Source organism: Embleya sp. NPDC005971 (genome assembly GCF_040629175.1).
GTDB lineage: Bacteria > Actinomycetota > Actinomycetes > Streptomycetales > Streptomycetaceae > Embleya.
Window position 1 is genome coordinate 1 of record NZ_JBEXUX010000060.1, and the last position, 56,839, is coordinate 56,839.

At 71.8% G+C, this 56,839-nt stretch carries 58 protein-coding genes (1 of these 58 cut by a window edge); 31 read left to right on the top strand and 27 right to left on the bottom strand.

Annotated elements, in window-relative coordinates; translation table 11 throughout:
* Positions 1–330 precede the first annotated feature (330 nt).
* Complete coding sequence (gene mobF / locus ABZ374_RS37000; RefSeq protein ID WP_360319846.1) at positions 331–4,770, top strand: MobF family relaxase; 4,440 nt, start codon at positions 331–333, stop codon at positions 4,768–4,770.
* A gap of 90 nt (positions 4,771–4,860) precedes the next feature.
* Entirely contained in the window at positions 4,861–5,223 is a 363-nt protein-coding gene (locus tag ABZ374_RS37005) for a hypothetical protein (RefSeq protein WP_360319848.1), read from the top strand.
* Positions 5,224–5,315: 92 nt separating this feature from the next.
* Here ABZ374_RS37005 and ABZ374_RS37010 read toward each other — a convergent pair whose 3' ends face one another.
* The 5 genes from ABZ374_RS37010 to ABZ374_RS37030 all read right to left on the bottom strand — a co-directional run bounded on the left by ABZ374_RS37010 (position 5,316) and on the right by ABZ374_RS37030 (position 11,876).
* On the bottom strand, positions 5,316–5,894 hold the full coding sequence (locus tag ABZ374_RS37010) for a hypothetical protein (RefSeq protein WP_360319850.1): 579 nt from the start codon (positions 5,892–5,894) through the stop codon (positions 5,316–5,318).
* Positions 5,891–7,813: a TraM recognition domain-containing protein gene (locus tag ABZ374_RS37015; RefSeq protein WP_360319852.1), complete on the bottom strand. Its 1,923-nt coding sequence runs from the start codon at positions 7,811–7,813 to the stop codon at positions 5,891–5,893. Before ABZ374_RS37015 ends, ABZ374_RS37010 begins: the two co-directional genes overlap by 4 nt.
* Before the next feature lie 338 nt (positions 7,814–8,151).
* Entirely contained in the window at positions 8,152–10,512 is a 2,361-nt protein-coding gene (locus ABZ374_RS37020; RefSeq protein ID WP_360319854.1) for a hypothetical protein, read from the bottom strand.
* A gap of 237 nt (positions 10,513–10,749) precedes the next feature.
* Positions 10,750–11,217 carry a hypothetical protein gene (locus ABZ374_RS37025; RefSeq protein WP_360319856.1) on the bottom strand — a complete coding sequence of 156 codons (468 nt, stop codon included), beginning with the start codon at positions 11,215–11,217 and terminating at the stop codon, positions 10,750–10,752.
* Complete coding sequence (locus ABZ374_RS37030; RefSeq protein WP_360319858.1) at positions 11,214–11,876, bottom strand: ParA family protein; 663 nt, start codon at positions 11,874–11,876, stop codon at positions 11,214–11,216. Before ABZ374_RS37030 ends, ABZ374_RS37025 begins: the two co-directional genes overlap by 4 nt.
* A gap of 788 nt (positions 11,877–12,664) precedes the next feature.
* On the opposite strand from ABZ374_RS37030, the gene ABZ374_RS37035 reads away from it, so the two are divergent.
* The 4 genes from ABZ374_RS37035 (at position 12,665) to ABZ374_RS37050 (ending at position 15,558) form a co-directional block, all read left to right on the top strand.
* On the top strand, positions 12,665–12,826 hold the full coding sequence (locus ABZ374_RS37035) for a hypothetical protein (RefSeq protein ID WP_360319860.1): 162 nt from the start codon (positions 12,665–12,667) through the stop codon (positions 12,824–12,826).
* Positions 12,826–13,971: a DnaB-like helicase N-terminal domain-containing protein gene (locus ABZ374_RS37040; RefSeq protein ID WP_360319862.1), complete on the top strand. Its 1,146-nt coding sequence runs from the start codon at positions 12,826–12,828 to the stop codon at positions 13,969–13,971. Before ABZ374_RS37035 ends, ABZ374_RS37040 begins: the two co-directional genes overlap by 1 nt.
* Positions 13,972–13,978: 7 nt before the next feature.
* Positions 13,979–14,650, top strand: a complete 672-nt coding sequence (locus ABZ374_RS37045) for a hypothetical protein (protein WP_360319864.1) — start codon at positions 13,979–13,981, stop codon at positions 14,648–14,650.
* Positions 14,651–14,823: 173 nt separating this feature from the next.
* On the top strand, positions 14,824–15,558 hold the full coding sequence (locus ABZ374_RS37050; protein WP_360319867.1) for a nuclease-related domain-containing protein: 735 nt from the start codon (positions 14,824–14,826) through the stop codon (positions 15,556–15,558).
* 146 nt (positions 15,559–15,704) lie between these two features.
* Here the strand turns inward: ABZ374_RS37050 and ABZ374_RS37055 are convergent, their stop codons facing one another.
* The 9 genes from ABZ374_RS37055 to ABZ374_RS37095 form a co-directional block, all read right to left on the bottom strand.
* Positions 15,705–16,196 carry a hypothetical protein gene (locus ABZ374_RS37055; RefSeq protein ID WP_360319870.1) on the bottom strand — a complete coding sequence of 164 codons (492 nt, stop codon included), beginning with the start codon at positions 16,194–16,196 and terminating at the stop codon, positions 15,705–15,707.
* A gap of 61 nt (positions 16,197–16,257) precedes the next feature.
* Positions 16,258–16,542, bottom strand: coding sequence for a hypothetical protein (locus ABZ374_RS37060; RefSeq protein ID WP_360319873.1), 285 nt, complete (start codon positions 16,540–16,542; stop codon positions 16,258–16,260).
* A complete protein-coding gene (locus tag ABZ374_RS37065; RefSeq protein WP_360319876.1) occupies positions 16,539–17,276 on the bottom strand; it encodes a hypothetical protein in 738 nt (245 codons plus the stop codon). The genes ABZ374_RS37060 and ABZ374_RS37065 overlap by 4 nt, the downstream gene beginning before the upstream one ends.
* A gap of 169 nt (positions 17,277–17,445) precedes the next feature.
* Positions 17,446–18,540 (bottom strand): hypothetical protein, encoded by a 1,095-nt coding sequence (locus tag ABZ374_RS37070; protein WP_360319879.1) that lies wholly within the window; start codon positions 18,538–18,540, stop codon positions 17,446–17,448.
* Positions 18,537–19,109, bottom strand: coding sequence for a hypothetical protein (locus ABZ374_RS37075; RefSeq protein ID WP_360319882.1), 573 nt, complete (start codon positions 19,107–19,109; stop codon positions 18,537–18,539). The genes ABZ374_RS37070 and ABZ374_RS37075 overlap by 4 nt, the downstream gene beginning before the upstream one ends.
* Before the next feature lie 173 nt (positions 19,110–19,282).
* Positions 19,283–19,801 carry a hypothetical protein gene (locus ABZ374_RS37080; RefSeq protein ID WP_360319885.1) on the bottom strand — a complete coding sequence of 173 codons (519 nt, stop codon included), beginning with the start codon at positions 19,799–19,801 and terminating at the stop codon, positions 19,283–19,285.
* On the bottom strand, positions 19,798–20,316 hold the full coding sequence (locus ABZ374_RS37085) for a hypothetical protein (RefSeq protein WP_360319888.1): 519 nt from the start codon (positions 20,314–20,316) through the stop codon (positions 19,798–19,800). The genes ABZ374_RS37080 and ABZ374_RS37085 overlap by 4 nt, the downstream gene beginning before the upstream one ends.
* Complete coding sequence (locus ABZ374_RS37090; RefSeq protein ID WP_360319891.1) at positions 20,313–21,116, bottom strand: hypothetical protein; 804 nt, start codon at positions 21,114–21,116, stop codon at positions 20,313–20,315. The genes ABZ374_RS37085 and ABZ374_RS37090 overlap by 4 nt, the downstream gene beginning before the upstream one ends.
* A gap of 631 nt (positions 21,117–21,747) precedes the next feature.
* On the bottom strand, positions 21,748–21,963 hold the full coding sequence (locus ABZ374_RS37095; RefSeq protein ID WP_360319894.1) for a hypothetical protein: 216 nt from the start codon (positions 21,961–21,963) through the stop codon (positions 21,748–21,750).
* A 545-nt stretch (positions 21,964–22,508) separates the two neighbouring features.
* On the opposite strand from ABZ374_RS37095, the gene ABZ374_RS37100 reads away from it, so the two are divergent.
* The 5 genes from ABZ374_RS37100 to ABZ374_RS37120 all read left to right on the top strand — a co-directional run bounded on the left by ABZ374_RS37100 (position 22,509) and on the right by ABZ374_RS37120 (position 25,542).
* The gene (locus ABZ374_RS37100) at positions 22,509–23,399 is read left to right on the top strand and encodes a hypothetical protein (RefSeq protein WP_360319897.1); all 891 of its coding nucleotides are present in this window, start codon (positions 22,509–22,511) and stop codon (positions 23,397–23,399) included.
* 3 nt (positions 23,400–23,402) lie between these two features.
* A complete protein-coding gene (locus tag ABZ374_RS37105) occupies positions 23,403–23,933 on the top strand; it encodes a GNAT family N-acetyltransferase (protein ID WP_360319900.1) in 531 nt (176 codons plus the stop codon).
* Positions 23,934–24,026: 93 nt separating this feature from the next.
* Positions 24,027–24,596 (top strand): hypothetical protein, encoded by a 570-nt coding sequence (locus tag ABZ374_RS37110; protein WP_360319903.1) that lies wholly within the window; start codon positions 24,027–24,029, stop codon positions 24,594–24,596.
* The gene (locus ABZ374_RS37115) at positions 24,593–24,988 is read left to right on the top strand and encodes a hypothetical protein (protein WP_360319906.1); all 396 of its coding nucleotides are present in this window, start codon (positions 24,593–24,595) and stop codon (positions 24,986–24,988) included. The genes ABZ374_RS37110 and ABZ374_RS37115 overlap by 4 nt, the downstream gene beginning before the upstream one ends.
* 158 nt (positions 24,989–25,146) lie before the next feature.
* On the top strand, positions 25,147–25,542 hold the full coding sequence (locus ABZ374_RS37120; RefSeq protein ID WP_360319909.1) for a hypothetical protein: 396 nt from the start codon (positions 25,147–25,149) through the stop codon (positions 25,540–25,542).
* A 7-nt stretch (positions 25,543–25,549) separates the two neighbouring features.
* On the opposite strand, the gene ABZ374_RS37125 is transcribed toward ABZ374_RS37120, so the two are convergent.
* From ABZ374_RS37125 to ABZ374_RS37145, 5 genes are read right to left on the bottom strand one after another with little or no spacing between them, the layout of a single operon-like run.
* Entirely contained in the window at positions 25,550–25,867 is a 318-nt protein-coding gene (locus ABZ374_RS37125; protein WP_360319912.1) for a hypothetical protein, read from the bottom strand.
* Positions 25,868–25,920: 53 nt separating this feature from the next.
* The gene (locus ABZ374_RS37130) at positions 25,921–27,252 is read right to left on the bottom strand and encodes a hypothetical protein (protein ID WP_360319915.1); all 1,332 of its coding nucleotides are present in this window, start codon (positions 27,250–27,252) and stop codon (positions 25,921–25,923) included.
* On the bottom strand, positions 27,249–28,832 hold the full coding sequence (locus ABZ374_RS37135) for a hypothetical protein (RefSeq protein WP_360319918.1): 1,584 nt from the start codon (positions 28,830–28,832) through the stop codon (positions 27,249–27,251). The genes ABZ374_RS37130 and ABZ374_RS37135 overlap by 4 nt, the downstream gene beginning before the upstream one ends.
* Positions 28,833–28,858: 26 nt before the next feature.
* Positions 28,859–29,494, bottom strand: a complete 636-nt coding sequence (locus ABZ374_RS37140) for a hypothetical protein (protein ID WP_360319921.1) — start codon at positions 29,492–29,494, stop codon at positions 28,859–28,861.
* Positions 29,491–30,576, bottom strand: coding sequence for an NlpC/P60 family protein (locus ABZ374_RS37145; RefSeq protein ID WP_360319924.1), 1,086 nt, complete (start codon positions 30,574–30,576; stop codon positions 29,491–29,493). Before ABZ374_RS37145 ends, ABZ374_RS37140 begins: the two co-directional genes overlap by 4 nt.
* Positions 30,577–30,929: 353 nt before the next feature.
* Here ABZ374_RS37145 and ABZ374_RS37150 point away from each other — a divergent pair, with 353 nt between their 5' ends.
* The gene (locus ABZ374_RS37150) at positions 30,930–31,070 is read left to right on the top strand and encodes a hypothetical protein (protein ID WP_360319927.1); all 141 of its coding nucleotides are present in this window, start codon (positions 30,930–30,932) and stop codon (positions 31,068–31,070) included.
* A 1,159-nt stretch (positions 31,071–32,229) separates the two neighbouring features.
* Entirely contained in the window at positions 32,230–32,751 is a 522-nt protein-coding gene (locus ABZ374_RS37155) for a hypothetical protein (RefSeq protein WP_360319930.1), read from the top strand.
* A 1,159-nt stretch (positions 32,752–33,910) separates the two neighbouring features.
* Here ABZ374_RS37155 and ABZ374_RS37160 read toward each other — a convergent pair.
* Positions 33,911–34,090: a DUF397 domain-containing protein gene (locus tag ABZ374_RS37160; RefSeq protein WP_360319933.1), complete on the bottom strand. Its 180-nt coding sequence runs from the start codon at positions 34,088–34,090 to the stop codon at positions 33,911–33,913.
* A gap of 163 nt (positions 34,091–34,253) precedes the next feature.
* On the opposite strand from ABZ374_RS37160, the gene ABZ374_RS37165 reads away from it, so the two are divergent.
* Complete coding sequence (locus ABZ374_RS37165) at positions 34,254–34,535, top strand: hypothetical protein (RefSeq protein ID WP_360319936.1); 282 nt, start codon at positions 34,254–34,256, stop codon at positions 34,533–34,535.
* Positions 34,532–35,572 carry a zeta toxin family protein gene (locus tag ABZ374_RS37170; RefSeq protein WP_360319939.1) on the top strand — a complete coding sequence of 347 codons (1,041 nt, stop codon included), beginning with the start codon at positions 34,532–34,534 and terminating at the stop codon, positions 35,570–35,572. Before ABZ374_RS37165 ends, ABZ374_RS37170 begins: the two co-directional genes overlap by 4 nt.
* Here ABZ374_RS37170 and ABZ374_RS37175 read toward each other — a convergent pair.
* The 3 genes from ABZ374_RS37175 to ABZ374_RS37185 all read right to left on the bottom strand — a co-directional run bounded on the left by ABZ374_RS37175 (position 35,520) and on the right by ABZ374_RS37185 (position 37,700).
* Positions 35,520–35,963, bottom strand: coding sequence for a hypothetical protein (locus ABZ374_RS37175; RefSeq protein ID WP_360319942.1), 444 nt, complete (start codon positions 35,961–35,963; stop codon positions 35,520–35,522). The genes ABZ374_RS37170 and ABZ374_RS37175 overlap by 53 nt on opposite strands.
* A gap of 76 nt (positions 35,964–36,039) precedes the next feature.
* A complete protein-coding gene (locus tag ABZ374_RS37180; RefSeq protein ID WP_360319945.1) occupies positions 36,040–37,005 on the bottom strand; it encodes a tyrosine-type recombinase/integrase in 966 nt (321 codons plus the stop codon).
* A complete protein-coding gene (locus ABZ374_RS37185; protein WP_360319948.1) occupies positions 37,002–37,700 on the bottom strand; it encodes a hypothetical protein in 699 nt (232 codons plus the stop codon). The genes ABZ374_RS37180 and ABZ374_RS37185 overlap by 4 nt, the downstream gene beginning before the upstream one ends.
* Positions 37,701–37,818: 118 nt before the next feature.
* On the opposite strand from ABZ374_RS37185, the gene ABZ374_RS37190 reads away from it, so the two are divergent.
* Positions 37,819–38,253, top strand: a complete 435-nt coding sequence (locus ABZ374_RS37190; protein WP_360319951.1) for a hypothetical protein — start codon at positions 37,819–37,821, stop codon at positions 38,251–38,253.
* Positions 38,254–38,339: 86 nt separating this feature from the next.
* On the opposite strand, the gene ABZ374_RS37195 is transcribed toward ABZ374_RS37190, so the two are convergent.
* The gene (locus ABZ374_RS37195; protein WP_360319954.1) at positions 38,340–38,726 is read right to left on the bottom strand and encodes a hypothetical protein; all 387 of its coding nucleotides are present in this window, start codon (positions 38,724–38,726) and stop codon (positions 38,340–38,342) included.
* A gap of 427 nt (positions 38,727–39,153) precedes the next feature.
* Between ABZ374_RS37195 and ABZ374_RS37200 the strand changes: the two genes are divergently transcribed.
* The 3 genes from ABZ374_RS37200 (at position 39,154) to ABZ374_RS37210 (ending at position 41,496) form a co-directional block, all read left to right on the top strand.
* A complete protein-coding gene (locus ABZ374_RS37200) occupies positions 39,154–39,867 on the top strand; it encodes a hypothetical protein (protein WP_360319957.1) in 714 nt (237 codons plus the stop codon).
* The gene (locus ABZ374_RS37205; RefSeq protein WP_360319960.1) at positions 39,864–40,172 is read left to right on the top strand and encodes a hypothetical protein; all 309 of its coding nucleotides are present in this window, start codon (positions 39,864–39,866) and stop codon (positions 40,170–40,172) included. The genes ABZ374_RS37200 and ABZ374_RS37205 overlap by 4 nt, the downstream gene beginning before the upstream one ends.
* A gap of 391 nt (positions 40,173–40,563) precedes the next feature.
* Positions 40,564–41,496: a hypothetical protein gene (locus tag ABZ374_RS37210; RefSeq protein WP_360319963.1), complete on the top strand. Its 933-nt coding sequence runs from the start codon at positions 40,564–40,566 to the stop codon at positions 41,494–41,496.
* A 485-nt stretch (positions 41,497–41,981) separates the two neighbouring features.
* Here the strand turns inward: ABZ374_RS37210 and ABZ374_RS37215 are convergent, their stop codons facing one another.
* The gene (locus tag ABZ374_RS37215) at positions 41,982–42,269 is read right to left on the bottom strand and encodes a helix-turn-helix domain-containing protein (RefSeq protein WP_360319966.1); all 288 of its coding nucleotides are present in this window, start codon (positions 42,267–42,269) and stop codon (positions 41,982–41,984) included.
* 338 nt (positions 42,270–42,607) lie between these two features.
* Between ABZ374_RS37215 and ABZ374_RS37220 the strand changes: the two genes are divergently transcribed.
* Positions 42,608–43,114, top strand: a complete 507-nt coding sequence (locus tag ABZ374_RS37220; RefSeq protein ID WP_360319969.1) for a hypothetical protein — start codon at positions 42,608–42,610, stop codon at positions 43,112–43,114.
* 160 nt (positions 43,115–43,274) lie between these two features.
* Here the strand turns inward: ABZ374_RS37220 and ABZ374_RS37225 are convergent, their stop codons facing one another.
* Entirely contained in the window at positions 43,275–44,177 is a 903-nt protein-coding gene (locus ABZ374_RS37225) for a hypothetical protein (protein ID WP_360319972.1), read from the bottom strand.
* 352 nt (positions 44,178–44,529) lie between these two features.
* On the opposite strand from ABZ374_RS37225, the gene ABZ374_RS37230 reads away from it, so the two are divergent.
* From ABZ374_RS37230 to ABZ374_RS37240, 3 genes are all read left to right on the top strand, one after another.
* Positions 44,530–46,329 carry a hypothetical protein gene (locus tag ABZ374_RS37230; RefSeq protein WP_360319975.1) on the top strand — a complete coding sequence of 600 codons (1,800 nt, stop codon included), beginning with the start codon at positions 44,530–44,532 and terminating at the stop codon, positions 46,327–46,329.
* Positions 46,330–46,392: 63 nt separating this feature from the next.
* The gene (locus tag ABZ374_RS37235; RefSeq protein WP_360319978.1) at positions 46,393–46,680 is read left to right on the top strand and encodes a hypothetical protein; all 288 of its coding nucleotides are present in this window, start codon (positions 46,393–46,395) and stop codon (positions 46,678–46,680) included.
* A 607-nt stretch (positions 46,681–47,287) separates the two neighbouring features.
* On the top strand, positions 47,288–47,983 hold the full coding sequence (locus ABZ374_RS37240; RefSeq protein WP_360319981.1) for a hypothetical protein: 696 nt from the start codon (positions 47,288–47,290) through the stop codon (positions 47,981–47,983).
* An 82-nt stretch (positions 47,984–48,065) separates the two neighbouring features.
* Here the strand turns inward: ABZ374_RS37240 and ABZ374_RS37245 are convergent, their stop codons facing one another.
* Positions 48,066–49,088 (bottom strand): hypothetical protein, encoded by a 1,023-nt coding sequence (locus ABZ374_RS37245; protein WP_360319984.1) that lies wholly within the window; start codon positions 49,086–49,088, stop codon positions 48,066–48,068.
* Between the two features lie 453 nt (positions 49,089–49,541).
* Between ABZ374_RS37245 and ABZ374_RS37250 the strand changes: the two genes are divergently transcribed.
* The 8 genes from ABZ374_RS37250 to ABZ374_RS37285 form a co-directional block, all read left to right on the top strand.
* Entirely contained in the window at positions 49,542–49,730 is a 189-nt protein-coding gene (locus ABZ374_RS37250) for a hypothetical protein (protein ID WP_360319987.1), read from the top strand.
* Positions 49,731–50,319: 589 nt separating this feature from the next.
* On the top strand, positions 50,320–50,703 hold the full coding sequence (locus ABZ374_RS37255) for a hypothetical protein (protein ID WP_360319990.1): 384 nt from the start codon (positions 50,320–50,322) through the stop codon (positions 50,701–50,703).
* Positions 50,704–51,034: 331 nt separating this feature from the next.
* Positions 51,035–52,246, top strand: a complete 1,212-nt coding sequence (locus ABZ374_RS37260) for a hypothetical protein (protein WP_360319993.1) — start codon at positions 51,035–51,037, stop codon at positions 52,244–52,246.
* Positions 52,247–52,725: 479 nt separating this feature from the next.
* Complete coding sequence (locus tag ABZ374_RS37265) at positions 52,726–54,162, top strand: ParB N-terminal domain-containing protein (protein ID WP_360319996.1); 1,437 nt, start codon at positions 52,726–52,728, stop codon at positions 54,160–54,162.
* Between the two features lie 31 nt (positions 54,163–54,193).
* Entirely contained in the window at positions 54,194–54,463 is a 270-nt protein-coding gene (locus tag ABZ374_RS37270) for a hypothetical protein (protein ID WP_360319999.1), read from the top strand.
* A 74-nt stretch (positions 54,464–54,537) separates the two neighbouring features.
* Entirely contained in the window at positions 54,538–54,975 is a 438-nt protein-coding gene (locus ABZ374_RS37275) for a hypothetical protein (protein WP_360320002.1), read from the top strand.
* Positions 54,976–55,074: 99 nt separating this feature from the next.
* On the top strand, positions 55,075–55,935 hold the full coding sequence (locus tag ABZ374_RS37280) for a hypothetical protein (RefSeq protein ID WP_360320005.1): 861 nt from the start codon (positions 55,075–55,077) through the stop codon (positions 55,933–55,935).
* A 182-nt stretch (positions 55,936–56,117) separates the two neighbouring features.
* Positions 56,118–56,839, top strand: the 5' portion of a protein-coding gene (locus ABZ374_RS37285; RefSeq protein WP_360320008.1) for a hypothetical protein. The gene runs 457 nt beyond the window's last position; only the first 722 of its 1,179 coding nucleotides appear in the window; it begins with the start codon at positions 56,118–56,120; the stop codon falls past the right edge of the window.

The window sequence follows — 56,839 nt, forward strand, 5'->3', positions numbered from 1 at the left end:
CTCGCCGAGGTGTGCCCGCTGGCGGACATCGACCTGCTGATCACCAGCGGCCCGGCCGACGGGGCACATCCCCCCGGACCCCCCTATCCGTGTGCCCACCTCGCCCGCCCGGCCCCGGTCGACCACCCCGGGGGGCACATCCCCCCGGACCCCCCTACCAAGATCATCATCCCGTCGCCACCATCACCAACCCGACGTTTTCCAGGAGCCACGAGCCCGACCCGCCTGCATCCCCGATACCGCATCCCCCGAAAGTCACGAAAAGCCACCACCAAACCAAATCAGCACACCATTGCATCACGATCCAATGGGGCCGTATCATCACGCGTTGTGACGTTGACGATCCGGGCAGGCAGCGATCCCCGCTACCTGACCAAGGCTGTCGCCACCGGGTCGGAGCACTACTACCTCAAGGCCATCGAAGTCGGCGGGGAGCCGCCGGGGGTATGGGCCGGCGCGGGCGCCGGGGCGCTGGGGTTGACCGGCGAGGTCGACGCCCAGGTGATGACGACCCTTTACTCAGCGTTCGTGGACCCGTCGACCGGGGAGCGGTTGGGCACGGCGCCACCGCAGTACCGGCCGATCGAGGAGCGCATCGCGGCAGCCCTCGACGGGTTGCCCGAGGATGCGACCGAGGAGGAGCGCGAGCGTGTGGTCGCCGATACGCGCGCGACCCAGCGATCCGCCGTTATGTACTTCGATCTCACTGATTCCATGCAAAAGTCGTTTTCCGTCGCACATGCGGCATTTCAGGTGCTGGCCAACCAGGCACGCCGGGACGGCGACACCGAGGCCGCCGAGCTGTGGTCCGGTCGCGCGGATGCCGTGTGGGATGCCGTGATGGACGGCAACAACGCGATGCTCGACTACATGCAGGAGCACGCCGGTTTCTCGCGCGCCGGCCGCAACGGCGTGCGGCGCGTCGACGCGCACGAGTGGGTCGTCGCCACGTTCCGGCAGCACACGAGCAGGGCCGACGACCCGCAACTCCACGTCCACAACGCGGTTCTTGCCCGAGTCGCGACGACCGAGCGCGACCCGGTCACCGGCGAGGATCGCACGGTGTGGCGGGCGCTGGACGGGAGGGCCCTTTTCGCCGTTCGGCCGGCCGCGGCCGCCGTCGCCGAGCGGGTCGCGGAGGAATCCCTCGCCCGCCGGCTGGGATTGGCCGTCGGGATGCGTCCCGACGGGAAGGCCCGGGAAATCCTGGGCATTACCGAAATGATGCGCGACGCATTCAGCACCCGCCGGCACGAAGTGGTCGGCGAGGTGGCGAATTTGGTGGAGGCGTACGAGGCGAAACACGGTCGGGCGCCCGATGCGTACAGCCTGTCGCGGTTGGCGGACCAAGCCGCGATTTCGACCCGAGATCCGAAAAAGCATCACGCGCCGACACGCGAGGAACTGCTCGACCGGTGGGAGGCCCAGGCCGTCGAGCGTCTGCGCGACTCGCTCGCCGACGTGCCCGAGGCGGTGTACGCGGCCGCCGCCGAGCACGGGCTCCAGCCGCGCGCGTTCGATCCGTACGAGGTCGTCACCAGCGCCGTCGAAGAGGTACAGCGCCGGCGCGCCACGTGGAGCCGGGCCGATCTGATCGCGGAGATCAACAGGCAACTCCCGGATTGTCTCGGCGGCCTGGGAGCGCGGCGGATCACGGGACTGCTGTCGGAGCTCGCCGACAGCGCGCTCGATCCCGCCCTGCCGATGGGGCCGACCGTGCTGGAATTGTCGACACCGGAGGTCGTGCCGGTACCCGTCGAGCTCACCCTCGCGGACAGCGGGGCGTCGCGGTACGCGCGTGCCGAGTGCGTTTTGTACTCGACCCGGGAACACCTGGGGATCGAGGCCGCCATCACGGCGGCCGCCCGCGACCGCACCGCCCACGCCCTCCCCGTGGAGGACGTCGAGCGCGCCGTCGCCGGCATCGCGTTGTCTCCCGCCCAGGCCGAGGCCATCCGCGGCATCGCGACGGGTGGTCGTTTCGTCTCCGTGCTGGTGGGTCCAGCAGGGACAGGCAAAAGCTACACGATCGGACATTTGGCCCGGATGTGGGAGGCCGACGGGGGCACCGTGTTGGGCCTCGCGCCGGGGCAGCGGCAGGCCGACGTCCTGCGCGAGGAGGGTCTCGGCACTGTTGCCAACGTCCGCAAGATTCTGGACACCTATGAACGCATCGCCGCAGGTCAACGGGTCAGCGCGGAGGACCGGGAAACTCATCAGTTCCGCCGCGGTCAGCTCGTTGTCGTCGACGAGTCGGGTGCGGCGGGCACCGTCGACCAGCACGCCATTTTGGCGCACGCGTGGGAGGCCGGGGCCAAGGTGCTCCTCGCTGGCGACTGGGGGCAGACGACGTCCGTCGAGGCCGGAGGCATGTTCGGCCAACTCGCCCGCGACGAGCACGTCGACGTGTACGAGCTCGACGAGGTCAGGCGTTTCGAGAGCGCATGGGAGGGGCCGGCGAGTCTGCGTCTGCGTGCTGGTGACGCGAGCGTGCTCCGCGAGTACGACGCCCGAGGCCGGTTGCTGTGCGGCAGTGTCGAGGAGATGCGCGAGCGCGCCTATCGGGGGTGGCTCACCGACCATCTCGACGGGCACGAGTCCCTGCTCATCGTGTCGAGCAACGGCCTCGCGGCCGAACTCTCGGCCCGCGCGCGCGCCGATCTGGTCAGGTACGGGCTTGTGGAACCCGATGGGGTGCCGCTCGCGGACCAAATGACCGTGGCCGGCGTCGGCGACATCGTCCAGCTACGCGACATCAACCGCGCGATCCGGAGCGGCGACGGCCGCCACGTCGCCACGAACAGGGACGTCGTCACGGTCGCCGAGCGCCACGAGGACGGGGGGTTGCGGGTCAGCTACGACGACGGGTCGCAGATGGACTTGCCCGCGAGCTATGTGGCGGAGTACGTGACCCTCGCCTACGCGACCACCGTCAACGCGGCGCAGGGTCGCACCGTGTGGAGCGGACACAACCTCGCCGGGGAGGGGGACACCCGCGAGCACTACTACACCGCGATGTCGCGCGGGAAGCGGCGCAACAGCTCGTACCTTGCGTTGCAGGACGACCCGCAGGCGTGGATGCGCGACGTGCCCGGAGGGCTGGACCCGGGGGATCCCCGCATGCCCGAGCAGTACGCCGTGCTGACCGGGATCCTCTCGCGGAGCGAGGCCGAGCAGACCGCGACCGAGACCATGCGCGCACGCCAGGACCTCGCCGAGTCGCTCGCCACGCTCGCCCCCCAGTGGGGGGACGTGGTCGAGGAGCACGACGCCGCCCGGTTCGGCCGGATTTTGCTGGCCGAGCTCGGCCCCGAGCAGTACGCCCGCCTCCGTGACGAGGCCGCGTACGGGTCGCTGGTGCGTCTGGCGCGCCAGGTGGGGGAATCGGGCCGTTGGGATCCCGCCGAGATGCTCGCGAGCGTCATCCGCGGCCGGGGCATGGACGGAGTGGAGAGCATTGGCAGGGTGGTGCACTGGCGCATGTCCGAGGAGATCACGCAGCGGTCCGCCCGCGCCGCGCAGATCGACGCGCACGAGGCTGCGGGCGCGGAGGAGACGCAGATCGAACGCGTCGACCAGGCCCTCGCCCCCGTCCAGGGGATCGACCTCGCCCTCGGATGGGACGACCAGGGCCGACCCACCGAGGAGGCCGAGCGCCGGGCCCTCGCCCAGGTCGAGGCCATGCAGCAGGTCGAGGTACTGCATCTCGGACAGGGCGACGAGGTTCGCTCCCGGCAGGCCGAGGCCGAGCGGCAGCGTGTCGAGGCCCGCGCGGACTACCTCTCGCGCACCCCCGAGACGCTGACTGGCCCGGTCGGATGGTGGGCCCGACAGGTGGCCCGCGTGATGGACCACCGCGTCGAGCGTCTGGGCGAGCGGATGACGGACGCACCGCCCGCGTGGGCGATCGAGCGTCTCGGCCAGGTCCCCGAGGACCCACTCGCGCGCCGCGACTGGACGAAGGCCGCCGGCCTCGCCCAGGCGTACCGCGAGGCCCACGGCTACGAAGACCCCGGGGCCGCGATCGGGCCGATCCCGCCGCCCGGATCCGTCGACGCCCGCCACGCGTGGGAACGCGCCGCCCGCGCCCTGGGCATCGACCTCCACGCGGACGCCGCCGCCGCGCCCGACGCGGACCTCCGTCGCCGGGTCGCCGACTACGAGCGCGAGGAGCAGTGGGCCCCGCAGCACGTCGGCGAGCGACTCAAGGACGCGCACCTGACCCGCGAGCACTGGCGCGGCGAGATGGTGGTCGCGCGCGCCGAGGCCGCCCAGGCCGACCCCGCCCGCCGGGCCGAACTCGCCCTACTCGCCGACGGGTACGAGCTGCTGGCACTGGCCTCCGGTGAGGCCGCCGAAACGCTGGAGAGCGCCCACGCGGTGCGCGCGGCGTGGTACGACCACACCGAGGACGCGCGCCAGGCCGCCCGCGCGGCGCGGGACGAGCTCGCCCGCCGTGCCCCGGAGGCCGGGTCCGAACCGGCCGAGCCCATCGGACCGGCCGATGCCGCGCGGACGGGGCACAGCATCGAGGACGAACCCGAGTGGACCCTCGAACCGGCCGAACCCACGCGGGCCGGGCACCGCATCGAGGACGAACCCGAGTGGACCCTCGCCGAGGTGACCGACGCCGCCGAGCGCGCCGAGGAGATCCTCGCCGAGCGCGCACGGGCACAGCGCGCCCAGGAGGAGGCCGACCGCGACCGCCGCGACGCGGACCACATCGAGGCCCAGGCCATCGAGTACGAGGACGCCGAGCACCATCTCTGACCAGGAGGCCACGCGTTGACCAGCCCATGGACGCCGGACCCGCGCCCGCCCCGGCCGACGACACCGCCCCCGCGGCCGCCCGGCCCGCCCTTGCCCGACGACCCCGCGCGAACCGCCCGCAGCCGGGCCGACGTCGAGCACCTGCTCGACGACGCCCTCGCCGCCGCCGACGAGGACGACCCCGCCCTCCCCCACTTCGTGAGCGACCCCAGAGCCGGCCTCGCCGGCGTGATCGCCACCGTCGAGTGGGTGCTCGGACACACCCACGCGACCCCGATCACGGGCGACCACACCCCGGTGACCGTGCGGGTATGGAGCCGCGAGCGCGGCCGCGCGCTGGACGTGATCGAGGGAGCGAGCGGGCGCATCCGCGGTATCACCGACGACTACGCCGCATTCGTGAAGCGCACCTTGGATTGGATCGGCATCCCGTCCGCGAACCGGCCCCTGTAGCCCGGCAATTCACCCCGGCCGCAGGTCGGGGCGCACGCGCGCAGGGCCCCACCGCCGAGGCGATGGGGCCCTGCAACGCGTGTGGATCAGCCTCAGGGAGCGTCGGGACGTTCCGCGAGATCGGCCATGACCCAGTCTCCGAATCCCGTCGCATCGAGCTCGACGAGCGCGGGCAGCCGCTCCGTGTGCCGGAAATTGTCGGTGCGGCACCGCTGGAGGAGGGTCTCCACCCGCCGCAGGCAGCCCGGGAGCCACCGGTCGAGCCACTCGATCGCCCCCGGGGGCGCCGAGTCCGCCAGCCCGAACGCCCGCGTCCAGGCCGCCATCAGGGCCGACAGTTCCTCGACGACGTCCGTGTGCTTGTACCAGCACGGCGCCAGCGCCGCCCGACTCGTCGGATAACGCTCCTGGAGTACGTCCCGCACCCACGCTGACAGGGCCGCCCACGCCTCCGCCGCCTTGTCGGCGTCCATCGTGGCCCACGACCACACCGGCACCGGAGGCTCTTTCGGTTCCTCCGTCACGCGCTTGAGGCGTTTCCCGACGTCGAGGACCGTCGCCTCGACCTCGCCCAGTCGTTCGGACTGGGCTTTCATCGCCTCGCCCTGCTTGCCGACCTCCGCACTGAGCGCGGAGAGCATCGACAGCATCGGATCCCGAGGAGTGGTCACGAGGCGTCCTCCGTGTCATCGGCGGCCGGGACCACGTAGAGCCGAGGAGGCCAGCCCTCCGCGGCCTCCACAGGCCCCGCCGGGGGGAAGAGCGGCACCGGCGGCACCGGAGCCGGCGGTGTGGATCCGACGCCGGCCGGTGCCGTGGGCACCTCCCACCCCGTCCCGGCCGCACGCGGCGCAACCGTGGGCATCGGCGGGACGGCGGGCGCCGAGGGAGCCGCAGCGGGAGGAGCGACCGGTGATGCGGGCGACGCCGTTGCGTCGGTCGGCACGTCGTCCTCCGGCCATTCGTCCCACGTGTAATCCCCCGGGGCCGGTTCCGGCACCGGAACCGGCCCCGGCAGGGCCTTTTTGCCCCTGACGTCCGGCCGATCCCATACCGGGGTATAGCGCATGAGCACGGGTCGCAGGCCCCGGACCGCGAGGTACAGGGCCTCGCCCGGCCGCTGCTCGCGGATATCGGCCTGAGACATCACCGGCACCATCCGCGTCGAGCGCGTCACGGTGACCCCGCTCGGCCCGGTCGCCCGAGTCTCGACGACGTCCTCGCGCTCACCGCACAGGTTCGAGATCTCTTTCAGGTGCTCGCCGACGGAGAGGCCCCCCAGGATGTACTTCGCCAGGTTGCCCCAGATCGTTTGTCCGGCCAGGTTGCCCCACCGGTTGTAGAGCTGGGACATCGACTGCATGGCCACGATCATGCCGATGTTTTTCCCGCGCGAGTCCGAACTCCAGGTCTCCAGTGGCACGGGGCAGATGAGCGCCGCCTCATCCAGGACCATGCGCAACGGCGGATCGAGTCGGCCCGTCGGTGCGTACGAGGCCAGCTCCGAGGCCCGATCGTGAATCTCCCCCACCAGGCAACTGAACAGCGGCCCGATTCCGCCGTGTTTCGTCGTCTTTCCGAGCATGTACAGAGTGCTCGGTCCGGAGAGGAACGCGTCGACGTCGAACGGCCGAGCGCCGGGCGCGTGCGCCCGGTCGATCATCTCGGCGACCCGAGGACGACCCAGGCACATGAACGTCATCGACAGGGTGCTGAACACGTTTTCCCAGGTCGTCGGCTTGCCCTTGACGATCTGCGCCTGTACCAGGTCATCCAGCCAGCCACCTTGTGGCAACCGGTCCTCATGCTCGCGCATGATCTCGATCGCGGTGAGATCAGCCTGATTCTTCGACCACTTGGCGACGTCGTGCAGGGTCCGACCGTCCACGTCCGCCGCCCACAGGAACGCTTTCAGGACCTTGAAACTGTTCCCCTCCCAAAATTGCCGGTTCTCCGTGCCGGCGGTGCCGTCACTGCCGGCGAGGAGATGCCCCGCGCGCCGGATCGCGACCTCCGGATCGGCACACCCCGGCACCGGATCCCAATCGATCGTGCTCTCACGCCCGGCCAGGCCGTCGGGGTTGAACAGCCAGACGGGCCCGCGTTCGGCCCGAAGCGCCTCCGTGTGCTGCAACACGTCGACCTTTGTCGACGTCACGACCGCCGGGCCGGGCGCGTCGATGATGACGTGGCCGAGGTACGCCGTCTTGCCGCCCCCGGGTGGCGCCACCATCAGGAGACTGTCCTCGCAGGCCAGATACGCTTGCCACTTTTGCCCCATTGGTGTGCCCAGCCAGGAGCCGAGGTCCAACGGATCCACCCGTCGCGGACGCACGCCCGCCAGCGACGGCCGCAGATCGTGACGCCGGCCGATCAACGCCCCCGCCGACAACGCCCGTTCCATGGACCGCCGCGACGCGAACCCGTCACCGGTGTCGCCACCCGCGCGGCGAATCCGCCCGTGCGTGTAGATCGCCGCGAGCCCCAGGCCCGCCCCGATCGCCAACGCCCCGGTGACGGAGCCATACCCGATCGACCCGAACGGGTCGCCGCCGTCCGCCGGGGACGCGGTCCACGCCGCGGCGGGCACCGCCGCCGCGTAGTGGACGCTGTGCCACCGCGGCCCGCGCCCCGACCCCTCCGTGCGCCGGCTCCATCTACTCTGCTCACTACGTGATGCCATCGAGACTCAACCTCTCGTGTGGTGCACGAGCCCCCCGCGCGGTGCTTCAGACCACCGCGCCGGGGGCGCTTGCGTGCTCGGTACGGCGATCAGGCGATCACCGTAGCCCGGACCGCCCGCAGACGGCCGGGGGATTGCGGCCCGCTCCCGGCAGGTCGCCGAGGGCCGGCCGGCAGACACCGGCAGACGTTCGGGGCTGGGGCCGGGGGGCGCGGGGGGCGCCGGCAGATGTCGCCCCCGCATCGTTACGACCCGGCGCGCTGCCTCGCGATGACCAACTCGCCCGAGGCCGCCGGACCGTGCTCAGCCGGAGAGTTCGGCGACGCGTTGGCAGACTCCGGGGGTTGTGGCAGGTCCACCGGCAGACCCTCCCCGGGGGGCGGGGGGGCGACGGCAGGGGCACCGGAGGACTCGCGCCGCGCCGCGAGCTGTCGCGCCCGAGCCTCGCGAAAATGCTTGAGCCAGTCGGAGCCTGACCGGGGGGATCGCCCTGCGAACGCGGCGAGTTCGGCCGCCGTCGGCTCGACCCGGCCGGCGTCCAGTTCCGAGACGTAGTATTCCCAACCGAGCGTCTTCTCCTCCGACTGCCAGGTGATCTCGCGCCGACCGGAGGCGTCGACGACCTCGCCCACGTCCTCGCGCAGGTGACCCAGCAGGGCCGCCAACTCGGCCGCCTCGCGCCGCGCGGCACGCGCCTGCTCGGCCTGCTCCCGGGCCTCCCTCTCGGCCGCCTCGCGCTGGGCCCGCGCCTGCTCGGCCGCCCGTTCGTCCGCCTCGCGCCGCTCGCGCAGCGCCTCCAGCTCGGCCCCCAGTTGCTCGACCGCGTTCTCCGACCGCCGCCGCCGTTCGTCTGCCTCGCGCCGCTCGCGCACCGCCTCCGCGCGCTCGACCTGCGCCTGCTCCGCTGCCGTGCGGATCCGTTCCAGTTCCGCCGCGGCCTCACGCTCGTGCCGCGTGACGACCGCGCCGCGCGCCTCCAGCTCGCGCAACCTCGCCTGTTCCGCGTCGGCCCGTTCGGCTGCCTGCCGCGCGTCTGCCGCCGTCTGCTCCAGATCCCCCAGCTCTGCCGCGAGCCGTGCCCGCTCCTGGCGTGCGTCCTGTGCCACCCGCTCGACCTCGCGAAGTTCCGCCGCTGCGTGGTCGCGTGCCCGCTCGGCGTCCTCGCGTGCCCGCTCGGCGTCGGTCTGCACGGCGGCCGCTTGTTCGGCTGCCTGCCGCGCGTCTGCCGCCGCCTGCTTCAGATCCCCCAGCTCTGCCGCGAGCCGTGCCCGCTCGGCCTCCGTGGTGGCCGCCGTCTCCCCCGCCGTCGACATCTCGGCGACCGCGTGGTCGCGTGCCCGCTCGGCGTCCTCGCGTGCCCGCTCGGCGTCGGTCTGCTCGGCGGCCGCTTGTTCGGCTGCCTGCCGCGCGTCTGCCGCCGCCTGCTTCAGATCCCCCAGCTCTGCCACCGCGGACTCCAGCCGCTCACGTGCGATCACGGCCAGCCGCGCCACCTGCTCGCGTTCCTCGTACGTCTCCGCCCGCAGCCGCTCCGCGTCCGAGAGGGCGACGTCCGTGCGTGCCCGCTCCACGGCGGTGGTGATTTGCAGTTCGTCCGCGATGCGCTCCAGTTCCGCCGGCCGCTCGTACGGCTGGAGAGCCAGCTCCGGCAGCCTCACCCGTGCCGCGACCCGCTGGAAAACGGCGATGGTCTGGTCACGATCGGGCCCCACGTCGGCGAGATCCATTGCCCGTTCGGCCCGCGCGATCGACCGTTCGACATCCTTCGCCAGCGCGGCCCGCTTGCGCGCCGTGCCCCGGGACTGGTCGGCCTCCGCCTTCTCCTGCGCGAGCAGCACCACGCGGAGCCGGTAGATCAACAGGGCCGCCCGACTCGCGAGTTGAGCCCGCTCGATCTCCCCCTCCGCCCCAGCCCGAGCATCCAGGGACAACCGGGTGAACAACCAGGCCCAAAACGTCCGCCAACCGAGTTCCAGCAGCTTGAACGGGCCGGGCCGGCCCGTATCGGTCGCCTTGCTGCCGTCCGCGTACAGGATCGAGGCCAGTTGCAGCGCGATCAGCCGCGCCGACAGGACCGGGATCGCCGCGAGGATGATCGCCGCGCCCATCGAGTCGGCATGCCAGGCGTTCATGCCGGCGCTGAACGCCACCAACGTCCACGTGAGTTGCTGCATGCGTCGCAGTTGGGCAGACCAGCCCAGCCCGGCCCGCGCCACGGCCCCGCGATGCAGCAGCCAAAAGAGAGTGACCTCCGCCGCGTCGAAAACGCCGATGAATCCCACGCACAGCACCAGCGGGAGGCCGACTTGTTCCGAGGCCACACCCCACAGGCCGTAGACGCTCACCGACACACCGCCCAGGGCCGGCACCACCTGAGCGCCGAACCCGGTCGGCGTGGTCGGAGCCTGCTCACCGGTGGCGAGGGCGATCTCCAACGCGAGGGCCTGCTCCTCCCGACGCCGCTCGCGCTGCCGGGTTCGGATCCCCGTGACAATCCTGTACACCAGGACCAGGACCACGGCCGTCAGCAGCGCGCCGCCGACGACGAGGGACCACTCGGGAGCGTCGCGCAGGGTATCCCGCACCCCGTTGGTGACGTCGGTCATCGCCGCGCCCCCGCTTCCGGGTGCGGTCCCGTGACCGGTTCCGGCCGTGTATGCGAGCGCGTGAGCGCTCTACCCTGGGTGGAACACATCGGTTTCTCCTAAGTGCCGTGGTGTCCGCCCCGGCCGCTCTGACCAGCGGTTCGGGGCGTTTTGATGTCCGGATGCGCAAGAGTCACGCAGTCACCGGCTCTTGAAGTCCGAGACTCTTGATGTCCAAGAAGTGCGAACTACGGATCTTCAGGACTCTTGATCCTTGCGGGATTCGGCGTCGAGGGCCGTGTCGAGCGCCCGCCGGTAGTTGTCGAGGAGTTCCGCCTCCGTGTCGCCAACCAAGAGATGTTGGTGTGCGAGAGCCGTATCGATCGCCACACGGATGATGGTGTTCGCGGTGAGACGCTCGGTTTTGGTGGTTCGACCCGCTTGCAACTCGCGTGCGAGGAGATCCAGCTCGATCACTTGGTCCTCGCGCAGTTGCACATACTTCAAGCTCTTTGTCCGCTTGCCTGCTGCGATGGCCTTTCGGGCCGCCGGGCTGCGTTTGGGTCGGGCGGACTCGCGAGCCGGAGGGCTTTTTTCCGGGGCCGGTGTTGCCGGCCCGCCGCCCGACGGTGCTTGCGCGTGTGCGGCGGGGGCGGGGTCGGATTCTCGCGGTGCGGCGGAGGCCACTACGAGCGCCTGATAATCCAACGGCTGATTCTGGGTCATGTCGCGGCCCGTCGCGGAACGCGGTCTTCCTGACCCAGTCGCACGAGGATTTCGTCGACGAGGTTGTACGCGTCTTCGCGAGCCTTGTCCCAGTTTTGGCCCGTTCCCTCCGTGATGGGGGTTCCGATGGCCCCCGCGTACGCGTGTGCCTGATAGCCCCGCACGTGGGTTTTCGCCGTTGGGATCCCGACGACGTCAAGCCCGGCATGGATCTTCGCAGCCCGCCCCTTTTGGGCGTGGGTAACCCGGTTCATGACGACCATGAAGGGTCGCCCGCTGGGCACGACATAGGTACGCAGCGAAGACATGACCGCCTTGGTTTCAAGATCTTCGGCGACCATGGGCACGACGATGAGATCCCCGTCGCACGTGACCTTGAGCTTTTCCAGGTCCCGATCCGGGGCGTTGTCCAAGACGATGAAGCGGTACCCGCGAATGGCCCTGAGTTTGGCCAGCTTCGCAGGATCCTCTTCCATCGTCAGGTCGTACGTCGCCTCGACGGTGAGCTGCTTGTGCAGTTCCGAGCTCGATCCGTCCGTCTGCCGGCCGTCCGCGTCGACGAGAAGGGTTCGACCCACTTTCCCGAGCATCCAGGCCAACAGGGCGGAGAGCGTGGATTTGCCCAGGCCACCCTTTCCGCCCCACACGCTGATCACCAACGGTGGCCCCTCCCACGGTTCATGAGCTCTCATGCCGCGCACCTTCCTTTCGACCCCGGCGTGCCGGCCACTGTTGACCGAGCCTTGAGGTTCCGGACCCCAAACATTCCAGACTCTTGCAGATCCGGAGTACGCGACATACAGGGATCACGTTTGCAAGAGTCGTGATCACCGAGACAACGATACTCCCAAAGTCTTGAAGTTCAAGACTCATGATGTTTCAGAGTCTTGAAGTTCAAGACTCTGAAGGTTAATGTGTGCGGAGACGACGAGAGGGCCGGGCTTGCCGGCCCGACCCTCTCCGGCCCGTGTGCGGTTGGAGCCGCACGCAGACCCAGGACAACCCCTGTGATGGAGGGAATGCCCATGTCTCATCGTGTCATCATCCCCGGCCCGCGCCGCCCCGGCCCCGACCGGCCGCCGTCGATCCCGCCGCAGCGCCCCGGCGCGACCGTCTGCACCTATGCCCCCTGCGACGAGGGGCGCGTGCCCCTCCGCGTCGAGGGTGTCGTCGAGTGGCACCCGTGCCCGCAGTGCCGGCGGTGAGCACGCCCACCGCCACCGCCCGGACGTGCCCGACGTGCGAGGGCCAGCGGCGGATGCCCGTGACGTACCCGCACACCGCGGACGACGGTCACGTGTGGATCGAGCGCCGCACCGAGCCGTGCGGCACGTGCGGCGGCAGCGGCCTCAGCCCGCAATAGCACCACCTCCCCCATGATTCGGCCCGACGGGTCGCGCGGTGATGCCGCGCGGCCCGTGCCGGGCCCTGCCCGGAGGACGACACGATGAACGACCACCCCAACCCCCACCCGGACCCGGACCCGGACCCGCGAGCGGATCGGGCCGGCGACCTCGCGGCCGCCGATCGCCGCGAGGTTCTGATCGCGTGGTGCTGGCGGATCGACGCCCTGCTCGATCTGCCGTTGCCCGCCGTCCGGCGTCCGTGATGGAGCCCCAGACGCCCGAGATTCGGGCGGAACGCGCGGTGCTGGGTGCCGCCCTGCTCGCCCCCCACCAGGTCGAGCGCCTGACCCCGTGGGTCACCCCAGGCTGCTTTCGGCAGCAGCATCACGCCGATGTGTGGCGCGCGATGACGCGTATCGGCGGTACCGGCCACCGCGACCGGTACCCCGACGTGGTGCTGAACGCGTTGCGCGAGGCCGGCTACCCCGAGCACACCCACGGAGGCCCGCGTCTGCACTCCTACATGCAGGCGTGCCCGCGCCCGGGGCACGCCCCGCTGTACGGGGGCATGGTTGTGGAGGCCGCGATGCACCGGGCGATGACCTACCACGGGCGGCACCTACAGCAGGTGGCCGCGAGCGCCCGGCCGGCCACGGTCGAACTCGACATGCGCGAGGTCGAGGCGACGGCCGGGCGAGTGGCCGGCCTCGCCCCCGCGTGGCAGGCCGTCCCCGCACCCGTCCGCGACCGGCTGGACCCGGCCGACGCCACACGCCCGATCGCGTGGCCGGACACTCCCCAACTCACCCGCACGCACGCCGACCCGGAGGCCGAGCGCGCGTTCCTGTCGGGCGTGCTCGCCGATCCGACCGCCGCACGCGAGTACGCGTGGATCCGCCCCGCCGATTTCGGTCGACCCGAGCACGCGGCCGCCTGGACCGCGATCGGGGAACTCACCCGCGCGGACGTACCGATCGATCCGATCACGGTGGCGTGGCAGCTCACCCGACACGGTCCGGTCGCGGCTCCCCTCGCCAGCGAGGACCTGCTCGCGTGGGCCCGCGAGGGCACCCGCCCCGGCGCCCATCTCGGCGCCGTGGCGGTGGCCACCGGCGCCGCGCTCGATCGCGTCGACCTCGCCGGCCGCCGTCTGGAGACGCTCGGCCTCGCCGACGCCGTGCCGCCCTCGCGCCTGCTCGCCGAGGCGACCTGCAGCATCGGCCCGGCCGCGCGCGACGTCGAGCACCTCGCCGAGCACCTGACGATCCGCGAGATCGCCCCGCACCCCGACACGCCCGCGCTCCTCGCCCCGGCCCGCCGCGAGATCCAGGCCCCGCCGTGGAGCGTGCGCGACGGACCCGAACACCCCGCCCCGGAACACGACATCGACGACGACATCGACATCTAGGAGCATCGTGGCCCGCTACATCGTGTACACCGCCGCACTCACGGCCAGCATCACCGCCGCCGACGAGCACGACCTCGCCCAGGGCCCCACCGGCACCGGGTGGCCCGGTCAGATCCGGTGCGTCAGCTACCCCGACGGCCCGATCACCCTCGCCGCCGGACACGCCGCCTGTCTGGCCGCCGTCGACCACGCCCCCGACTCGCGCGGGGTGATCGCCCGCGTGATCACCACCGACCCCCGAATGTCGATCGCGATCTACTCGCGCGATCTGCCCGCGCGGCTGGTCACGCTCGCCCGCGCGCACGTCACCGGGGCCCGCGACGTGCGCGACCTCGCCGGTACCGAGATCCACACCCCCGCGCCCGACCGTCTGCCCGCCCGCGACGCGTCGATCGCGGTGTGGAGCGCGTACCGCACGTACGCGGCCCGCCCCGACGCTGGCACCGCCACGACCCTCGCCCGCGCTGCGCACGCACTCCTGCTCGGTCGGCCGCCCCGCCGGGTGGGGCCCACCCCCGAACCCGTCGCGCTCGATCCGGACTGCTCGGTACGGACCGCCGTGCACGAGGTGATCCTCGCCGCCGACGTCGCCGGCCTCGCCGCCCCCGAGCAGACCGGCCCGGCCCTCGCCGAGCTGCTGCTCGCGCTCGGCATCACCACCGCCACCCGAGCCGCCTGACCCACGAATCGCCGCACGGCGCGGACCGAACGGCCGGCCCGCGCCCGTGCTCACACCCCATCACCACGCCGCCCGGCGCCGCGTGGCGTGCCGGAAACGTGAAACAACTCCCCGTGACGACATCGGCTGGCTAGCGTGGCCGGGGTCCGCACAGGACCACCCCGGGGGGACCGATGAGCCGCACGCACGGAGACGGAGCCGGAGCGTCCGCCGTACGCCAGGCCGACACCATCCGCCGCACGCACCGACAGGAGCGGCACCGCCTCGCCCGCCGAAGAGCCCCGCTCATCGCGGCCGCCGCGGCCGCCGCCGGCGGGGCGATGGCCGCCGCCACCCACGCCCCGACCGCCGGCGCGGCAACCGCACTCGTGGTCACCGCGTGGTGTCTGCGCCGGACGTACACCCGCTCGACCACGGCGGACCGGTGGGAGCGCGGAGCCCGCGGCGAACGCCGCACCGCCCGCTCGCTCGACCTCGCGCGCGGATGGATCGCCCTTCACGACCGCGCCATCCCCGGCAGCCGCGCCAACCTCGACCACCTGGTGATCGGGCCGGCCGGCGTGCTGTACGTGGACACCAAGAATTGGACGAGCCCCCGCTCGCGCGCCCGGATCGAGGGCGGCCGGCTGTCCTACGGCCGCTACGACCAGACCCGCGCCGTCGCCTCCGTCATGTGGGAGGCGAGCCGCGTCCAGGCCGCGCTAGGGGTGCCGGTGCGCGCGATCATCAGCGTGCACGGGCAACCGCATCTGCCCCGGGCCGGAACCCTCGTGGACACGGTGACCGTCCTCCCCGCCCCGGCCCTGCGCGAGTGGCTGCGGTGCCAACCCCGCCGCCACGACGAGCACCAGGTCCAGGCCCTCGCCGCACGCGCCGACCGCGCGTTCCCCCCGTACCGCACCCGATAACGGGCCGAAGCACCCATCACGAGAGGACGCTCCGCCATGACCACCCACGGACTCCTCACCGCAGGGGTGACCGATCGCGCGTGCCGATGCCCCGCCCGCGCCGTCAGCGGGGCATCGGCACGCGCGGCCGCCGACGCGGCCCGGCATCACGCGGCGGTCGGGACCTCGCGACCGACGTCGACCAGGACACCGGCCGGCACTCCCTCGCGTACCCACACCTGCTCCGGGACGGGGCACCCGTGCTCGCGCACCAGATTCCTCGCGGCGGACGGCTCGATCGTGATCCCCAGGTACGCGGTCGGGTCGGTCCAGGTGGGATCCACGACAGTGCCGTCCTTGCGCACACACCAGGCGTGCCGCTCGGCGCCCAGGCCGGACCACGCCCAGCCCTGCGCGTAGAACAGGCCGGAGCGGGCCGACAGTTCGGCCGTGTTGCGGTAGCAACGACCGGCCTCGCCGCGCTCCAGATCCGCCGGAGACGGCGCCCAGGTGTGCAGCCGCCCCACGTCCAGGATCATCGCCCACGGGCAGGTGTACGCCCCTCCCGGGCCGCCGAGCGGACGCCTCTCGCCCACGCGCGCCCAGGCCCGGATGTCGTCGACGAGCCACCGCTCGCGCTCCACCATCGTCCCCGTCATCCCCACAGACTACGGCCCCCGGAGGGAACCCCCGGGGGCCGTCGGGCACTTCGCCGGACTCCTAGGCGCCGGGCGGCAGGGCGCGCCGGGCGCGCGGCCGCCGCCGGGGCACCGGGGCCGTGACGACCTCCGCGTCGATGACCACGTCGTCACCCGGGCCGGCCGTGTCGCCGTCCGCGGGGGCGATGTCGACGTACACGCGTGCCCCGGTGCCGCGCCGGGAGAGCGTCTCGGCGTCGCCGTGGCGCAACGTCTGCGAGTGCCGCACCAGTTCGAGGAGTTCGCGAGCGACCACCTGCACCCGTTCGGCATCGCTGCCCATGATCCGTACCTGCACCATCGTCATGCCTCCGTCGTCAGTCGGTTCGGGATGCGGCGGACGCCGGCCACGCCGGCGACCAGGCGCCCGCCCGCGGCCGCCGTCCGCAGCGCGGCAGCCCGCGCGAGGGGGTTCTCGCCCACGTCGGCGAGCGCGGCCGGGCCCAGGTAGAGCACGCAGCCGCCGACCCGCTCGGCCGCCGCAGTCCATCCGTCCGGCAGGACGAGGGAGCCCTCGCCGAGCCGCTCGGCCCGCACGTCGAGGATCACCAGCAGCGGCGGATCGTGTGCGTCGTCGACCAGGACGAGCCAGCCCGGCCGGGCACGCGGCGGATCCGCCCCCAGCCCCGCCACGAGCTCGGCCCCGTCGGCGAGAGCACCGAGCACGAGCACGTCCGCGTGCTCGCTCCCCGGGCCGTCGCAGGTCACCACCGGCCGCAGCGTCTCGCACGCCAGCACCGGCACCACATGCGAACCGTAGGACACGAGCAGGGCGGTGAACGCCAGCGCGACACCGTCCGCGCGTGCCGCGTCGGCCGCGCCCGGCACCTCCACCACGGCGGACGCCGCACACCAGGCGTGCACCCAGGCGAGCCGCCGATACGAGCCGTCCACGACGAGGACCACGTGCACCACCGGCACGCCCGCCACCTCGCGCCCGCAGACCGCGCACCCCTGATCGGCCGGCACACGCTCGGCCAGCGCCAGGCCCTCCGGACCCAGCAGCGCGCCCACCTCCGGGGCGACGACCACCGCGGTCATCGCACCGGCCCCGTCGACGCGTCGAGCCCGGTCGCGTGCACATTGGAGACCGCGCACCACGGCAGGGCCCACCCCGGGCGCACGAGCCGGGCACGCCGTTCCCGGGCGATCGGATCCGGTGCCCCGGCGGCCGGCGCCGCGACCCCGTGATCCGTGTACTCCGTGCCCCTCACGCCGGGCCCTCCGGATCGGGCATGCCGTCGGGACGGCACCACACCGGCAGCGACACCGCGCCGGGCACGGCCGGATCCGGCACCGGCGACGGGTCGGTGTCCACGGCGACGACGCCCAGCATGCGCAGCATGGCGTGCAGCCGCAGCGCGGCCGCCTCGTCGCCGCGGATGTCGACGAGCATCGCCCCCCGCGCGGACGCCAGCCACGCCCGCGCGTCGGCGGGCACCTCGCGGTCCTCCGCCATGCGCACGGCCAGCGAGACCATGCGATCGGCGCGCCCCGGATCCAGGCACGTCGACACCGCGCGGCCCCGGACGTCGACCAGGCTGCGCCAGGCGACCACCCGCTCGCGCATCCCGCTCCCCAGCCACCCGACCTCGCCGCCCCCGTCCGCGATCCACCCGGCGAGGGCCTGTGCGTGCTCGGGACACCACGTGATCAGCTTGCGGCCCTGGAGGGTTCGCACGAGCTTGGGCAGCGCGCGATCCAGCGGCACGGGCCAGTCGGCGGCCGCCGGATCCTGCGAGCGCGGCCCGGCCAGGCGCACCCGCTCGCGCAGCAGCCGCCTCCCCGCCGCGTCCGCCGCGGTGATCGCGACGCCGGCCGGCGGCCGCCGCCGACCGTTGGGCCCGCGCGTGCGCTCCGGGTATTCCAGGTACACCCACACGCTCGCCGGATCCGCCACCGCGCCACGGGCCCACACGAGTTGCCTCGCGCGCGCCTCGCGCGTCCCTGCCTGCTCGGCAGCGATCCGCGCCACGCGCGCACACGCGGGGCATCGTCCCACCCCGTCGCGGACCTTGACGGGCCGCTCCGTCCGGGCACCGCATTCCGCGCACACGTACGCATCCGAGGACCTGCTCGCCGTCGAGCGCGTGGGAGTCGACGCCCGCACGTCGTACAGATCGAAGAGCTCCGCGTGCCGTCGCGCCCAATCCTTTGCCCACACCCGGCCCGCCAGGGTCTGGCACGGCTTTCGGGGCAGGTCGAGTTCCGCGTGCTGTGTCTGCGTGAGCAGGTATTCGGGGACGTCGTCCCAGTCCTGGTAGACCGGCACCGGCGCCGGCGAAGCGATTTCTTCGGTGGTCACCGCTGCTCGCCTCCGTCGCAGTCGGGACAGTCGACGACGTCCCACCCGATCGGGTAGGTCACGTCGCCGTCCGTCTCCATGACCGGTACGCGTACCTGCCCGTCCTCGCACCCGCAGTCGGCCGCCGACGCCCCCGCGCGATCCGGCAGTTGGCCCACGCGGCGTTTGTACAGGCTTACCGCGGCCTGTTCGCTCTCGTATCCGAGCCGCTCGGCCATCCCGCGCCAGCTCAGCATGTACCGGCCGTCCGCGTCCCTGTTCCTGGCCGCAGCCAGCAACGCGCCCTCATACGAGGCCAGTTGCGCGCGAGCCGTAACCACCTGCTCCAGACCATCGGCTATGTCCGCCGCGGACAGGCCCCGACCGTGGCCGCGTCTGGCGGACAGATCCAGCGTGCTCAGCACCCGCAGCATCAGGTACGGATCCCCGGCCGGGGGATCCCTGTCGGTGCCGTCCAGGTCCAAGGCGACCTGTCGCTCGATCTCCCGCCGAAACCGGGTCTGTAGGCGCATGAGCGCGGCGTATCCGCCATCGGCGGTACCACCCGGACTTTCGATATCGGTAGTCATGCAGGCACTCTAGGTGACCCAGTGGAATGCTGTCAGCACTTCACTTAGAGGGGAGTTGTGATTGCCGATCCGACCTCGCCACCGGGCCGAACGCGTCAGGGTGGAGACCGAACTCGACCTCGACGATGAGAGGACCCCTGCCCGTGACCGCCGGGGGGCCGCAGGCCCACCGACTACAGGAGACCCGACACCGAGGCAGGCAGACCATGCAGCACCCCGCACATGTCCGTGCGCACGGTGCACTCCCGGACAGGCCCGGCCACCAGGAGAGGACCCGCCTCGGGATGAGCGACCAGAATCGACCCCACCAGCGTTCCCGGCCCCGTTCGGCGCCCGTCCGCCCGTTGCATCCGCACCCAGTCGGGGATGGTCTCCTGGTACACCTGCGGATTCGCGCACTCTCTACCGCCGTGTGGCTCTTGGAGGTGCGAATGATGGTGGATTCCGCCGATCGCCAACGCCATGTGGACGTGCGGGGCGAGGTGCCCGAGTTCCGCCCACCTCTGCCCCTGCCACATCCGCCGGGGCCGGGCGGAGGCGACCAGCCGCAGCGCGATGGGGACGAGTCGGCCACTTTGCCCGCCGCCGGGCGCCCGTGCGTGGGAGGGCATTCGGCGGGACCGGAAATTCTCCGTGATCATGCGTTCCGTCGCGGCGAGCAGCTCGGCCGCGAGTACGTCGTCATCGGTCACGAGTCCACCCGGTAGGGATCCAGGCCGGAGAACCGCCCCGGCAGGGCGGCCAAGAGCGCGCACAGGTCGTCGTCGAGAGCGCACTCCGACACCGTGGCCGCCACGATGAGATGCCCGCCGCGTGGGGCGTGGACGAGCAGGGTCGCGCTCAGCGTGCCCCGCCCCCTGCGCGGCCCGTCCTGCCGCGCGAGCGTCTCCCAGATCGGCAGAGGACCGCGCGAGGAATCCGAGTCGGCCATGCACTCGTCTCCACCGTGCGGCTCTTGCAGCCCGGAGTGCGGCCCCAGCGCCCGCAGACTCAGGCCGGTTGCGAGTTGTCCCCGGAGCACGCCGTCCTCGACCCACGTCCCGCGCTCCCACACCCGGCAGGCCGGAGCCGCAGCGACCACGCGCACGACCGCGACCAGGTACAGCCCGCCGCATGGACCCCGTACCGGACCCTCGGGATCCGCCGCACGAACCATCCGCAGGGCGGACGCGAGCGCGTCCGCCCCGATCGCCGTCGTCGCGATCACGCCGCCCCCAACCCGCGCAGTCGGGCCACGTCGCGCGGGCGCGCCTGCCAGCGCACCGCCGACCCGGACACCGTCCGCACCGGCGGAGCGTCCGCCGCCCCGTGGACGAGCCCGTGCCGCCCGACGAGGACGAGCTCCAGCGCCATCCACGGCGCTGTCGTGCCGTACGAGGTGAGCGTTCGCGCGTCCGTGTACAACACGCCGCCCGGCCGGACCTGCGGATTGACCCGGTCCCAGAGTTGACCGTCGTCGGCCAGGGTCGGCCAGATTCCGAGACCACCGGTGTCGTGGGCATAATCGTGCCCCATGTAGCCGCAGCCCGGGGTGTACGGCGCCACTCGCGCCCACGGCAGGGATCCATCGTGCGCCAGCAGGCACACCACGACCACCGCGCGACGAGGATCGACCAGGAGCCCCGGCCCGTGGCCACGTTGGTGCATCGGCACCGTGGCGACGACGTTCCCGCCCGTGCACAGCAGGGTGCTTGCCACAATCCCCAGATCGCAGCCGAGGATCGCGCGGGGCAGGACCAGGGCGTGACGCCCGATCACCCGCTCGACCCATCGCGCATGTGTGACGTGCGGGTCGTCGACCCGTGCCGCGCCGGCCACGATTGCCCGGCCGTCCGCGACGATCCCCGCGTATCGCCGTGTCTCGTGTGCGGGATCGCACCACGCGTCCACCCCGTAGCCGCTCGCGCCCAGGGGCGACGCTGCCCGCAGCCCGCGATCGTGGCGGGCCGCGTACGGGGAATTCGGCGGACGTACCGGCAGGCAGTCCGAGACGATGACGCCCTCCATAGGCGCATCCGGTTGACCGTTCACCGCCGGACGTCGTACACCCGGGGGTCGGACGGGCAGGCCCTCCCGCGCTCTCAGCTCGACGGCATCCTCGCGGGGTACGTACGTGGTCATGCCCACCGCCACCCGCCTCGCCGCCCCGGGGACCGCGGCGCGGGCCGGGCCGGCGCGGGTCGCGTCGGGGGAGCCGACCAGTAGGACCCGACCGGCGGGCGCTCCGGTGCGGCCAGGGTTCGGGCACGATGCGGATGCGAGGGCAGGGCCGGCGCGGGATGCCGCGCGATGCGTTCGCCGAGCGCAATGACCAGTTCCCAGGCCAATTCGAGCGTCAGCTCAGCGCGGATGAGAATGCCGTCGTCATCCCGCGTCCACACGGTGATGGGCCGATCCGGATCGCCGGTATTCCCGGCGCCTACCTCCACCGGCATGAGTTCGCGCACGTGATCCTCCGAGGGACAGGCGTGGAGGGTGGAATCAGCCCGCGCGAATCGCTCGCACGGCCAGGTGTTCGAGCTGGCCCACCCTGTTGGAGTCCGGCCCGACCAGGAGGGGACACAGGTCGGGCCGGATGGGACGCCGGCCGTCCACAGGGGCGCGCGGACGGGCGGCAGTCGAGAGGCCATGGAACGGCCTATGACGACCCGGGCCGGCCCCCACGAGCGGGAATCCGCAGCAGGTACCCGAGCCTCTCGTACAGAACGGCGGCTTGGGCGCGAGTCAGGTGCTCGGAATCGACCACGCCGCTTTCGCGCCCCGTGCCGCGCATGTACGCGAACTGGATCACGATCGGTCGCTCTGAAGAGTCGACCGACTCGACCCGCACCTCGCCTACCTGCAACTTGTCCATACGACCGGCCTTCCCCGAGCCCGGTACCGGGAGAGGTATCTCGCTCGGCACGGACCGGGCCGCCACACCCAGTCAACGACCGGGTATCGCGAATCGGCAGGACGAAACCGCCGCTATCGCGTCGCAAGCGACCGGACGTTTTGACCACAGCTTTGCAAAGCGGATCGTTCCCGGGCCCGCCCCCGACTACGGTCGCCGGCATGCCACGCAACGACGCGCTCAGGGCGGCAATGGCCCGCCAAGGCTTGACACAGTCCGAATTAGCCGAGCGGCTCAACGACGAGTTGACCCGCATCACCGGCCGTCGGGGTTCGCTGTCCGAACGGACCGTCGGGCAATGGGCCCGAGGAGCCGCACGGTGGCCGCAGGAGCGTCAACGCCTCGCGTTGGAGGCAGTATTCGAGTGTCCGATTACGGAACTGGGATTCGTCCCCCGCTCCGCGGCTGCTCGAATGGAGGACGACGTGCAACGCCGCACGTTCATCGGTGCGAGTACGGCGGTGGCTGCCACACCTCTCGCGCCCATCGGCCGGCACACACTCGGCATGACCGACGTCGAGCGCCTACGAGGCGAACTCGATCGACTGGTCAGAGCGGACCATTTGCACGGCGGTACCACCACACTGGAGGCACGCGCACTCGAACTGTCGGCCCGAGCACTCGACGTCCAGCAGACCGGCAGCGCCACACAACGCGTACGCCGCGCGCTGTACGGAGTCGCCGCCGCGTACATGAGTACCGCGATGTGGGCGGCCGTCGACGCGCGCGAACTCGACCGGGCACAACAGCACTGGGAACGCGCCATGCCCCTCGCCGGCCTCGCCGGCGATCCGGCCGGGCAGTGGCGGACGTGGAGTCACGCGTCGATGCTCGCCCACCAACGCGGCCGCGTGGTCGACTCGTTGGCCGCTGCCGACGCGTCCCGAGCGTGTGCGATCACCCGGGCAGACCCGCTCTTTCGCAGCCTTAGCCTTGCTCGCCAGGGCGTCGCGCGTGCAACGCTCGGCGAGCACATCCCCACACTGCGACTGCTCGACCACGCACGCAACGCCATGGACCGGGTCGATCCCCACGCCGCGCGCCCAAGTTGGATCGAGTTCTACGACCGGGCCGAACTCTCTGGATTGGGCAGCGTGATGAACCTGCATCTCGGCGCCGCGAGAGAGGCCGAGAGCGAGGCGCATCGCGCCCTTGCCCTGCTCCAGCCCACATACCGACGCAACCGGAGTTACTACGTCACCCAACTCGCCCGCGCCCAACTCGCTCAGGGCGACATCGAGCAGGCCACCGCCACCGCCCGCACCATCGGTGACGCCCCGAGTCCTCGCACGCGTGAACTCCTGCACGCGTTCACCCGTGAACTGCTGACCCGGGCCCCCGGTGCGGGGCAGACTCGCGCGTGGCTCACCCACCAGCGCGACACCCGCCAGGAGTGACATATGGAGTTGCGACACCACAGGCTCGACGACCTCGACCAGGTCCGTCCGATTCTGTCCGCCATCTATGCCGAGGTGCACCCGGCCGACCCTGACATGCCGTTTCGCAGCGTCGAGCGGTTCGAGCAACGTCTCGCCGGCCACGCATCCGGCAACGATTGGCACGCCGTCATTGCCTACGACCAGGACAGGCCCGTGGGGTTCGTCTACGCCGCGCCGTTGGCCCCCACCTCGAAATGGTGGTCGTCCATGCTCACCGAGTTGCCCGAGGGGTACGTCGACGAGACCGGGCGCCGGACACTCGCGCTGTTCGAAATCATGCTCCTGGATACACACCGCGGCCGCGGACTCTCCCACCGGTTGCACGAGGCACTGCTCGCGGCCCGCACGGAGGAACGCGTAACCCTCCTGGTGGACCCCACCCACCCCTCAGTGGCCAGGCTCTATGAGGAATGGGGATACAAGCGCGTCGGCGATCAACAACCGTTTCCCGACGCTCCTGTATTCACGGTGATGGTCCGCGAACTCTCCTGATCCGGACGTGTCACACTCGAACACATGATCGAGTCGAGCGGGCCGGGTGCCGATAGCCTCCCCTGGGAGGGCGTGCCCCGGTTCGCTCGCGCGATGGCCGAGCAACGCGGCAGGGCCGCCGAGCCGGGCCCGCCGCCACTCGATCCGCGCATGGTCGAGCTGCTGTACGAGCTCTGCCCGCCCGGATACCGCAACCATGAGCTGTTGCGCCGCTATCCGGTGGTACTTGTTCGTATGGCGCGCCAGCACATCGAGGCATCCCTCGCCGCGCTCCGCGTGGGGTACAGCCGGGCCAGGCTCGACCTCCGGGATCACGTCCCCGTGCACGCCGTCGAGCCGATGCTCGCCATGTACGAGGCGATCGGTGCCGACCTGCACCAGGCCGCCGCGCGGGTTGTGGAGATCGAGCGCGCCATGCTGCGATCCGCCACCCCACCGGCCGGGCTGACCCGTACCCGGCCGACGCCCGCGCGTGGCACCATCGGGGGCATGGACAGCGGCCAGGAGCACGACGTCATCGAGCCCCGGTGGATCCCCGACGAGCTGCTCGACGAGCTGCTCGCCGACGCCGACGTGACGGGGGACCTCGCCGAGCTACGGGTCGCCGTGACCGACGAGCGGATCTACGCGCACGCCGTCCACGGCGACGCCGCCACCGGGTGAGCACTCCCCGGATTCCGGACGACCGCCCGTACGTCCTCACCGCCGACGGGTTGACCCGGATCAACCGCGAGGTCGGTGGCAAGGGCGAGGCCCGGCCGACCCTGCTCGCCGTGGCGATCACCTACGGGTCCGGCCGCGGCCTCACGCAGGAGCGCACCGACCCGATCGAGCGCGCCGCCGCGACACTGCACTGCGTGTGTCTACTCAGGCCGTACGTCGACCGCAACGCGCTGACGGCCTACATCGCGGCCCGCGTGATCCTGGGAGCCCACGGGCTCACCGTGCACGCCAGCGTCCACGAGGCCGAGGACATGCTCGCCGCCGTGAGCACACACCGCCTGGAGCTCCCCGGCATCCGCCGGTGGCTGCGCCGGCACACCCGCAGCCTGTAGCCCCTCCAGCAGATCCAGAGCGGGGCGGAGCACCGTCCCCCATCGATCGCTGATGCGCGCGAGCCGCGGGTCGACACACGCCCGCGTGACCCGAGCGGGCACCGGTCGTTGCGCCGGGCATGAACCGACCCCGGGCAGGTCAGCGCATCGCATACGCGATGGTGGGCACGATCCTGCTCGCCGGATGCGTCCAGGTCCACGGCCGCCCGACCCTTTCCCCCGCCTTGCCGGGCGATCCCGTGGCCGGGGTCGACGTCGAGCACCAGGTGCACACCGACCCCACCACGCCCGAGCCGGCCGATCCGATCCGGGACTTCGCCGGCGGAGACGACACGGCCGCCGAGCAGGCCGAGCCCGACGAGCCCGACGAGGCGGACGTCGCCGACGTCGACCGCCCACGCGAGCCACGCACCCACCCTGCCGGACCCGGCCCCCGCACGACGAGGCCCCGGTCGTCGAGCTCGCGCTCTACGACCGGGGCCACCGGTGTCGATCCCTGCCGCTACCTCGATCCCGGCACCACCGCCCACCGCGGCTGCCGGGCCCACGGATGAGCGCCCGCTAGATCGCCATCCCGTACACGATGGTGAACAGTGTCCCGAGCGATCCGATGATGAACACGCCGCTCAACCCGGCGATGATCAGTCCCTTGCCCTGTTCGGCGCCCATGCTGTCCCGCAGCGCGGTCGCGCCGATCCGTTGCTTTGCCGCACCCCAGATCGCGATGGCCAGGCACAGCAGCAGTGCCACCGCCATGATCACCTCGACCAGGATCCGCGCCTCCGCGCCCAGCCGCGCGAACGGGCCCCAGTTCGGGGCGATACCACCGATGATCGTATTGATGTCGCCGTTGCCGCCGTTACCTTCGGCAGATCGCATCCTTCACCCCTGGTGCGTCGTGACGTGTCGTTCCGTGTGCGTGCATACGTACGTCAGGTCGGTTTCGCCGACCCGCCACTGCCACCGCCCTTTGCCCCCACGCTCTTGGACGCGCGGGAGCTGTCCGCCGCGATGCCGGAGGCGAGCCCCGCCGATTGGGTGGTTTCCGTGGTGTGGTCGGTCTGGGTGCGGACGTTGTTTCCCCGCGCGCTGTCCGCCGCCATGCTCTGACGGATCATGCCGACGACGCCCCCACGGGGATTTCCCGAGCCCGGGATTCCGGCCGGAGTGGTCGCGGCCTTTCTCGCGTAATGCATCTGCGTCATTTCGTCACCTACGCTCGGTACCCACCGGTATATCGTCAGGCCCGACCAGACCGCGAGGCCCATAATTGTCAGACCGATGAGCAGACCGTCCACCGGCTCTTTTTGCTCGCCGCCGACCGCGACCCCCATCGCGAGAACCATGACGAGAATCGGTTTCGCCAGGAGAACCGCGACCATGGTCCCCGCCCACCGCCGTACGTGGGGCCACAGCGACCGATCCACGAGGCCGGCGAAAACGAGCGTTCCCAGGATTGCCCCCGTGTAGAGCATCGCCTCGCGCACGAGCAGTTCGACCCACAGGATCAGCGCCACCACCGCGGTGATGATCGACATGAGGACCAGCGTCATGGCGCCGCCGCCAAGGCCCGGTTGCGCGCCTCCGTCGGGCGTGAGTCCCGCGTCCACCCCGGTGAGGAAATTGTGGGTGTCGTTCGCGGTATTGGTCCCGATGGCCCCGGTGATCGAATCGACCAGGTTCACCAGGAGGTACAGGGCGAGCGGCGCGAACGCACTGACGACCACGGTGATCCACAGAAATCCGAACGCCTCGCCGAACGCCGTCAACGGCGGAACACCCTTCACGGCACGTTTCGCGACCGCGATCAACCACAGAATTATCGTCAGGAACGTCGACGCCGCGAAAGCCACCGCGTATTGCCGCAGAAATCCAGGATTCGTGAAATCTACCTCGGTAGTCGTATTCACTTTCTGTGCGACCTGATCGACGAACCAGACGCCCATTTTGGCGCACGCTTCGGCGAGTGCGTCGATCGGGTGCATGGCCGTATTGACCTGCGACGGCAGGAGCGATGGCGCGCTCCCCGATCCGCCGTTGCAGATATCTTTTGCCATTCCGTCGATTAGTTCGCATTCGGGTTTGCCGGCCGGCTTCTGCTCCTCCCCGGCCCCGGTCCCCGGAACGACCGTCCCCGAGGGGGACGGGGACGGGGTGGGGTCCGCCGACGCCGGGCCGGCCCACATCAGTGCCAGGACCAGTCCGGCCAGCAACAGCCCCAGGAGTCGGGCCGGGCCGCGCCATGCGGGGACATGTGTCGTCATGAGGACCGCTCCAATGCGTACAGGGCCGTCGACCCGGCCTGATCGGAGGTACTGACCACCAGCAGCCGGCGCGCCGTCCCGCCCCACGGGAGCGGACCGTCCTGCCCCAGCGACTGGACCCGGTCCGGATCCGCCGCCGGGATCGCCACACCCTCGGACGCCCCCCGGCGCCCGTACAGCACGTCGTCGACGACGACCGAGGGACGCAGCCCGGGGACGACCCGGGAGTTCCCCCGGCGGAGATCGATTACCAACGGCCCGAACGCCGCGATGCTCCCGCCGTCCCACCGCCAGGCCGCGTCGACGAGCTGATCGGAGGGCACCTCCGCCTGCATCACCACCGCGCCCGACTTCGCATCGTGCAACGCCACCGTGCTGACGCCCTCCCGGGGCCCCGACCACACGATCAGCACCCGGTCGTGCCCGCCCGCGCGCACCACACGCACCGAGGCGTCCGCTCGCGGCGGCACCGGTTTGACCTCCACCGAACTCGCGCCCCGCCGGCACCGCCACCACGACCCCGCCGGCACCCCCGCGAGCACCGTGTCGCCGTCGGCCCCCAACTGCACCGCGCCCGAGGGAATCTGTACGTCCACGAGCGCGCTGTCGTCGAGGATGAGCGCGCCGTTGGCCGGATAGGTGACCAGCAGCGAGGAGCCCACCGTCGACACCCGCGATCCGGGCGGCACATCGAGGGTGCGCGGCTGCGACGCCGCGCCGTCGAGCGGCAGCACCACCAGATGCGTGCCCACGTGCACGATCGCCAGGGCCGCAGTCGACCACATCCCATGCAGCGGTCCGTCCGTCGGAAGCGGCACCCGCGCCAACGTGCGCCCGTCGCCCGCGTCCAGCAGCAGCACCGCGGACCGGTCCGGCGTGATCGCGGCCGCAGCCGCCCGGCCCGCCGCGACCGTCGTCACTCCCGACGCCGGCGCCGCGACCGGCACCGACCAGGCCGCCGCAGGCGACCAGCCCGGCACCGGCACACGCAACCGCGCTCCCTGGACCGTGCCGGCGACCGGCTGTTTCGTCGTCGAACCGCCGCCGTCGCCGAGCGAGACCGCCACCAGCGAGCCGAGGACCAGCGCCACCGCGACACCACCCACGACCAGGCCGCGCCGGCGCCGCGGCGGAACCTGCGCCCGTTCCTTCGGCAAACGCGTACGTGTCTCCCGCACCAGCGGAGTCGGCCGTCGGCCGCCCGACCCCGACCCCGACCCGGACCCCGGGGCCGGGCGGCCGACGGCCGACTCCGGGTCCACCGACGCGACCGCGGGCACGGATCCCAGGCCGCGCAGCAGTCTGGGGACGGGCAGCGCCGGATCCTCCCGGGCGGCCGGCTGCGCGGGCATCGCGATTGGGACCTGCGCCACCGAGCCATCGAGCTCGACGACCACCACCACGGCCGACCCGTCCGGCCGCTCGATCTCCACCCGAGCCGGCTCGTCGATGGTGGCCACCACCGCGCGCACGTGGTCGATCGCCGCATCCTCCGGCGACATCCCCACCGGCACGACCACCGGCCGCCCACGCACCAACAGCGACCCGTCGGGGATCACCTGCACCCGAATCACACGCATCCGCCCACCCGTTCCGTCATCGACCATCACGACACCCGCACCCCGGCCACACGCCACACCTCGCCCACCCGCACCACCTCGACGTAGGCAACCGCCGTCACCGGCGCGCCCGTCCACCCGTCGCGCCCGGTCGGGACCACCGTCACCGACCACTGCCGGTACACCGTCCCGGACGAGTCCGACGGTCGCTCATCCCGCAACAACTCCAGGGAGACCCGGCCGTACGCCCGGTGCCCCGCCCAGGACGACCACGCCGCCCCGCCGGCCGCCACCGCCGACCGCGACGCAACGGCCGCCCCATACCCGGCAGTCAGCCACGGCACGGCCCGCCGCTCGGCATCCGCGAGGGTGACGTCGAGACCGGTGTCCCACGCGTACATCGCACCCAGCGCGGCACGTCCCACCGCCTCCGGATCCCGGCCGTCCACCGCCGCCGGATCCGGCAGCCCCCCGCCCGGCACGCCCTCCCGACCCCGGGGCAGCACCGGCACCGGCACGGCCTCGCGCACCGCCGGCGACGTCGACCGGGGCGACACCGCAGCGGCCGGAGCCGCCGAACCCGACGACCGCGACCCCGCGGCCCACCACAGCGCGCCGCCCGCGAGCGCGAGCACCAGGACCAGGCCCGCCAGTGTCCGGCCGGCCCCCGAACCCGGCCTCATCCGAACCTGCGCACGAGCCAGGAGGCGGAAGAATAATATTGGTCATTGAGATTCGAAACTTTTACGTGATCACCCGGTTTCGGGGCATGAACCATTTGCCCACCACCCATGTAGACGCCGATGTGCGAGTAATCGCCGCTCCCATTGAAAGCGAATCCGATGATGTCGCCGGGCAACATTTGATTGCGATTCACCGGCTGTCCCATGGTCACCTGGATTTGGCTCGAATGTGGGAGGATCTGTTTCCCGCCCGAGGCTTTCGCGATAACGAAAATAACGAGTCCACTGCAATCGAATCCATTGATGCCCGCGCCGCTCCCGAAACCCTCGCTCGGCCCGCTCGCGGTGCCCCCTCCCCACGAGTACGGCGTGCCGAGCCATTGCACGGAAGACTCCGCAACGACCTTGCCGAAGGCACCCTGACCTGCTGAAACAGGCACGCCGAGTGCTTCGTACTTCTTAGCCAGAGCCCGAATTCTGGGCACGTATTCCTGTGTTTGCCGATAGGGAGGAATTCCACCGAATTCCTTGATCCTACCCGGCCCGGCGTTATAGGCCGCGAGCATCAGATCGGTAATGTCCCCCCTTGCCTGACCGGCCGACACATACCCCTGAACCTCACGCGCGAGGGCACAGTCGTATCGAGCGGCGGCCGGAATGGCATCCTGGGGATCATAAGGATCCGCCTTTCCGTCGCCGTTCTCGTCCCGCCCCCAATTCGGCCACGTTCCCGGCATGAACTGAGCGATTCCCATGGCGCCCACCTCGCTCAGCGCGCGAGGATCGAATCCCGATTCCTGCTCTAGCTGAGCCGCGAGAATCGCAGGACTCAACACGGGCGGACACATACGCCCTGCCGAGGCGATCACATCCCGATACGCAGCCGGCGCCGCCGACCCGTCGAACCCGGCCGCGGCCGCCGAACCGCTCCCATCACCACCGAGCACGGTCGTGGCCACCAAGATCAGCGCACCCAGGAACGCCCCGGGCACCGCCACCACCGCACAGCCACATCCCCGACGACCCGCCACACCGCCCCCGATCCCCGAACCGGCCGGGCGCGGCGCGAAATCGAGCCCCACAGCCCGGCAACACCCGCCCATCCTGTCCGCGATCACCGCATCACGTCACGTGATTACAGCCGCCGGACCTAGAACGAGCAGGCCCCAGGCCCGGTTTCGGGAACGCAGACGTCCGAGGTTGAGCACCACCCGGGCATACAAATCAGCCAATCCGGTACAGGTTGCCAAACTCGCCTGCGACACACGGGAGTTTGTGCGGCACATACGTTGCGTGAGCCCCTATGATCACCGTTGTGACCATTGGACGTAAGGGGCCTCGCCGGGGCCATGCGCAGGTGAAGTCAGGTCAGTTTTCCGAGGGGAAAGCGGTCCGGGCGGAACTTCGGCTTCCCCCGGGCGATCCTGTCCGTCCCGTGTTCGAGTCCCTCGTGCGCGCCATGGGTGTATCCGGCGCCGAGGTAATCAGGTTCGCGTTGACGTCTCTGGAGGTCGACGAGCACGGCGTTCCCCTCAAGTGGGAACCGCCCGCCGAGGAGGTCGCCAGGGCCGGCTAGAAAACACGAAGCCCCCGGAGGACCGGGGGCGTCTAGGCCAGTAGGGCAAAGAAGATCGTTTAGTTTTCACGGGTCTCCTCACTCATGGTTTCGCGGCCACGAGGAGCCCCACACAGTCGGAGCGGTTTCGCACCCGCTCCCGAATCCCACAACCTGCCGGTTCGCAGCCGGCGGGGCGGTCTTCTGCGTCCTCTAACACCGAGAGGACCCACTCATCGTAGCAGTGGCCCCCGGTGTCGGTACCGCCTTGCCTCTGCCCGGTGTGTCGCCATCGACACACCAGCACGGCGACGAGCCCGGCATCGCCCCGCATCTGTACCTCGCCCACTCCGCAGCCGAGCCGACCCGTCGGCCGCGGCCGAGCCGGATCCGTCACGTAGTTGTCCGTCAGTGGTATCGCGTCGTCCGCACGATCCACGCTCGCGGAGACATGACCGACGCCCTGCATGAGGTCCTGAAGCACGCCACCCTTGCCGCGGACCGGCACGGCGTGATTGCGGACGTTCCGGCGTGGTTGGCCAAGTACGCCGCCTCTCAGGACCGTTCTCCCCGATGGGCCTATGAGGAGCGCCGTCCCGCCGTCGCTCTTGGGTGGCTCCGCCGTGCCCAGGGCCCCGCCCCCGGCATCCGCGCTTGCTATGTCCTACAGCTACCAGTGTCGCTCATTCCCGGGGACCTTCCGGAGGACCTCGCCGAGCAACTCCGCGCGTGGGACGACGAGGCCATCGAGGACCCGGCCGACGGCGTTCGGTACGGCCACCTCAGCGACGTGTCGACCGCGATGGTCAGCCAGGAACCCCCCGAGGAATGGCCCGCGTACGCGCCCGAGCGCCCGAAGCTCGACCCGGCCACCCCCGAGGAAGTTGCCGCCGCACGAGCCCGTTTGGAGGCGCTCACCGTAGGTCTGCAAACGTCTCCTTATACGCGAGGGTTCTCCCCCCCCCCGCTTTCTTCCCCTGACGTAGTAGGGGGTCCTTCATCAGATGATCAGTCGCACGGACCCGTTATCTGGTGGCCGTTCAAGGTTGGGCTTCCGCCTCATCCCGACGAATTCGCAGCAGCAGCAGAGGTTTTTGTCCGATGTGAGCCTATCTGGCAGCGTCAACGGGGCAACCGCCCCGGGCTGAGTGTTGACGAGGGGATCCGGCTGATTCCGTGGGTGATCCTCGCCCTGCGCCGCACGACGCCGGGAGCCGTCGAGGAACTGCTCGCCGACAAGGTGCGGAGTGTCCAAGACCTTTGCGGGGCGCTCTGGTGGCGGTTGGAGCGCTTCGTGCGCGGCAGTCGCGACTACGACCACCGACGGCCGCATCGGGGCGTACCCGCCGACGAGTTCGGCGCCCGGCACGCCCGGATGCGCACCGAGATGGACGCCTACGCCGACGCCGTCCGCGACCGGTTCCACGCCCACGCCGAGGGCTGCCGCGAGTACGCGGCACTGGTGCGCGCCGACCGCGACCTCGCCCAGGCCGACCGGGACACCGCCCGCGCCGCCGAGCTCGCCGAGCGCCCGCCGTGGCGCGAGCCCGAGCACGTCACGCGGGCCTCGCTCGGAGTCGAGGCCCGCGCGGTGTACGACGGCCACCAGGCCGCCGCCGTCCCGCCGCGCAGGACCGACAACCCGGCCGCCGTCCTTGCCCGCGCTCGCCGGGACCGCGCCGCCCGTGGGCGGTCCGCATGACCGACACCGCCCTCACGACCCGCGCCCCGGCCGGGCTCGACCACGTGCTCGCCGCCGCAGGAACCGCCGCGCAGGGCGCCAGCGCCCCCCGCGCCGTCGAGGTTCGAGACGGCCCCGCCGTCAGTCGCCGGGTACGGTCTGGGCTTCCCCATCTGCTCTGTCATCGTCGCCGCCCGGTCCAACGAGGCCAGAACGCGTTTGTGGCCGACGGGCCACCAGCCGGGTGCCGCCGGGGCGGTCGGGTGACCGCCCCGGCACACAGCTCCATCGGTAGCGAGCATGGACCCGCGCAGGGCTAGAAAAGCCCTGTGACCAGCAGGAAGAAGACGGCTTTTATCACCCCGGACCGCGCATCCCCCACGCTCTTCCCGGCCAGCGAGCGCAGCCGATCACGCCATGGGTTCGGCCGAGCAGCGCCCCCCGGAGGCGGTTCCGCGACTTGAGAAACGTCGTTTTGACACATAGTGTGACTCACGCTCCACTTCACTTTGCGTGTGATGTCTTGGGCAATGCGAACGAAACCCCCTGCGGACACAGGGGGTTTTCGCTTTTGTGGGGTTGTGCGATGCGCCGTGGTGGCGCCCCTCCCCGAACCGGCCGACGAAGGGCCGGCCCCACCGCAGTCGCGGACGGCAGAATGCGACTCGCGCAACTACTTGTGCCACAACGGCTGTTACTCGGGCCACGGTAGACCGCCACCCCGAGTATGTCCACCCGCGCGGGCATTTTCGCAGGTCAGAGGTATTGACATGACAGCGGCGAGTGTGCTGTCGTGACACTCGATTCTGTGTCTGGGCGAAGGCATACCGCCGGTTTTCGTTTCCGATGTTCCTCAATCCCCAACCCGGCGAGCGTCCGCCGGCCGACGCCGCCGAGGCCCGCGCCATCACCGAGGCCGTGCGCGTTGCCCTGCGCGAGCACACCCGCACCGGCGTTGCCCTCGCCCCACGGCTAGGGGTCCGAGGAACATCCGCCCCGGATCGTGCGGCAACCGGCCACGCGTCCACTGCCGCAGATAACGGGAGCGGTTCGCGCATCCGGCAACGGCCGGAACAGCAGGTCGCGTTCACCGTTGGTGCTGATATTGGGCCGTTATCCGTGGCAACCGTCACGGACCGTACAGGCGCACGATCCGGCGCCAATGTTCCTCAACCCCCGGCTACCGCGCGTTCGCCCCGCGTGCGATGAACGCGCGCCATTGCCCAGCGCCGAAGGCGAGTTGCGGCGCCGGCTGCTTGGAGTCGCGCACCCCCACACCGGCCGGCGCCGGAGCGATCTCCACACAGTTGTCGTCCCAGTTCCCGCTGTACGTTGATTTGCGCCAGACCCGACCGGGCATCGCTTCCCCATTCCGACGATCCACGTGTCGGCCGCGTTCGCGGCCGATCCTGTCTCGACGGTAGCCGCCGGGACCATCGCGCCGAGGCCGACCGGCCGGACCCGCAGCGCGGTAGAACGGGCATGCGACACCCCGATTCGAGCCCGACCCGAGGAGTTCCGACATGGGCCAGGACCAGGACCGAACACCCATCAGCGCGGCCGACGCGGACGCGGGCACCAGGGCCCGCGAGATCCTGCACGCCATCGTCTCCGTTTACAGCGCCCTCGCCGGCCGGGCCCGCTCCGCCGGCGACATCGCCGAGGCCGAGCGTCTCACTGCCGAACGCCGCCCGTACACGGTGGAGTTGCGCCGGTTGGACGTGCGCGAGCAGGACGACGTGCGCCGCATCATCGACACCTACCCGAGTCGTCTGGCCGAGTTGGAAAGGGAGTTGAGTGCGTGAGCACCCCCGCGGCCGCGGAGCCGGCCCCCGCTCCCACCCCGTACACGTACCGACTCGATGGCGACGAGCATCGGAGGATCTTCCGCGAGGAGATCCTCCCCGATCTGCTCGACGGCGCCGGACCGCCCCGCGAGCGCCCGACCGTCTTATTCATCGCGGGCCAGCCCGGGGCCGGGAAATCCACGATCGAACCCATGATGATGGACGAAATCGGCATGCCCCGCGACGCCGTCAGGATCGACGGGGACGATCTCGCCGCCTATCACCCCCGGCACCGCGATTTCGTCGCCGAGAACGACCGCACCGCAGCGTCCCGAGTCAGCCCCGACACCGGACCGTGGTGGATCGACGCCGTCTCCCGCGTCTGCGAGGAGCGCCGCGACCTTGTGATATCCGCACCCTTGGGGCAGGCGGAATGGTCCTCCGAGCAGGTGCTCACGTTCCTGGGTGAGGGGTACAACGTCGAGATTGCGTTCGTGGCGACCCATCCCGCGCTCAGTCTCGCCGGCAACCTCGACCGCTACCACACGGCCCGACAGCCCGATTCCCAGACGCCCGCGCGTCTGGTTCCGGTCGAGGTACACGACCGGGTTGTGCCCAGCGTGCTCGACACCGCCGAGCACATGCAGAACGAGCGCATCGTTGACGCGCTGCACGTCGCCCGCCGAGACGTCGGGATCGTGCACTCGACCAGGCTGGTCGGGAACGAGTGGACCGACCCCACCCCCGTGCGGGAGGTGATCGTCGACGAGCGATCCCGCGAGTGGAGCCCCGAGACCGTCGACCGGTTTCGCGCCCAGGTCGCACACCTACAGGGCGTGCCCGCCGAGGACGTGCCCCTGCCGGACGACCTCGCGCCGCACGTCGAGCGGGTGATCGAGCGCGGCGAGGAACACATCCTCGACCCGACCGTCAGGTACACCGCGGACCTGATTGTGCCCGGAATGCCCGAGGCCCCCCAGGTGCTGGAACCGTTCACTCCCGTCACCTCACCGGCCACCCCGAACCATGGCGACGACTTCGAGATCGACATGTGAGACGACACCGCCGCCGGTCGGCCCGACGGCACCCGGTGAGGAACAACGGCCTTCGAGATTGCAGCCGGCCCGCGCGTTCGCGCCGGGCCGCCTGCAGGTCCGGGCGCCCGTAGTGCCGCCTGCACACGACGTCGAGCAGGTGTTTCGCGTCGGCGTCGTCCGGGGTCAGGGCGTCGACGACGACCCGCGCAGCACCTTGTGCGGGGCTCGTCCGCTCGACGACCGCGAGGAGTTTCGCGAAATCCGCCGGGTACCGAAACCGGAGCTCCACCGACACGCGCTTTAGGGCCGCCCGATCGCACCCGGCGAGCAGCCAGTCGAGGAACTCCCCGATGTGGGCGGGCACTTCGTCCGTGGCTGCCTCGTTCACGTTCGCGTGCGCATGGGTCATTCCACGAGCCTGGAACGCGCCCACGACACCGGGGAGCGATACCTCTATATACAGGGCCCACGACACGACGCGCGGTTCAGCCGGCCAGGCCCGCGGCGAGGGCGTACACCGGCGACCGGTCGAGCCGGTCCGCGAGATGGTCGTACCGCCGGGTGGTGCGCGGGTCCGCGTGCCCGGCCAGCACCTGGAGGTCCCGCAGCGGCATCCCGTCGGCGAACCCGTGGGTCAGTCCCGAGTGCCGCAGAGAGTGCGGCCCCAGCTCGCCCGCGCCGGGCAGGCCAGCCCGCCCGGCGAGCAGCCGCACCAGCCGCCACACCGCCGGTTCGTCCCACCGGCCGTGCCCGCCGCCGCGTGCCCGGGTGGCCAGCAGCGGGCCGTCGGTGCGGCCGTCGAGGTAGTCGTCGACGACCACGCCGACCCACGGCGCGATGGGGAGGTCCTGGGTCTTGCCGCCCTTGCGGGTCACCCGCAGCACCCGGTGCCCCCCGGTGTGCCCCAGGTCGGCGACGTCGGCGAGCAGCAGGTCGGACACCCGCGCGACCGTCGTCAGGATCAGCGCCACCAGGGCGTGCGCTCGCCCCCCGTACGGCGCGGGCCCGTGCGCGGCCGCCGCCGCAAGCAGCCGTCTCGACTCCGGGCGGGTGATCCATGCCGATCTGCTTTCCTCCGCGCCGACCTTCGGCCGCCGCAGGTGCGCCAGCGGGTTCGCCGGGAGGTGCTCCTCCGCGACCGCGTACCCGTAGAAACTCGCGGCCGAGGACAGGCGTCGGGCGATGGACGACTCGGCCGCCGGCCGCCCGGTCGCCGTGTCCCCGCGGCGCATCGACTCCGCCCACGCCGCCATGTGCCCGCGTTCGCCGTCGAGCAGGGCGACGCCGCGCGCGTCGAGGTACGCGGCCAGGAGCGCGAGGTCGCGCCCGTACCCGCGCCGAGTGTGGACGCTCGGGTACTCCAGCAGCCACCCGGCGATCAGGTCGTACGTCGTCCGGTCCAGGCCCGGCACCGCGACGTCGCCGCCGGGCGCGACCGCCAGGGTGCTCACGTGCCGGCGCCGAGCACGCGCGCGACGTCGTCCGCGGAGCGCCACGCGGCTCGCACGCGCATCCCGTCCGGGTCGCTCGCGCGCAGCTCGTCGAACAGCTCGTTCAGCTTGGGGAATCGGACCACCGCCGCGAGCACGACGTCATCGACGTCATCGACGTCGGTGGTCACCGCTCGATCGAGGGCCGCCCTGCACCGCCGGCGCCACGCGTCCAGGTCGGCGAGGCCGGGAGCTGGGCCGAACGCGTCGGCCGCGTCGAAGCCGGGCGGGTCCGGCCAGGTGCCGTCGAGTCGGATCGTGTGCGCGACGACGCCGCCGAGGGGAAGGTTTCCGAGGCAGCAGTACCAGGAATCCGGGACGCTGCCCGGGGTCGTGTTCAGCGTGCTGGCCACGGAGATCGTGGGTACCAGGGCGGGCCAGTACCGGACGTCCGGATGTGCGGGCACGGTGAGCCGCACGTGCGCGAAATCGTCGGTGCGTCCGGAGGCCCGCGGATCGTCCAGGTCGGTCAGCCACACGACCAGGCGCTCGGGATCCTCCATCGCGGCCGCGACCTTCGAGCGAGCCTTGATCACGCCGTCTCGCCGGATTCCCTCCCACCCGGCGCGGTCGGTGAAGTGGAACAGCCGGCCGGCCAGCGCTCGATCGGCCGGTCCGGTGTCGGTGGCGGGGGCGAACTCCCCGGCGGTCTCCATGAGATACAGGTTAAGGGGCATTATCCTGTATTCCCCGGCACCGCCCCGGGCCCGACGGAATCGTGAGAGTCGAACCGTCGTTGAGTGGGTTGTGGACGGCTTGCTAGTAATTGCCGGAGTGATCGGATATTCCGATGGCCGCAGAGCCCTCCCGTACCTGCTGGTCGAGGATTGGGACAAGCGCCCGCTTTCGGCGGAGGCGACAGACCCGACCTCCCTGCTCGTGTCCTCCGCTTTGAGGGGCGGTCTCCACCTCACCGCCCCGTCCGGCGACATCGAGGCCGCGCCCGCGTGGCAGGCCCGCTACCGTGACGCCACGCTCACCGTCACCACCCCGGCGCTTCCCGACGGCCCGTTCCTCAACCCCATGCCGCTCACCATGCCGGACGGTTGGTGCGAGGCCGCCCGTGCGGCCGGCTCGGTCGTGTTGTTCGTCGGTGACGACCTGGGCCTCGCGTCGTACGACGACGACCCGGACGTGTCCAAGCGGGTCATGCCAGCCGCCGCCCGCGGCGCGCTCGCGGCCGGATCCATCCCGTACACCGAGCACTGACCGTGGCCGGCTCAAGCGGCCCGACGGCCTATCCCCCGAGGCCGTCGGGCCGTACGCGTCCGTCCAACAGCGATCTGTGTTGGCCCTCACGATCCGCCGTGGACGACGGTGCCGTTCCGCGCGATCGTCATCTTGCGCGGACCGGCTTCCATCCACGGCCCGAAGAACGGGTCATCCGGCGTGCACTCGCGCGCGTACGCTCCCGCAGAGCCAGCGAACCACTTCGGGAAGGTGTGGGAGCGCAGGGTCAACGTCAGCTCTCCGAACTCGCCCTTGACGACTTCGTAGGTCTCCTCGCAGGCCGGCACCGAGCCGCCCGCGGCATAGCGGATGGTCAGCACGTCGCCGATCCGCGCCGGGTACCACTCGGCGCCGTGGAGCGAGTGCTCGCCGTCGGTCAACGCCGACAGCTCACCCGCCAGGTCCCGACGCGCTTTGGCTGCTTCGCTCTGGAACACAGGTGATTCGTCCATGCCGGCCCAACGACGCGACGGCCGCCGAGGGCACCCCCGGCGAGGGCTCGCGCTCACCGGGTGGGGGTGGGGAGCGCGAGCCCCCATCCGGCACCGGGGGGAGGGGTGCCGCATCGCCGACGCTAATCGCCGCGTCCGACAACAGGCCAGGGAACACCGGCCCCAAGGCGGAGGGTTCACGGGGCCGATGTGCTGCTCGATAACGGCGCCCCCGATCGGGTGAACACAGTCCCGACGTGTCCGGGCGCCGGCTACGATGAGGCCCGAGGCGGAACGCGTCCGCCGGAGCCCCGCAGCATCCCCGCCCACGCCGGGACCGCCGCACCGAGGCCAAGGGTCGACGACTCGCGCGAAGCAGATCCCGGACCGTCTCGCAGCGACCGCCGGCGGACAGCGTGGGCACCCCGCCGTGACCGGAGCCGTAGACATGACCCGCGACAATGCCCGCAAGGCCGCCGTCCGCGCCCGCATGGCCGCCACCGGCGAGCCGTACAACGTCGCCGCCCGCGCCGTCGACCAGGACCAGACCGCCGACCAGGCCGACCCCCACCCCGCAGCCCGGCAGCCGACGGACACCAACCCGCCCGCGTGGACCCTCGCGCCCACCGAGGCCGAGGCCCTGCTCGGCATCACCGCCGAGGAGTTGGGGATCCGCGCGCTCCCCGCGGACGCGACCCCGCAGCAACGCGCCCACGCCGAGGCCAAGTGGCGCTCCGCCGACGTCGACCAGCCGTGCCGATGCTCCGGCGACTGCACGCACGGCATCCCGTGCGACGCCGACCTCGACGACGGCGATCGATGCCGTGGCCGCCTCGTACACGTCGACCGCTACCCGGGATCGATGTGGGGAGTGATCGAGTGGTGGGACGTCCACGAGTGCGACACGTGCGGCGACCGGTACGGGAACGGCGTCCGGTTGCCCGCCATTCCGTTCGGCGAGCGTCGGGCCGACGGGGTGACCGTCATCTACGACGGAGTACGGCACCCGAATTTCCCCGACATCGACGTCGACGACCCCGGCATCGAGCGATGCTCCTCATGCGACGGCGACAACGCACCCGAGTGTGACGACTGTCGGATCCACGACGACCCCGACGAGGACTACGACGACGAGCTCGACGAGTACGAGGTGTACGGATGACCGCCACCGCGAGGCCGAGCGTCGACGCCGGAACCGGCTCGACGAGCGCCCGACGGGGAACCGCGACCCTGCGCCATCAGATGGGCGGCCCCCGCCGCGGTGGCTGGTATCTCGACCTGGACCACCCCGACATCACCGTCCGCCCGCCCCGCCGAGGCATGCCTCCGCAGGCCGTCGGCGCGTGGCTGACCGAGGTACTGGCCGAGCACGGGTGGGCCCTCGCCGAACACGTGTCGTGGCCGCCCCCGTTCGGCGACGAGGGACCACCCCGGTACACCGACCTCCCGATCACCCGCACCCGATAGGTCACCGGCGGCCGCGAGCTGCTCGCAGCCGCCGCCTTGCCCAGGTTGAACGCCGGCATCACGCACGTCCACCAGGCCCACCCCAACACGTGGAACCAGCCCGGCTTTTGACGCCCTCGCTCGATCGGGTGAACACGGTCCCGCCGTCCGATGCCGGTCCGCCACACTGACGGCACCCATGCCCCTGTCCGGAGAGTCTGCGATGACCGACACGACGACAGCCCCCGCCGCCACCACGGCGAAGCCCCTCCCCACCTACGGCGAGTGGGGCGAGGTCCCCGACCGCAAGATGACCAAAACCCAGCACGCGCAACTCGACATGCCTCGCGTGCCCGCGCCCCCCGTGGTTGGGCATGTGTGGGCGAGGGATCCCGTCACGGGCAAAGGTGAGGTGAGGCTCGATCTGTACGACTCGTTGCAGTCGACACCCACCGCGACCGGTGCCGAGCGCCTGCTCGCCGCCCCGGTCGACAGGACGCACACATGCAGTCGATGCGGAGCGCACTCCGAGCGCGTGCTCGCCGAGTACAAGCAGCGGGACGGCAACCGCCGCCGGTTGTGCGTGGAATGCGCGCGCAGCATGCGCAGCCACGCCGCCCAGTGCGAGGCCGCCGACGAGCGGGCACTCCAGACCGCATGGGCCCGCGAGGTCACGACCGATCCGACGAGCGCATGGGCACACCTTCACTACCCGCCCCGCGGCCGCACGACCAGCGGCCGCCTACGACCGCCGCCCTACGTCCTGGTGACCGCCGTCGACCACACCGGCGCATTGCTCGTCCGGATGACCATCCGCCTCGCCGGCCTCCGCTCCACCGAGGAAGTACCCACCGCGGCGGTGCCGTTGGAGAAGGCGCGCCGACAGCTCGCGCGCCGACTCGGCGGCCGCCGGCTGATCACGTGGGAATCCGACCACGCCCACACGATCGCCAAATGGATTCGCGAGGGTGGGGCCGAATGCCGCCGCGTCGACGGCGACACGCTGTACTACCGCCTACCGAGGTGGCGCGGCATCGTCCGCGACGGCAACCGCGTGTACGAGTGCCTGCCCCCGGGCCGGGCCGATCGCCTGTACGTTGCGACCGTCCGCATGGCCGCCCTGCCCGAACTCGCCGACGACGCCCGAGCGTGGCTGACCGCCGGCCCCGGCCGAACTCGCGTCGAGGTCACCGGCGACGAGGAGGCCGCACGCCGCATCCACGCCGTCCTACGCGCCACCGGCATCGTCGCCGACGACGCCGAGGCCGCCCCGGTCCCGCTCGACGACTCGCCCGTCGTCGTCACCATGGCCGTGTTCTGCGACCGCGACGGCGTGGCCGGCTGAACGGACACCCCCGCCCCTCGAGGTGGCGCCGTGCCAAACCCGGGCACGGCGCCACCTCGTGAGGCTGGTACTCCGGGGCCGCGCCGACGGTAGGGCCCCACCCACGGGAGCCCCGGTGACGAGGACCGCCGGGATTGGTGCCGGCAATTCCCCCGCTCTTGCACATCCGTCGATGCGCCCGGCTACGGTGGACCTCATCGGCCCCCGAGGAATCGGGGGATGACCGGTGGCATTCGACCCCGCGTATGCGGGGATGGCCCGTCGACAGCTTCAAAGGCTCTCTCAGGGTATTTCCCCGCGTATGCGGGGATGAGCCCCTCACTCTCGGCTTCCGACCAGTGCGGGACAACGCCACCGGCTCACGCAACGGCCCCACCCAAGGGTGGGGCCGTTTGCGTTGCCGGCGAGCCGATTCCGCGTCGCCGACACGGAGATGGGCCCGAGTGGGACGACCGCCGACCGGGCCGGGCCCGAGGTCGTACCGGTCAGGATGGGATCATCGTCTGCGTGCCGTCCAGGGTGGCCCCGAGTCGCCGTTTCGGCAGACACCCGAGGGCGTGCGTGGGGCCGGCGAGCAGGTCGAGCGCCGGCATCTCCCAGTGCGCCGCGAGCGCGTCCACGTCGTCGAGGGTCCACGCCCGTTTGCCCAACTGACGCCGGCTGACGTCCGTTTGATCCTTGCCGAGGGCGAGCGCCAGATCCTTCTGTGTCTCACGGCACGCGTGCATGAGCACGGCCACGGTCGAACGGAGCGTCTCCGCGAGGCTGTCCATATGCCAATCCCGCCTATCCAATGCCTTTTTGGCATACTCGCACGTCGAGGGCGTGCGCCGAAGGCCGATCCAGGGAACTCAGCCGATCGCCGCATTCGCCGCCTACCGCCCGCCGGCAACCATCCTTGCAAGCCGCCCCGATCAAGGGCGAGTTGCTAGGCTCCTCCCACGGTCGAGGTTCTCCTCCCCGCGGCTGCTCTTACGGCCGAGGATCCCAACGCATGAGCCGCCCACGCGGCCCGCCGAACGGCGGGCCGCCGGGTCGTGATCACCCGTGCCGCCTCACCAGGAGCCCCGAGATGGACCATGTCGACATCGAATTTCCGAACGGTCGCCGCTTGCGCGTGACCGCAAGCATCGGCACCGCCGGCACGCAGTACACGATGCGCGAGGGCGAGCGCGTCGTCGAGGAGAGCATCGGAATCCAGGAGGTCAACGACCGTCGACGTGCCGCGAGCGGATGGTCGCCCCGGGCAACGCACGCGATCGGACACATCCCCATCAGGGCCGAGGACGCCGAGCGTGTGCGCGAGATCGGCCGGGCTGCCAGGCGGGCATACGAGGCCACCCCGGGGGGTGCCCTCCGTACGCTCCACCGCCGTCGCGAGGACTTGGTCGAGCGCGTCGCATCCTGCGCGGACACCGCCGCGAGTGCCCGCGCGGCGGCATTCGACGAGGGCGAGCTCGACGGGCACCTCGCCCCGGGCGGGCCGGCCGCAGGACAGGCCGACCGCGAGCAGCAGGCCCGGGACGCCCTCGCTCGATTCGACGTGGAACACCCGGAGATTCGAGCCGAGTTGCAGAGGAAGCGCCAGGCCGACATCGCACGATGGAGCCGGCACTAGCCCACGTCGATCGAGCGCATCACACGCGCAAACGCGGCGACCCCACCCTCTCGGGTGGGGTCGCCGTGCGGCGTTTGGCATCGCACCCGGACCCCGTTCGTGGTGCCGGGGTGGCCCCGCCGCGCGGGCCGTCTACCGGGAGGATGCCGCCCAGGCCGGGTCAGGCCGAACGCAGCGGCGCGGGCGTGTCGACGTCCGCCACGGTCGCGCTCCAGAGCGAAGGCGCTTTCGCCCGCGGCCACTTGATCGCGCCGCCGGGGGAACGCGTCGCCGTCACCCGACGGACCAGCTCGCCGGGCAGGTCCACCCGGCGATGCTCGACCCCCGGCTCGACCAGCGCCAGGAGCGCGGGCCACACGAGGAACGAATTCAGGCGAAGCTGCTCGACCACGTCCTCGCCGTCCAGTCCCGGAGCGTAGGTGTTCCGCTGCTGGCGTACGTTCGCGCCCAGGGTCAGGGCGTCCGCGAACACCAGGAACGTGCTCAGCCCGTCCCATGTGCCGTCCACGTCCACGGCGAACCGGATTTCCGGCCGCCGCGTGTTCTGGTCGACTTCCAGGTGAATGAACACCCCCCACGGCGCTTCCGCCAGGTCGGCGGCACGCGGCTCCGCGGGCACGGGAAACGCGACGTACACGCAGTACTGCGGAAGGCCCGTCATGATGCGCTCTCGCGGGATGCGCGGATCGAGCGCCGTCTCCCCCGACCACAGGGCGGGCACCACCAGCTCTGCCACCTCCGGGGTCACCCAGAAAACGCCCTTGTCGAGGTCCCAGGTCGACAGCGCGGCCACGCGCGCCAGGTCGCGCCCGAGGTGAGGCGGGACCACGCCGCCGTACGCGTCCCCGACCACCTTGTGAGCGGCCGCCATCGGGAGCCAAATGTCGTCCGGCCACTCGAAATCCGGGTCGCTGCCCTTGACCGCCGCGATCCGGTGCAGGTCGCCCAACACCGACGGATAACGTCGGCGCATCTCCCGTTGCAGATCCATGCAGCGAGCGCCGGCCGCTTCCAGGAGATCGGTCGTGGACATGCCCGCCCGGGGCGGGTGTGACGAGGTCATGCCGCGAGCGTAGCCAGGCCCACCTGCGGCGGTCCCCCGAACGCGCGAGACGCATCGGTGCCCGGGTGGGAGTCGCGCCGCCGGCGTGGATGCCGTACGCAGCCCCGGCCCGCCCGACGTCGCCGGGCGCGGCCCCACCATCGTGACGCCCCGGTGGCCGGGGGCGCGCCGGGCTTGGGAGGATGGCCGGGCCGGCCCGGTGGTGGACGTCTCGACAACTCTCCCCGGGCCGGCTTTCTCTTCCCTCAAAAATAGCAACACGTGTTGCACATTAACGGTGAGTCATGCGATGCTCACCGGGTCGAGACACCCGCCCAGGCGGGCAACCACCATGCTGCACCGGAGAGCCGACATGACCCTCGAAACAGTCACATCCACGGCACCCGCCGACCGCCCGCGACGACACGACGCCGCGCGCCCCGGCATCCACTGGCGCTACGCCCCCGACAGCACCGAGCTGCACCTCGACGTCCCCGACTCGCGACACCCCGCGTGGCAGACCGTGAAGCCGTTGGCGCACACGTCGGAGGCCACCTACCTCCCCGCGTTCGCCCCCGATCACCGGGACGTCGTTCTCGCCGCACTGCGTGAGGCGTTCGGCCGTACCGGCTTGGAGCCCATCGCGTACGTCGATGTCGATCTGCGGCTCGACACCGCCCGGCCGCAGCACGACGGAACGTGCCTCAGGTGGGCGGGCGTCATGCTGGCCGCCACCGGTGAACACCACTCGTGGCGGGGGAAGGTCCAACTGCACCGGGCGGACGTGATTCACGGTGCGCTGCTCACGGAAGGCGAGGGAGGCGAAAGGCGCGTCGCGTGGGAACCTGGCACGGTCGTGCGGGTACGCGACGTACCTCGCCCCAGCCTCGCGGGACACTCGACCGACGCGTACACGACCGTCGCCGACACCGACGACGACCCGCTCGACGCCTTGCGTCGCGAGGGACATCGAGTGTTCGGCCTGCGTCACCACCACGACATCCCGCCCGCACCCGATGACGCCTCGCCGGGCCGCCCCCCGAGGATGGCGAACGAGTGGCCCGCGACGATGCGCGTGGTGCCCACCGACTACCCCTGCCGCGACGTGCAACAAGAGCTTGTGGTCGATCCCGCGGCCGGGCTGGTCTACGTGTACCGGTCCGTCCGAGGCGGGTTCCACACCTGCTACGTGGTGCCTCTCACGCCCGAACGGGCGGCCGTCATCGACGCCTACGACGAGGCGTTCGAGCGATCGCCCGTCGCGTACGCGACCGTGGGCGCCGACGCCGAGGCCGCCGCGCTCCTTGCGCGGGGCGGGTACACGCCGCAACGGGTGCACGACGTCCGCGCGCTGTTCGCGATCGACGACGCCGACGACGCCCGCGCGCTCCTCGCCCGCTCCAAGGACGAATGGGGGGCGGCCGGTTGGGAGATGCACCGCGCCGTCAACCCCGCGACGGCCCCGCTTTGGCGCGCGACGGACGCCCAGGCTCTCGCCGATGCCGGCATCGGAGCCCATCGCGCGTACGAACTCCGCACCGGCGAGGACGGTCACCCGCGTGACGTCGTCGACGCCATCGCCACGCACGCGTCCACCCCGAACGCCGCCGGCCGGGCGGCCGTCGCGCTGTTGAAGGGGATCCCCAACGTGGACGAACTCCGCGAGCGGCTGTCCATGGCGCGCACGCACACCGTCGAGCGCCGGGAAGAGTGGACGTTCGAGCCCATGGATCTGGGCGCCCTCATGGGCATCAGCCGTTCCGGCATGTCGGTGGGCATGGACGAACACCGGTTCACCATGGCCGACCGGTCCACCGCGTCCCTGTGGACCGTGGTGGATCACTGGTGGGCGTACGACGGCGAAGGCGACGCCGGCGGGACGGAGACCGTCCACCTGACCGAACCCGAGGCCCGCACGGCGTGGCGCGAGGCCCGCGACGACGCCAAGGCCAGGACCACGCCCCCCGCCCCGCGCCCCGAACCCGCGGACGACCACTGCCCCGGCCCGGACGTCGAACACTGCGACAACTGTGGAGCGACCCAGCCCAACAATCCGTGGTTGGACATGGGTTGGATGCTGGCGAACCTGGGCCGCGCGTGCAGCCCCCACTGTCACGGCGAGATGAGCGACGCCAGGGGCGAACACGCCCGACGCCACCATCGCCACTGGTAGGAGGTCGCCGGCCCGGCCGCCGCCACAGCGGCCGGGCCCGCCCGGACATCAGGAGAGAACGCCATGACCACGCCCGCCCTGCCCGCTCCGACCGTCCCACTCAGCCGCGCCGGACTCGCCCGCCGGTACGGCGTGGCCCGCTCGATCGTCACGCGCACGCTGCAACAGGCCGCGAAGGCCCACGCCCAGGACCCCACCCGCACACCGCCGCCCCAACCCCTCAACCCCGGCGAACCCATCGAACTGTTCGACCCCCACGTATTCGATGGGTTCTGGTACGCCCGTCCCGGCCGGGGTCGACCCCGAACGTCCGACCGACACTCCGACCCGAACACCACGGGAGCGGCGTGATCGTCGTCGAGCACCGCCACGGGGGTTGCCGCCCCCAGGAGTTGCGGGCCGCGATCGTCGGTGCCGGCTACCCTCCAAGCCGGCACCGACCCCACGATTCCCGCTCGGAGTCGGGACAGAGTTGCTCACCCTGATTCCCACCCGCCGGCGTCGCACACAGGTGCCCACAACACCGGCCGGCCGCAGCCTCGTTGATCCCGGCGTGACGAGTTACCGCGTACTCCGCTGTACGGAGTGTCAGGCACCGAGTCAGGCCGTCGAGCAGGGAAGATCCACGGATCCCGTCGTTCGCGCGGGGATCCGACACGTCTACGCCGAGCACCCCGAGTCGGTTCCGTTCGAGGTGCTGCGCGACGAAAACGCCACCGAGGCCGATCGATCGCGGCCGGCCGGTTTCTGACAATCGCCCCGCCCGCCGGAACGGCCTCGCTACCCTCGCCGCCGAGCCGCACGAGCACGCACGACACCGCGCGGGCGCACCGGCCCACCGGGCCCGGCGCCCCGGACCCCGAACGGCCATCGGCCCCGCACACGCGGGGAATCGCGCGAGATCGCGCACCGATCGCGGCCGCCCGGCCCCGATTCGCCCCCCACTCTTGGGAGACACATGTCCGACGCCATCACCCTTTCCGCGCACTGCCGGCCCGGCCGGCCCGCCGTCCTGGTGGCCGTCGGCCCGGCCGACGTCCTGCACGCCGCCGCCGCCCAGGGCCGCCCCGTCACCACGACCCCCGGCATCCTGGCCACCCACGACGTCCACCTCGCCGACGTGCAGACCGACGCGTGGGAGTACCGCGGCCGCGCCCTGATCGCCCACCACGTCGACCACACTCGCCACGCGCCCGGATCACCGCTCGCCGACGCCCACGTCCGCATCGACGCCCGCCACCGCGAGCGCGACCGACTCGCCGCACTGGCCGAGGAGTTCCGCGCCGCGCCCATGCCGACCGCCGCCGCCTCCCGCGCCGACGACACCCGGCGAGCCGCCGCCGACGCGGTCCGCGCCGCCGACCTCGCCGAGTACGAGACCCGGCGCGCGTGGATCGACGCCGCCCTCGCCGTCCTGCCCCCGGACCTCGCCGACGCATGGGAAATCGAGGACATCCACACCGCCGAATGGTCGAGTCCGACCGTGGGGGAGCTCGCCGCCGCGCACGACCGCGCCGAGTGCAGGCAGGCCGTCGCCCGCGAACACGCCCGACGCGTGGAGTCGACACCGTCCCAGGACGCCGGCCCCGCCCTCGCCGCCGCACTGCGCGCCGCGCACGACGCCATCGAGCGCGCTTTCGCGCGAGCGACCTGACGGCCTGTCGCCGGGCCCGGCCCAGTGCCGGGCCCGTGCACGTTGGCCCCGCCCCGCGAGGTGTCGATCGCGCACCGCTCGATCACCGCCGCCGCGTGGGCCGCGTCTTCCTCAGCCGCCGTTGCAGGGGACTCTCCCCCCGGACCTCGCACGAGCGACAGATCGGCACGTCCGGACGATCGGGACCGTCCGCGACCGCCCCGCAGTACGGCGTGCCCCCGACACCGCCTCGGAGCCAGTGCCGCACCCGCCCGTGCTCCCCGACCGTCGCGTACACCTCCGCCTGCTCGACCCCCGGCCCGGCCCCGCCCACCGCGGCCACCCCCAGCGCGGCCAACCGCAGCGACACCGCCTGCCGGCTGATCCCGAGGCGCTCGCCGATCGCGGTCCCGGTCGCGACCCGGCCCGCGGCCCGCAGGATCGCCGCCTCCGTCGCTTCCCAGCCGGCCCGCAGTTCGGGCAGCAGCGCCACCAGTGCGAGCGCCCCCTCGCGATCGATCCCCGGATCCGCGAGCGCCCGCTCGACCAGGACCGCGGTCGGCAGCGTGCCGAGCGTGCGCTCCCACGCCATCACCTCCGCCCGCGTGTCCGCGTACCGGGCGGTGAGGACCTCGCCCGGCGTCAGCACGTCCAGGCCCGCGCCCTCGACCAGCACCGCGAGACCACGCTCGGCCACCACCTCGGCCGCCTCACGCTCCGCGCGCCAGGAGTCGGCCGGCAGCGAGGCGAGCAGCCGCTCGACCAGGACCTCGCGCACCCCGTCGAGCCGATCCGGATACTCGCGGTCGCGGATATAGGGAGCCGTGGCGCCCTCCACCTCGTACGGCCGGACCGTCACGTACCCGTCCCCGTACGCGCCGTCGACGGCCGCCCGCACCGCCCCCACCGCCCACGCCCGCCGACTCAAGTCCCGGTACAGATAGGCGACGTCGACCATGTCCGGCACCCGGCGCGCGACCCAGCTCCGCGCCGTGTTCTCCGTCGGCCCGTCCACCCACCGGATAACCCACCGGTCGCGGTATTCCGCCGTCGCGTCCACGTCGAAATGCCGACCGAGGTCTGTGGCCAAGGCCCGCGCGCGGCGCGTGCGATCACGATTGCTCATGCCGTCAAGTCTTCCTTGACAGCGCCCGCGGGCGTACGTGAATCCCGCGAAATCGGGCCGCGAGACCGCACATTCGCGAGCCACCCGGAGGGCTCGGGTGGTTGGTCCGGTGGGGTGTCGGCAGCCTCCCACATCGGCGGGGGCGATGCGACCGACGGCGGGTGTGGGCCGCCCTCCGGCCCCCAGGGGGGCCGGAGGGTGGCCCGGCGGGCGCCGTTGGCGCGTTCACCGCCGGGCCATCCCGCGCAAGCGCGGGACGTCGGGGCGGGCGCCGTTGGCGCGCTAACCGCCCCGATGGTCGGCCCTGCGCCGTTGGCGCGCACCGGGCCGACCAGCCCACACCCGCCGTCGGTCGCATCGCCCCCGCCGATGTGGGTTGCTGTCGACACCCCACCGGACCAACCACCCGAGGGGTTCAACTCACGCAACGCCTACACAAGGAGATTCGGGAACATGACAAAGCCGAAGCGCACCAAGGACGCGGCGGCGGGCCGCCGCATCGGAGCATGCCGCCTTTGCGGAACCACCTTCCAGGACCGCCAGGGCAACTACCTCGCGCCGGGCACGACGGCACCGGACCACAACGGTCGGAACGGCAAGAAGTGCCCGCTGAGCGGTACCGCTCTCATCGACGGAAGCTGACCCCCCGGTAAGACCGGCTCACCGCCGGCCCACACCCGCCAACCGGCCGGCGTGGGCCGGCTCGCGCGCCAAAAGCTGAAGGACGGCCGGCAAGCCGGCCGGCTGAACCCCGCCTCTGAAGCGCCCGCAAGCGGGCGCCCGGCGGGAATCGACGGCCGGCAGGCCGGCCGACAGGCCCGCCTCTCAAGCGCCCGCAAGCGGACGCCCGGCGGGAAAAGGACGGCCGGCAAGCCGGCCGGCTGAACCCCGCCTCTGAAGCGCCCTAAAGGGCGCCCGGCGGGAAATCGACGGCCGCAAGCGGCCGCGGTCGCCCCCCAAGTGGCCTACGGCCACGGGCGACCGATTCTGCCCCGAAGGGGCAGGCGCCGAAGGCGCGCGGCCCCTCAAGCGCCTTACGGCGCGGGCCGCCCCTGCGGGGCAAAGGAAGCCGCAAGCGGCTGACCCCCACAAGCTCTGTCTATCGCGCTCGACAAAAATGTCTATGTAAGTAGACAAGCATGGTGCGACGCGACTACCGTCTCTTTCGCAGGCACAGCCCGGCGAACCGAGAGGCCCCACCGTGTCCACTCCCGCGTACGATCCCGTCCCCGTGTACGACGCCACCGCGACCAGGGTCGGCACCATGTGGATGGTCGACATCCCCGGACTGCCCGACGGCAGCACCGCCGCCGCCCACGGCCGCACGTGGCCCGAGGCCCAGAAGAACGCCGGGGATCGCATTCGCGAACTGCTCGGCCCGGACGGGGGCGCGTTCGGCGTCCGCCTCTCCCCCGCCGACCCCGACGCCGACGCCGCCGTACAGGCCCTCGTCGAGGCCCGCACCGCCCTCCACCACGCCGAGGAGTCCGCCCGCGAGGCCGCGGAACACGCCGCCCGCACCCTCACGGCCCAGGGCTGGACCACCCGCGACGCCGGCGCCGTCCTCCGGATCTCCCATCAACGCGTCGCGCAACTCGCGCCCCAACAGAAGTAGGCTCCCCGGATCTCCTTGTGTGAGTTGGAGAAATGCCGCCGCTCGCGGGCTGGTTACCCGAGCGACACAACGAGCGGCGGCCGCGCCCCCGACAGCCCCGACACACGGGGCCGTCGGGGGCGTACTCGTACCCGGGCAACGGGTGGACCGCCTGTACGCCGCGACCGTCCGCAGGGCCGGCCGGCCCTGACAGGGCAACGACTCTTCACCGGGCGCGCCTTTTATATTGCATCTCATTGCATTTCATTCTGCGATACGTAATGCAATGAGATGCAATGCAATATGTTAGACTCAGCGTGACGACCCACACACCACCCGGGAGTGCCACGCGATGACCGAGACGACCGAGCAGCCCGAGCCCGACATCCGGCCCACGAGCCCGACGTGCGGGTATCCCGCCTGCACATCCGCCCCCAAGCCGCGCACCCCGGACACTCGCGGACCCGCCCCGAAATACTGCGCGGACCCCGAACACACCGCCCTGTCCGCGTTCCGGGCGAAGCAGAAGCGGGCCGCCGAGGCGGCCGGGCGACCCGAGCCCGTCGACGTGGACCGGCCCGTGACCATGGCCGTTGCCGCAGCCTCCGACCGCCGGGCCGACGTCCTCACCCATGGCGAGCGGCTCATCGACGCCATGCGCGGCTACGTCGAGGAACTCCGCACGATCACCGACCCCGAAGCCGCCGAGGCCCAGATCGCCGCCGTCACCACCGAGGCGCAGACCCAGATCGCCAAGGCGGAGGAAGCCGCCAGCCACGAGAAGGCCAAACGGCTGAACGCGGAGAAGGCCAAACAGGCAGCGGTGCAGGGTGAGGAATCCGCCGTCGAAGCCGCAAGGCAAGCAGTCGGGGAACTCGACGAGGCCAAGGAGGAGTACACCGCCGAACTTGAGCGCATCCGCGCCGAGACTGCGCAGCAGGTCGCCGACGCCGAGCAGGCCACGATCGGGGCGACCAAGGAGGCGGACGCCGCCACGAAGCGCGCCGATCAGGCCGAGAAGGACCTCGCCACGGCCCGCAAGGAGTACGGCGAGGAGACCGAGCGCATTCGTGCCGAGGCCGCGAGGAAGGTCGCCGACGTCCAGGCCGACGCCGAGAGGCAGATCGCCACAGTCCGCACGGACGCCGAGACGAGCATCGCCGACGCTCAACGCGAGACCCGCGAGAAGGAGGCGGCCGCCGCCGAGGCCGACCGGCTACGGACCGAAGCCGAGGCCAAGCGCGATGAGGCCAAGGAGGCCGCCGTCGGGGCCAAGCGCCTGCAAGACGAGGCCACCGAGGAAGCCCGTCGGCAAACCACCCTGCGCGCGACGGCCGAGGCGACCATTGCGACCGCCCGCGGAGAGGTGGAACTCGCCAGGCAGCGGGAGAAGTTCGCCCGGGAACAGCGCGACAGCCGCGCCGCCGAGATGTCCCGGCTGGAGGAGACTCTCGCCGGCCTCCGCGAGGAGGACAGGCAGCGCGCCGAACGCGTCGCCCACCTCGAACGCCTATTGGACCGCGCCCAGGCCGGCGGCCAACCCCCCGCCCCCGACGCGACCTAGCCCGCGGACCCGGCAGCCCACGGCAGGGCAGCCCTCCGGGGGGCCACCTTCCGGAGAGGAGGGGCCGCAGGCTGCGGTGCGCGGGAGCGCGGCACGAGGACGGACCCCGGGCCTGGACGCTGCGGTACGGGGGACACGGATCGGGGTCTCTCCGCCACCGGCGCCAGAGGCAAGCACGCGGCCGCCGGCCCTGCAAGTGCCCAACCCCAGGGCACTTGCAGGGCCGACGACCGCGTGCTCGGGACGAGCCCGCCGCCGACGGAGAGACCCCGATCCGAGCCCCCCTCACGGGGCCGGCCGGCCCCCACCCGGCAACCCGCATCGGCCCACCGATCCGCCGACCCGCCAGGATCACAAACCGGTAACAAAGCTCTCTGACCTGCGAAAACAGCCCATCGTGGCCCCGGATCGGCTAGAATTTCAATTGTCGGAAGGGAGCAAGGGAAGCCTTCCGGAACAACCGAAACAAGGAGTACCGGATGATCGCCACCACCGCCGAGGACGTCACCGCCGAAGCCGAGGTCCCCGCCGCCGAGCTCGCCACCGCCGTCGCCCCGCGCGTCGAGGTCGAGCGGCTCACCGCCCACCCCGGCAACGTGCGCACGCACCTCGCCGTCGACGACGCGATGATCGCCTCCGTCCGCGCGAGCGGGGTGATCGTGCCCCTGAAGGTCACCGCCGGCGGACGCGTGATCGACGGACACCGCCGCCTCGCCGCCGCCCTCGCCGCCGGCGTCGCCACCGTCCCCTACGAGACGGACGACGCCACCGAGTCCGACCAGTACCTCGCCATGTACACCACCGCCGAGCACCGCGTCGCGCTCACCCCGACCGAGAAGGCCACCGCCCTGTTCGAGGCCAAGCGATCCGGGGCGACCGCCCGCCGGATCGCCAAGGTCACCGGACTCGACGCCGACCAGGTCCGCGCCGGCATCACGGTGGGCGGAACCCCCGCCGTCCTCGACGCCGCCCGGGGTGCCGGCTACGAGTACACCCTCGTGGAGCTCGCCGACCTCGCCCGCTACAAGGACGACCCCGAGGCGATCGAGCGCATCACCGCCGACGCCGACCGCCACAGCCTCGCCTACGCGATGCGCATCGAGGACCAGCGCCGCGCGGACATCGCCGAGTACGCCCGCAAGCGCGAGGTACTCCTCGCCGCCGGCCACCCCGTCCGCGACACCATGCCCGACGAGGACGGAGCCACCCCGCTGCACCGCCTGTCCCTGTCCCCCGACGCGCACCGGGAATGCCCGCATCACGTGATGGCCCCCAGCCCCTACGCCGAGCACCGGTGGATGCCCTGGTGTCTCGACCCCAGCGGCCACGACGCGCCCCCCGCGCACGGCAGGAGCACCACCCCCCAGCGCACCCCCGAGGAGCGCCGCAGGGTGGTCCAGGGAAACCGGCACCTCGCGGCCGCCCACCAGCTCCGACAGGAGTGGTTGACCGGATTCCTCACCCGCCGCACCCGGCCCAGGGAGGCGAGCGCCGCCATGGCCGTACAGGTGACCCGTGCCCTGCTCGGCAGCGGACGCAGCATCCTCGACAGCCGGTACGGCGCCCGCGCCCGCGCCCTGCTCGACCACGTGTACGGCGACGCCGGCAGGTTCGACGAGCTCATCGCCACCGCCGACGCCCGCCGTCTGCCCGTGCTCCAGTTCGCCGGCGTCGCGAGCTGCTACGAGAACGACACCACCACGCACGACAACATCTGGCGCACCGACGACCGGGCGCCGGTGGGGAGTCTGCGCGAGAAGGTCGTCGAGTGGCTCACCCTCTGCCGGACGCTCGGCTACCAGCCCACCCCGATCGAGCTCGCCATCATCGCCGGCACCGCCTACGACCCCGACGCCCACCGCCCCACCGACCCCACCACCGCCGACGACGACCAGGCGCCCACCCTCACCGACTGACCCCACCCACCGACCCCCACAGGAGCAGGACATGGCCGACAACACGACCAGCCCCGCCGCCCCGACCACGAGCGCCACCGACCTTGACTACTACCGGGGGTGGATCGAGCTTCCCCCGACCCCCACCTTCCCGTTCAACGTGATTGTCAGCCAGGGGGAGGACGGCGCCACCGTGTTCGACATCGAGACCAACCCCGACTGCCCCCTCCCCCGCGACCGGAACGGCACCGCCCCTGTGCGTGTGTGGGTCGACAGCGTGTGCGTCTACGACCAGGGCGACGAAACCCCCGACCTCGCCTAGCGGCTACAAATTCAATTGTCGGGGGATGGAGTCCTTCCGTCCCCCGACCCCCACCCACCGCCCAGGAGGACCCCGTGCCCACCGCCACCGCCGCCACCTACACCCACGAGCCCGTCATCGAGTCCGTGACCGGCTACCCCCGCGACCCCGCATGGCTGGTGGGCAGCCACGAGGTAACCCTCCGCATCGCCGCCGGCCTCACTCTCCGCAACTACCTGGTCATGACCGCCGACTACGCCGACTTCGGCTACCGGCGATGCGGCCAGCCCTGCCCCATCCACGGATGGCGTGTCGAGTACGTCCTCACCGATGCGCGGACCGGCCGGACCGTCCGGGTCCGACTCGTCCACCAGATGGGACGAGACGACAACACCGGGTGGGCGATCGTCGTCGACCACGACCCCGCCCGCCGCCTCTCCGGATTCCGCACGGACCCCGAACTCCGGTGGCACCAAGGCAACATCCCCGACCAGCTCGCCCAGGCCATCGACCGCGCCATCCGCAGGTTCTGACCACCGGGTGCAGCGAGGGGACGCACCGGACCCACCGGCCCGGTGCCCACCCCCGAGGCATCCCTCGGACACCCCACCCACCAGGGAGAGGCCACAGCCATGCCCGAAACCGCCACCCCCGACGCCGACACCGCTGTCGCCCAAGTCGCCGCACTCGTCGAGAACATGACCCCGGACCGCCCCTACGACCAGGTGATGTCGCTCACCTACGCGATGTGGTCCGACGAGGGAATCGAACACCACATTTCCGCATACCTGGTCGCCGGCGAGCAGCGCGCGGGTCACCACCCCGTCGCCATGCAGTACCGCGCGGCACTCACCTACGCCGGCGGGGACGACTGGCCCGAACCCAACGTCATCGCCGACGCGGTGTACCCGGAGTCCGCGAGGCTCCCCCTCATCGAGGTATGGGCACGCGAGCGCGCCGCCGCCATCTCCGACACCTACATCCCATACGTCCCGCCGGAGGCTGTACACGCCGGCGTGCTGGAGTCCGTGCGCGACCTCGCCGCGAACGCGATCGGTCTCGATGACGCCGACCTCGCCGACCGCATGCTCGCCATCGTCGAGCACATGGCCGACTTCGCCCGCCGGCTCGCGGTATGGGCGGACACGCACAGCGACGAGCACGGGCGCGTGACCGTGTCCGGGGCCCAGTGCCACGCGGACGCCCTCGCCCGACTCATGCGCGACATCCCCGGCACCATCCGCGACGTCCCCACCGCGCCGGCCGACCGCCCCACCGCCCGCCTGTACACCGTCACCGGCCTCATCCGCCACGGCCGCCTTCAGCCCGCCGCAGTCCTCGCCGGCACCTACCCCTGCCCGTACTACGACTGTGGCCCCCACTGGAGCAGGCAGGGACCGCTCTACGCCGATCAGGTATGGGCCCTCGACCCCGCAGACGCCCAGGCGCAGGCCATCGAGCGCGCGCGGGCCGAGTACCTCGACGAGGACTGACCCCCCCGCTCCCCGCCGGCCGGACCACCCGGCCGGCGGGGAGCCCCGGCGAGGCCGTGACGACCCCGGCCGGCATCGAGCCGACCGGGGTCGGGCTTCGCCGCCCCCATCTCACCGACACGACACGACCGGGCCCGAGCCCGGCGCCATCCCCACCGCACGACATCGACCAGGACGGACACATGCCCGCCACACAGCAGCGCACCGCACGCCTCCCCGCCTACGACGGTCCCCTCGCCTGGACCGATCGGGCCCTGACGATCGACGGCACCATCGCGTACACGACCGTGCGCGTGCCCGACGCCGGATCACTCGGCGTCACCCGACGCCAAATGGTCGAGTCCCTCGCCCACGGCTACGACGTACGCACAAGCCGGATCAGCCCCGACGTCGGGGCGCCCTACGACCGCCACGCGGTGTGGGTGCAGGGCGACACCGCCGCCGTCGTGCGATTTGTCGCCGCCCTGCCCACCCTGCTCGCGACCATCGAGCGGGCCGCGACGGTCGCGACCCGCGCCCTGGGCACGTGGATGCGCGACAGCGCGTGCGGCCAGCGCTGGACCGAGTACAACGACGCCAGCCATCAACGCGTCGCCCGCCGCCACTGGCGCCGCGAATACATGCGCGCGCTCGCCACCCGCATCGGCCCCGAGCGCGCCCCCGACCGCGACGCCCCCCCAATGCCCGACCGGGCCGAGAACCACCTCGCCCTCGCCAATCGGATCGCGCACGCCCAGGCCGCGACCGTGGTCGACGTCGACGCCACCCGCGACCACGCCGCCGAGACCGCCGTCCTCGCCGCGGCATTGCTGCTGCCGCCGCGCGAGCCCCAGCCCGAGCGGTACATCCCCGACGCGCACGCTGTCCAGGACGCGATTTGGGGACCGCCGCTCGGCGGCCGCCG

Bases quoted from the DNA above. Each gene is read 5' to 3' on its own strand.
- ABZ374_RS37075 (WP_360319882.1), bottom strand. From the start codon at position 19,109: ATGACTACCGATATCGAAAGTCCGGGTGGTACCGCCGATGGCGGATAC.
- ABZ374_RS37065 (WP_360319876.1), bottom strand. From the start codon at position 17,276: ATGACCGCGGTGGTCGTCGCCCCGGAGGTGGGCGCGCTGCTGGGTCCG.
- ABZ374_RS37185 (WP_360319948.1), bottom strand. From the start codon at position 37,700: ATGGAGACCGCCGGGGAGTTCGCCCCCGCCACCGACACCGGACCGGCC.
- ABZ374_RS37160 (WP_360319933.1), bottom strand. From the start codon at position 34,090: ATGCCCGGTCGGGTCTGGCGCAAATCAACGTACAGCGGGAACTGGGAC.
- ABZ374_RS37135 (WP_360319918.1), bottom strand. From the start codon at position 28,832: ATGCGTGTGATTCGGGTGCAGGTGATCCCCGACGGGTCGCTGTTGGTG.
- ABZ374_RS37095 (WP_360319894.1), bottom strand. From the start codon at position 21,963: ATGGACAAGTTGCAGGTAGGCGAGGTGCGGGTCGAGTCGGTCGACTCT.
- ABZ374_RS37050 (WP_360319867.1), top strand. From the start codon at position 14,824: ATGAGCCGCACGCACGGAGACGGAGCCGGAGCGTCCGCCGTACGCCAG.
- ABZ374_RS37055 (WP_360319870.1), bottom strand. From the start codon at position 16,196: ATGACGGGGACGATGGTGGAGCGCGAGCGGTGGCTCGTCGACGACATC.
- ABZ374_RS37195 (WP_360319954.1), bottom strand. From the start codon at position 38,726: ATGGACGAATCACCTGTGTTCCAGAGCGAAGCAGCCAAAGCGCGTCGG.
- ABZ374_RS37040 (WP_360319862.1), top strand. From the start codon at position 12,826: ATGGAGCCCCAGACGCCCGAGATTCGGGCGGAACGCGCGGTGCTGGGT.
- ABZ374_RS37225 (WP_360319972.1), bottom strand. From the start codon at position 44,177: ATGACCTCGTCACACCCGCCCCGGGCGGGCATGTCCACGACCGATCTC.
- ABZ374_RS37250 (WP_360319987.1), top strand. From the start codon at position 49,542: ATGACAAAGCCGAAGCGCACCAAGGACGCGGCGGCGGGCCGCCGCATC.
- ABZ374_RS37125 (WP_360319912.1), bottom strand. From the start codon at position 25,867: ATGCGATCTGCCGAAGGTAACGGCGGCAACGGCGACATCAATACGATC.
- ABZ374_RS37205 (WP_360319960.1), top strand. From the start codon at position 39,864: ATGACCGCCACCGCGAGGCCGAGCGTCGACGCCGGAACCGGCTCGACG.
- ABZ374_RS37110 (WP_360319903.1), top strand. From the start codon at position 24,027: ATGGCCGAGCAACGCGGCAGGGCCGCCGAGCCGGGCCCGCCGCCACTC.
- ABZ374_RS37120 (WP_360319909.1), top strand. From the start codon at position 25,147: ATGGTGGGCACGATCCTGCTCGCCGGATGCGTCCAGGTCCACGGCCGC.
- ABZ374_RS37165 (WP_360319936.1), top strand. From the start codon at position 34,254: ATGGGCCAGGACCAGGACCGAACACCCATCAGCGCGGCCGACGCGGAC.
- ABZ374_RS37090 (WP_360319891.1), bottom strand. From the start codon at position 21,116: ATGGAGGGCGTCATCGTCTCGGACTGCCTGCCGGTACGTCCGCCGAAT.
- ABZ374_RS37105 (WP_360319900.1), top strand. From the start codon at position 23,403: ATGGAGTTGCGACACCACAGGCTCGACGACCTCGACCAGGTCCGTCCG.
- ABZ374_RS37245 (WP_360319984.1), bottom strand. From the start codon at position 49,088: ATGAGCAATCGTGATCGCACGCGCCGCGCGCGGGCCTTGGCCACAGAC.
- ABZ374_RS37140 (WP_360319921.1), bottom strand. From the start codon at position 29,494: ATGAGGCCGGGTTCGGGGGCCGGCCGGACACTGGCGGGCCTGGTCCTG.
- ABZ374_RS37035 (WP_360319860.1), top strand. From the start codon at position 12,665: ATGAACGACCACCCCAACCCCCACCCGGACCCGGACCCGGACCCGCGA.
- ABZ374_RS37130 (WP_360319915.1), bottom strand. From the start codon at position 27,252: ATGACGACACATGTCCCCGCATGGCGCGGCCCGGCCCGACTCCTGGGG.
- ABZ374_RS37280 (WP_360320005.1), top strand. From the start codon at position 55,075: ATGCCCGAAACCGCCACCCCCGACGCCGACACCGCTGTCGCCCAAGTC.
- ABZ374_RS37215 (WP_360319966.1), bottom strand. From the start codon at position 42,269: ATGGACAGCCTCGCGGAGACGCTCCGTTCGACCGTGGCCGTGCTCATG.
- ABZ374_RS37200 (WP_360319957.1), top strand. From the start codon at position 39,154: ATGACCCGCGACAATGCCCGCAAGGCCGCCGTCCGCGCCCGCATGGCC.
- ABZ374_RS37020 (WP_360319854.1), bottom strand. From the start codon at position 10,512: ATGACCGACGTCACCAACGGGGTGCGGGATACCCTGCGCGACGCTCCC.
- ABZ374_RS37240 (WP_360319981.1), top strand. From the start codon at position 47,288: ATGTCCGACGCCATCACCCTTTCCGCGCACTGCCGGCCCGGCCGGCCC.
- ABZ374_RS37060 (WP_360319873.1), bottom strand. From the start codon at position 16,542: ATGACGATGGTGCAGGTACGGATCATGGGCAGCGATGCCGAACGGGTG.
- ABZ374_RS37175 (WP_360319942.1), bottom strand. From the start codon at position 35,963: ATGACCCATGCGCACGCGAACGTGAACGAGGCAGCCACGGACGAAGTG.
- ABZ374_RS37100 (WP_360319897.1), top strand. From the start codon at position 22,509: ATGACCGACGTCGAGCGCCTACGAGGCGAACTCGATCGACTGGTCAGA.
- ABZ374_RS37270 (WP_360319999.1), top strand. From the start codon at position 54,194: ATGGCCGACAACACGACCAGCCCCGCCGCCCCGACCACGAGCGCCACC.
- ABZ374_RS37265 (WP_360319996.1), top strand. From the start codon at position 52,726: ATGATCGCCACCACCGCCGAGGACGTCACCGCCGAAGCCGAGGTCCCC.
- ABZ374_RS37260 (WP_360319993.1), top strand. From the start codon at position 51,035: ATGACCGAGACGACCGAGCAGCCCGAGCCCGACATCCGGCCCACGAGC.
- ABZ374_RS37235 (WP_360319978.1), top strand. From the start codon at position 46,393: ATGACCACGCCCGCCCTGCCCGCTCCGACCGTCCCACTCAGCCGCGCC.
- ABZ374_RS37025 (WP_360319856.1), bottom strand. From the start codon at position 11,217: ATGACCCAGAATCAGCCGTTGGATTATCAGGCGCTCGTAGTGGCCTCC.
- ABZ374_RS37230 (WP_360319975.1), top strand. From the start codon at position 44,530: ATGACCCTCGAAACAGTCACATCCACGGCACCCGCCGACCGCCCGCGA.